Origin of the sequence: Xylanibacter ruminicola, assembly GCF_900142525.1 — a bacterium.
GTDB lineage: Bacteria > Bacteroidota > Bacteroidia > Bacteroidales > Bacteroidaceae > Prevotella > Prevotella ruminicola_A.
Map to the genome: position 1 here is coordinate 173,015 of NZ_FRBD01000003.1, position 57,671 is coordinate 230,685.

A 57,671-nucleotide genomic window follows, 5' to 3' on the forward strand; every position below is an offset into this window, starting at 1 on the left:
GTCCCTGGGGCAATTTGTGATTGTACGCCTTCGCTAATTCCAATGTTTACCATTGTCAGTGCTCGATGTTCGTCTTTCTCTTCACGAGTTTGATAATCAACATTAGCAAGCGTATCGAGTTCGTTGATTACTATGTCCATGTTTTCAGAGCCAAAACCATAAGACAAGCATGTAATCCTCTTTCCCTTATAAGTGCCAGTGATAGTGCGGAACTCACGACTTTCTACTTCACAATCTTTTGAATCAAAGTGTCCTGCGACCAATTCAACGGAAGCGGGATCACTAACAAGTACTATACGATCTGCTAATTGTTCAGGACGAACGTGAAGATGGAAACATGAACCATCTCCGTTGATAATTAATTCTGATTCTGGAAAAACGCGCTTCATAATCTTCAAATATTAAGTATTACATATAGAATAGTTGTCATTTTTTTCCAAATAGTCCTTTTAAAATGATATTTCCTATCTTGCGTTCAAGACCTGCCTTAGATGTTGGCACTCCAGTTTCGCGTGCGAGTTTTTGTTTTGCTTGTGATATACCCAAAGCTCTCTTCCATGAGAAACTTAGTCCTGGGATAGGGGTCGAATTCTTTGCCATAATTATATCTATTTGTTTTGATGCAAAAATACGAAAAAAAATCCAAAAATGATGCGAAATAACCGCATTATAATCAAAAAAACAAATAAAAAGGTAAAAAAATGATTTTATTACGCTTATTAATGTCTTTTTTAATACTGTTCACCTATCATTATAGTTTCACAGAAATGACTATTTGCTTGTATCTTTTTTAAGTAAGAGACAACTTCATCTAAAGTCATGGCCTCAATTGTCTTTCGCCTATTTGTATATAAATCGATATTTCTATGTTCTTTTTGCCATATGGCATCGAGCCAAAAACCATTTTTCATTCTTATCAGTTCGTCACATGATTTTAACATACTTTCTTTGGCACTAATAAACATCTCCTGAGTGATATTGTCTGGAAGATCTGCAAATCCCTGCTTCATCATTAACAAAACTGAATCACATTTTTCTGATTCCATTGAACAATCTGCAGAAAAACCTATCTGGCAATCATCTTTTTCACCACGAATTAGATAATAGTCAGCACTACAATCATAAGTAGAACTATTCTCTTCCCTTATAGTTTTCTCATATAACCTATTTAGGAGTTCGCTAATTATACATGATTTCATCCTGTTTTCAAGTGTAAATGGTAGTTCTTCAGTAAACCATTCCATAGACACCATAGACTTGGGTGTATCCATTTTACGCTTGAAGTGGCAATAAGTATCCTTTTGTAACCAGGTCTTTATGTAATTTCCTCTTTCAACTGTTTTCCTCAATGGTAGAGACGCAAGATATTGCTCTACAAGTGGCCGGATACTCTTTTCGTCATAATTCCCTACAAATATGAAGGTATAATTAGATGGGCAAGAAGTTTGCTCTTCAATTATTTTGTGAATACGATCGAGATTAGCAGCCCGTAAAGCATCTTCAGTTAATAATTTGTATCTTGGATGATGTCCCTTTGTAGTTACATATACAGAATCAGAAAAAGCACTTTCAGGATCAGACTTGCTATTAACAATTGACAAGCGTAATTCCTCTATTGTTTTTTGGTACTCTTTTGGATCATCACTTATATTTGTGAAATCTGCGTGTATCATTTCCATCAATGTGGCCAGATCATTGGGATTTGCACTACCTGTAAAAGTAAACATCCTTTGGGTAATATCATGACTAAGATTTACACGTTTCCCTGCTAACAGTTTGTTACATTGAGAAACAGAAAGCCCATTATTCCCAAATGTAACACGACCAACCATCATAATATTGGTGTCATCTTCAGGACCATACATTGTCCATCCCCCATCACCATATGCTTTAAACAAAACTTGGCTGTTTTCAATATTTGTATGTTTTATCAGAACCTTTGCTCCGTTGCTTAACGTCAATTTAGTATAATCAAGAGCATTGCAGTATTCTTCCTTTATAATATTCCCTTTCGGTGGCACAGATGACAATAGCTTTGCATCTGCCATATCATTAGTATATGGTGTAATAACGGCATTACGTCCTGTCATCAAGGACAGATATAGTTCTTCTTGTGTTGGATAACAAGTACTATCCTTATCTATCGTCCAACAACCAATTACCATATTATCATTTTTATCCGGCAACAATTCTTTCATCCTCTGATTTATTTCCAGGAGTGAGGTTGTCAGAACAATTTCCTTCATAATGCTAACATAATCTTCGATAGAAGACATTTCATAGCCATGAAGATAATTTTCATATAATTCTGAGGTAAGAGATACATTCGTTCTCTTATCAGCTTTCATTAGAAGATTGTCATAGCTTGATATTTCTTCTTTCTGAAATCTATCATACTCATCTTGGTTGAAACCAAAAAACGCTGCTCTGCGACATTCGACAAGCATATCGGTCAGGGCTTTCATCTGCATCCCATCTTTTGTTGATGCAGATAATCCAAAAGCAGCTTTTGTTGATGCCATAAAATAGTCATCGTCACTAGCCGATGCCGAAAGATAACTGCAAGTGTCTTCTAATGCGAGGTCTTCATATCGTTCGTTTAGCATACTAATTGCAGCATTGGTTTTGAAATTATCGCGCAAGTAGCCTACATATTTTCTATCATCAGGAGTATATGCTCGATGCTTAAACATTATAAAAACGGAATTGTCTTGGAGCTCTTTATCTTTATCAATAGAATAAATTATGCCATGATGATCTTCTACCTTTTCCTTATTAATGACTCCTGTAGATGTCTTCGAAACAATAGTCCCAAATAAATCCTTTATTTTTTCTTCGATATAATTAACATCAACATCACCGACGACTACAACACACTGAGACGATGGAGTATACCATTTTTCATAGTAGTCTCTTAATTCTTGGTGGTTGAAATTATCTACGACATCCATCAAACCAATCGGTAAACGGCTACCGTACCGTGAATCAGGGAATAATATTGGGAGCTGCCGTTCATAAATTCTTGATATTGCATCACGTCCATTACGCCATTCTTCATGGACTACGCCACGCTCTTTTTCTATCTCGATAGAATCCAAAGTAAGGGCATTAGCCCAATCATATAGTACTATTAAGCAACTATCAAGTTTTTCTTTACCTACACTAGTTGGCACATCATCAATATTATAGACAGTCTCTTCAAAGCCAGTATAGGCATTCATTTCGCCTTTACTTAATCCTAAACTTCTACTAAATCTGTCAACGTCGTTCCCTTTAAAGTGTTGAGTGCCATTAAAACACATGTGTTCCAAAAAATGAGCCAATCCACGTTGGTTTTCCTCTTCTTGGAGACTACCAACTTTTTGCACTAGATAAAAACATGCTCTATTCTCTGGCCAGTTGTTGTGTCTTATATAATAGGTAAGTCCGTTTCCCAGTTTCCCAATTATTGTTCGATTATCTATGGGTATTAGTCTTGTAGTATCAATATCTATACGAGGTGCACCATATGCACCCCATACAAATATAATCTGAAATAACAGAAATACTAACCACTTGTTCATTATTGTTCAATAGTTACCCATTAATTCTAATAAGCATATTGTCATTATCGATTTCAATACGACCTAAGCGCTCCAATACCGATTGACCAAGTAGAAGGGGGGCACTCTGGTTGGTAACAATACCCGCCTTAACATTTGTCAGAGTTAATCCTGCAAACATAACATTACGCAAACATACCTTCACGCCTTCAGCAATACTTCCATCAGCAGTCCGATAATAATGCTTCCCTGATAAATCGGACTCATTCAGATACCCATTCTTCAACATAAAGGTTGCTTCTACAGATGACATAGTCACATCAGATGCTCCTGTGTCAAAAATAAAGTGTAGTGGCAAGCCATTTATTTCACATTTAACTTTGCACATCTTGCCATCACGAACAAATGGAATCTCTGCCTTAATAATATTACGTTGATTGTTTGATAGTTTATCAATACTATTCACAATATCCTCCTTTTCCTTGTCCTTCCGTTCTTTCAATTCGTTCATAAACTCCATGAACTCTTCGGAATCAGACAATGGAGACAATAATTTTCCATTTGCCATATACCATAAACGGCAGCTACAGGCTTCAATGCTCTTTTTAAGGCACTCCATAGCTTTCTCCATGATTTGTGTACGGCAATAAAGTGCCGCAGCATACAAGTAGAAATCACCATTGATTTGACGATTAGCTTCTTGATCTGCTTGATATACTAACGAATGACATTTAGCTACAGCTTCATCATTGTAATCAAGAAAATACAATGCTAAAGGTAGAGCATATTGGGTGTCTTCCAAAATGTCTTCCTTTTCAACAATAGTCTGCCAGATCTTAGTAGCTTCCTCTTCGTTGTGACTCTCAGACAAAGCCCAACCCTTATATAAAAGAGACAAAGCCTTATTGTCTTGTAGCGAGAGTGCAGAATCAAAATCCTTTATAGCATTCTCATAATCTCCAAGCTCAAAATAATAACGGCCTCTATTAAAATAAAGGCGCTGGTTATCTGGTTGTTGCTCTATTATTTCCGTTGTTTCTATGATAGCATCATTTAGTTGGCCTATTTCTGCCTTAAAGGACGAAAGTTTTTCCTTAAATTCAAGATTCTGTGGAGCTTTACTCAAAGCCATAGTTTCTTCTTCTATAGCTTTATCATATGCGCCAATTCTGCTCCAACAGAAAGCTATATAATCATATAGTTCAGGAGATGCACTGATCTTATAAGCATTCCGATAAGCAAGAATGGCCTGTTTAAAATCACCATTCCCAGAGCACAACCATCCCAATAATCTGTACCAGCTATCATTGTCTTGATTTTGAATTGCTTTTGCCTTAATTTTCAGACTAAGCCCTTGAAAATCAGTATTTGCAATATTCACCATTATATTACCTATCTTCGGGTCTTGCTCGTATATACTAAAGGCTGCAATAATGGAATCGATTGCTTCTGACTTCTTGCCAAGAGCTAATAAGCTTTCTGCTTTAAAAGAATAGGCTGCACTATAATCAGAATCAAGTTGTGCAGCCCTTTCAAAATGTGCAATAGCTGCTTTGTGCTCATTTCTCCCTTGGTCATTGCGTCCACGTCCCATATATCCAAATGGATTATGGGGCTGAAGATCTATTATCTTGTTATATTGAATATCAGACGCATCATAATCCTCAGAATAGAAATAATAGTCCCCTAATTCTCCAAGCGCATCAACAAAATCGGACTTATAATATAAAGAATTCTTAATATCATTATACCAATTATCCTTTTCTTCAAGAGCACGATACACCCGGCCACGTATATAATAAATTTGTGAAAGATACTCTGGATTACCTGTTGGCTTCAAATGTTCAAGTGCGTTATTGGATGCCTTAAGAGCAGTTCCAATAACATTATGCTGAAGATGTATATCTGCTATTTGAAGATGAGCCATGCCATTTTCAGGGTGCTCATCTAATTCCAACTTCAGTTCTTCAAAAGCATCACTATCACGCCCCTGATTATGCAATTCTACCCCGCGCTGATAATGGTAGCTTTGCATGTATTCCTGTAATTTCAGATTTTTCTTTTCTTCTGCAGACTGGAATAGCGAGAGGATATTTCCTATTTTCATTTATTTTTGTATTTTAGATATAACTGGAGGAACTACAAATTGTATAATAAGCAAAACAATCCAACAAGCCCAAGTTATTGTCCACACAATAGAAGGAATAAAGTTGGTATCAAACACATATTGTTCTAACAACATTGCTCCCCATATACATGCTAGGACGATGTAAGCTGGATTAGCAATTTTGGAAATACTTGCTGATAATAAATTCTTCATTCCGATTCTATAATCATCCTTTTGGGGCTTCATAGAGTGCAACTTTTTCATTATCTTATATGCCTCCCAATACCTTTCTAGCTTATATAGAACAGAACACTTACTCTCCATGATTGTTTCAATGGAATTCTTATACTCATTTTCATATAGCTTACCTTTGTTTTTATCAACGATATCAAGAGCTTTGTCGATATACTCTAACGACTGTTGAGCATAGCCATCATTGTATAGGAACATTCCATATCTATAAAAACTTGCACTCAAAACCATCACCTCTTCATCTGTATCAACATGGGTGATGGACTGGATATAATTGCCATTTCTCTGCCACCAATCCTCTATTCTTTCAGTTCCATCGGCAATAGGCTGCCAAATGGTTATTAATTGATTATCCATAACTAATAATTATTTACTGTGCGTAATTTTTAAAACGTTCTTGCTATTGTCAATCTCAATTTTACCAAGTCTGCCAAGGACACTTTGGCCTAAAAGAAGTGGCGCTTTTTGATTACGCACAACTGAAGCTCTAACGTTATTCAATTCCAGACCGCCAAAATTGACAGTTTTTATATTGACAATGGTGCCAACACTTACATCTCCATTAGCATCCATATATCTCTGACTGCCTACAACATCATTGCCGTTCAAATATCCATTCTTCATCATAAAAGTTGCCTCTACCATTGAGATAGTCACATCACTAGCACCTGTATCAAAAACAAAGTGCAATGGGAGTCCATTTACATTACATTTCACCTTACAGATGCCACTCTCCTTTGTGAATGGGACTTCCGTAGTAACCATTTCTTTATTTGATGCAGAACCTGAGTCTGAGTTAATGCTTTGCTCGTGAGCTGTCTTGTATTTATGAATAAGCGCCTTATATTCCTCTGTGCTTCTGATGAAGTCCATGTCAAAATCTCGTTCGATATGGGCAAATCGCATATATCCCAATTCTAGTGATTTTTCCAAGCACTTTAATGCGTTGTCTTTGTCCTTCATTCGTGAATATAGGCATGCAGCATCATAATAGCTGCCAGAACGATCTTCGTCTCTCGCTATGATACTGTCTATAGCTTCAACTGCCTTATCATACATCCCTAGTCCCTGATATGCATAATGTACACAACTATATTTCTCAGGTGAATCTTCTAACTCAATCACCTTCTTGAAATCAGCTTCAGCAAGTTGGGTTTTACCTTGTTTTTGGTAAACGTCACCTCTGCTTACATAAGCATATGATTCCTCTGGGTCAAGAACTATAGCCATAGACAGATCTTCGATAGCACCATCCATATCGCCATCCAATTCTTTAAACCACCCTCGCCTGTAATAACCGAAACCATATTCTGGTTGAAGAGTCAGAACCTTATCCCATTCTGCAATAGCGGACTTCGCATCACCCATTTCATAATAAATATTTGCCTTCTTTGCCATATTAGACAAGTCCGTACTATCTATGTTAAGAGACTGATTAATATTCCTTAAGGCATCATCGTATGCCCCTAACTCGTAGTAACAGTCAGAAATTCTCCGATAAATGGAAGGTGAAGCGTCTTTTTTGTTTGCGTCCTTGTATAATTCTATTGCTTTATTATATTTCTTATCTTGTTCGTACATCAATCCCGCAAGATAAGACCAAGTATTTTCATTTGGTGCTTTTGCGGCTTGTATCTTTAACTTTGACACCATCATAGTAAACGCAGGCTCTTTTAATCCCGTCATGTGATAAACAGCCTTTTTATCCCATTCACATTGCATTGCTGCTATTAAGTCATTGGTAGCCTCATTCCACATTTCTTTCTCTAATTCTGCTTCTGCCCTAAAAGAGTATCCAGATGAATATCTATCTTCCAATTTGACGACATGATTAAATTGGGAAATGGCATCATCTAGATGATGCTGTCGAAGCGCATTACGTCCCAATCCCATGTACCCCATCACATCACCAGGATTTAATTCTGTCATTTTTCGGTAATCAGCATCAGACAATTCGTATTTCTCTTGCTCAAAATATATTTGGGCACGTTTATCGTAAAGACTGCTTTGGTCGGGCTTAATACGGATTGCCGTAGTATAGTCGCTCATTGCCTTTATTGTATCCTCTAAACAAAGATACACATTAGCTCTGGTCGAATAAGCAAAGATCACATACTCAGTATCCTTTTTAGGCAAATATTTGATTGCCAGATCTGCAGCCGTTAGAGCCTTTCCATATTCTTCATTTTGAAGTCTTATCATAGCTATCCATGAGAAAGAATAGCCATTCTTGGGATTTTCTGAAATATCTTTATTAAGATACTCTAATGCTTCTTGTGGGTTATCATTTTGTATAGCTTCCACACCGCGTTGGTAGTTATACGAATCTGGGCGTTTTACGTTTTGAGACATTGCTGCATCTATACAACACAAGAAGCATATAATGAATAATAACTTTGATTTCATAATCATATTTGTTTATTCTTTCTAACTAATAACTTGAATGGTATATATATTATAGGCTCATCACTGTGGATCACCATACTCGTTTTCTCCTTCATCACCTTTGGCAATCATAAGCCATATAAAATAAAAAGGAATAAGTTGCCACCAACCAGAATTACCAATATCATGGCACCTCTTAGCTCCTTGCATTAACATGAAAACCCAAAGGACTATCAATATAACTGCATAGGCACCATTTTTACTAGGTGACCCCAATGTAACATTACAGATCAAATCACCTCCCAAAAAGATCAAGATGGATAGTATATATTCAATTCTTCCTATTCTTCCGTTTGAGTAAAAAGGAGCCTTAAACATAATAGTATATATTAATAGATTTAGTTTGTAATTTCGAACTATTTATCAAGGATTAGAGGGCACTCAAAAAGTGCCTCTAATCCTTCGATATATCAGAGAAGTTCTTCCAGAATCTTCGGGAAGTTCTTAGATTTGCTCTTAATGTTCAGCAGGAGAGCCTTTTCCGTACCATCAACTTGACCGTCACCTTTAATCTTGTCATAAAGATACTGAGCTTCATCGTCATCAATTTCTCCAGGACTTGTTTCGTCATCAAGTACAAATGATGTTATAGCTTTGATAAAGAAATCTTCCCATGAAGGATCATTTGCTTTACCTGTTACAGCATCATTGAGATCGAAGAGAAAGTCTGCTTCATCTTTGTCAATAACACCATCCTCATACAGGACATCTTCAAGTTCTTTTACTTCATTAGCATCGATAATACCATCTGCCAATAAGTCTTTTTTCAATTCTTCTAATGTCTTCATAACTCTACATTTTAGATTTTCTTTAATAAAGCGAACAATTCACGGATAATCATAACAAGAGCAGAGCCAACAATTATAATTCCCCAATCTACCAACTTAAGAGGAACCACGTTGAAGAAACTGTTAAGGAACGGAGCTTGAACAATAAGAATCTGACCCACAAGAATTATAATGGTGATTGTTATAAAGCCATCACATCCTTTAAGATTAAGGCCACTTCCTCCACTCTTATATGCTCTTGCATTGAACATATACCAGAAATGAGTCATCACAAAAATGGTAAAGAGCAGTGTTAACTCATATGGTGTCACTGCATTCTTCTCTGCAGAAAGTGACAGTGATGCAAGATCTGTGAGCTGCTGAATATCACTGTGCTGGAAAATATAGAGGAATCCAAGTAATAATACAAAGAAGAAGCCACCAACGCCAATGATATTTGCAAGCATTGACTTATCCAGAATAAAGGCTTTTCTGTCTCTTGGCTTGTCATTCATTACTCTATCGGTTGGAGGCAGAGCAGACAATGCAAATGCAGCGAAAGTGTCCATGATAAGATTCACCCACAACATCTGTGTAACTGTTAATGGTGATTCTGTTCCCATAAAAGCGCCACAAAGAACCAAGAAGCAAGCCGCCACATTGACAGTAAGCTGGAACAGCAAGAAACGCTGTATGTTCTGGAAGAGCGAGCGTCCCCATTTTACAGCACGGGCAATACTAGCAAATGAGTTATCAATAATAGTAATGTCACTGGCCTCCTTTGCTACACTAGTACCAGCACCCATTGACAGACCAACATGGGCAGCATTAAGTGCCGGAGCATCATTAGTTCCGTCACCTGTTACAGCAACAACTTGGTCTTTTGCTTGCAATGCTTCAACAAGCCTCTTCTTGTCCATAGGACGAGCACGAGCAATAATCTTAAGGTCATTAACTCGTTCTAACAGTTCCTTCTCTGATAATGAAGCAAAAGTACGTCCGTCAATTATGTTGCGATCTGTATATGAATCCTTCCAAATTCCGATTTGACGACCAATCTCACGAGCCGTTGCAATTGTATCACCAGTTACAATCTTAACGTCAATACCCGCATGCAGACATTTCTCGACAGCATCCTTTACGTCCTCACGAATTGGATCTTCAATGCCAACGATACCCATAAAGGTTAAATCATCAGCAACAAGTTTTCCGTTTTCAATGCCTGTCTTACCATCTTCAATGATCTGATATGCAAAGCCAAGGGTTCTCATAGCTTTTTTCTGATAGTCAAGAAGCGTTTTCTCATATTCTTCCTTGCTATGGTTCGCTGGCATGTGCTTGCACAATCCAATGACTATTTCAGGAGCACCTTTAACATAAAGTACTTTCTTTCCTTCTTTTACGCCAGACTGTACCATTGTTGCCATATACTTCCTTTCTGTTGAGAATGGGACTTCAGCTATACGGCTAGTAGCTTCGCGTAATTCTTGGTAACTCTGTTTCTTGTTATAGAGCCAAAGAAGAAGAGCTCCCTCCGTTGGATTACCGATGGCATGGGGCTTTCCCTCAGAGAAATCAAGAGAAGCAGTAGAATTGACAGCCATTGCTTCAAAAACAAAAGCATCCTCATCAATAACACTTTCTTTTACCTGCATCAGGTTCTGAGTAAGAGTACCTGTCTTATCCGTGCAAATAACAGTAGTTGCACCCATGGTCTCACAAGCATGCATCTTACGAACAAGATTATTCGTCTTAAGCATCTTTCTCATAGAATTTGCAAGAGAAAGAGACACAGCCATAGGTAATCCTTCAGGAACAGCGACAACAACCAATGTTACGGCAATCATAATTGTTTCCAAAGAATATGCCATCAGATGAGACATTTCTGCTTCTGGTAAAAGCAAGTTATGTAGTCCGATGACTGCTCCTATAAATATGGCGAAGAACACAACGATTGTCGTCATACATTGCCATTTGCTGAAATCTTCAAACTTCTTAATAACAAGCCAGAAGAAAATAGCAGTAGGAATGATCAAAGCCCATACAGGTAATGCCCAGTCAAAATAGACAAGCAGTTTACCAACAATAATCAAGCCAGCAAATACGTAACTGATATTCGTGATGAGATCACTGAGCCCGTCCAGCTGCTCATTAAGCGGAGTCTTAACTTTCTTAGACACCTTATTCTTTCTTTGTAGCTTGACAGCCCTTTTCTGCTTCTCATCCAGCTCTTCCAATGCGTCATCATCCTCTTCTTCGTCATCAAAGTCTGCACCAACAAGAGATTGCATGATTTTTCCGTTTTCAGTGTTGTCTCCGACAGCTATTACTTCGGCATAACCATGACCTTCCATAATCTGGGTACCACGATATATCTGATTGCAAGGATACGTAGCTTCAGCATCAAACTCTGCCTCATTGGTAGTCTTGGCATGAACAGGTTCACCTGTAAGGGATGACTCATCAACATTCAAACTAACGGCTTCCAATAGTTTTGCATCAGCAGGAATCTCTTGACCAGTCTGAAGTACCAAGATGTCACCAACAACAATATCGCATTTGGGAACTTCTACGACATTTCCATTTCGAATGGCTAGGACAATCTCTTCATCGTTCACTTGATTCAGAAGGGTAAACTCTTTTTGTGCCTTCAACTCGAAATAGAATCCGAGACCAGTTGCCAATAGAATCGCAACAAAGATTCCAATCGGCTCAAAGAAAACAGCAAATTTTTCTCCTAATCCCCAATATTCGTAACAAGATACTCCAATAGCGAAGAAACCGATAACCATCAATATTACGATCAATGGATCTTCAAATTTCTCAAAATACAATTTCCAAAGAGATTCTTTCTCTGGCGGTGTCAATCGGTTTTCACCATACTTTTTGCGGCTTTCGAGCACCTGTGCATCGGTCAAGCCTGTGTAATGATTCTGTTTCATATTTAAAAAATTAATGTTACTTCAAAAGAATTTGGAATACGATTATGCATTTAGACATATATATAAACGTGTCTATCAATAATTGTATGTGTCCCTATTTTGTTATATTCTGAAACAATTGAGGAACCTGGCCATAAGTGGGAAGCTTTCCATCCCATTTTTCAATATACATTTGCTGTATAATTAAAGGTGTTAAAGCGGATGCCTTAAGATCATTTGCTTTTTTCTCAGCTTCGGCTGCTATTATCTTTGCTTTAGCTTCTGCCTCTGCTTTACGTAACTTGTTCTCTGATTGTATCGCCTCCTGTGTAGTTTTATTCTTGGCATCAATAGCATCTTTAAGTGATTGGGGGGCATTTAAATTAGAAGTGAGTTGCTGAAACTCAAACCCTTCTTTTTTTAATTGCTCTACTATCATCGTTTGAACGGCAGCTTCAAATTGTGGGCGGTGACTAATCAGCGAATCAGATAGATATAAGTTCGCCACATTTCTATAACAATCCATAATAACATTACGCAAATAAGTGTTTTCAAGTTCAGGTAGACCTCTCCTGAAATTCCGAAATATGTCTGGTACTTTTATTGCATTTACCTTATATGAAAAGGTTGGATCAACGGTAAACTCAGAACCATCTTTTGCATTAATTGCAAATGGATCATAATCTTTGACCTGAGTGTAAACAGGGAACTCGTGTATTTCAGTAAATAAGGGCATATATACAACCCATCCGGAACACTCTGTAATGTCGGCAACACCTCTTTCGTTACCAACCAGATTAACCTTGATTCCAACACATCCGGCATCAATTCGTTCTACAGCCATAAACCAATGGAAGAACGCTATCGAAAGAACTATAACAATAAAAACTATAAGTGTAATCCTAATTTTCTTCATATTATTTATATTTTAGAGTAAAACCAATATAAAAAGCAATATCGAGCAAAGAACCAAATACTTAGTATCAACAAATAACTTATCACCCAGTCTAACATTGGGTATCTTATTAAAGAATTGCAATATTGGGGTAAGAAAGATACTTACTGAATCCATGATTTTGGCATACTTAGGATATAATTGGTTCTTGTAAGGGAATATTTTCCAATATAGAATAATTCCTATCGTAATTAGAGAAATAGCAATCTTTAATATTGCAATCGCATTTATGTATAATAATAGCCCAACTAGCAAGATAAAAGCTGTGGCAAACAAAAATTTATCTGTTGTCTTCATTATATCTTAATTGATTCTATTAACTTCTTTCTTAATCCATCCTTTAAGGCTGAATAATAAGTATACTACAACTAATAGGGTTATAACAATTGCTATGATTTCTCCAGTTCCATCATATGTAAGACCAATATAAAAAAGGCCCCAAAACAGAATTACAAATATTATTGGAAGGCTCTTGTTCATGCCAATAATTATTTATTACTTTCAAATTCGGCCTTAGAGATACCTTGGCCTGTTCCACCGCCACCAGAACTAACAAAAAACTCTAGCGTAGCCTGAGAATAACCTTCTTCATCACATTGTATCGAAAACATACCAGACTTTTTGTATAAAGTTTCCAATCCCTTGGATGCCTTGGTCTTTGTAAAGAATGTATCAGAACTGTAGAATGATACTGTACTTGAAGATTTGGGAGAAATTGAAACTGTCTGATACAACCCACGTCCACCTGTCTTCATGATTTTGACAGTTAGAGTGTAACTAGAGCGATTCATAATAGTAAGAGAAGCAGTAGCCGAGGTTTGGTAGGTGCTTCTGGAACTATTGCCAGAGTTAGAATACCAACTTTGTCCATTCATGTTCAGAACGAAACCAATCACAAGTGCGAAAATAAATAAAACCTTTTTCATCTTTTGAATTTTAAATTATTACTTTTGATGGTGCAAAGATACGCATTCTTTATCGTCTTTGTATATTTTCTCTAATATTGCAATACTTTCATATCCCATATCTATTTTTTTGTTGCAAGGTTACATGGTAATCTGTTCTTAACCCTAAATGGTTGATAATGACCAGGTAATACCAATGTATCCTTGTCTAGGTTTAATATGTATTCTATGCTATATTTTAAGGTAGAAGAATCTCCTCCGTCAAAATCAGTTCTACCTTGTCCGTTTTTAAAGAGTACATCACCACAAAAGATGACTTTCTTTGACTCACAGTGAAATGAAATACTTCCAGGCGAGTGTCCAGGGGTTGGAATGACAGAGAATACATTATCTCCAATCATCAATTTCTCATATGGTTCCTCTATCCATTGAATGTGTTCTGTTGATAGCAGTTCTTTTTCCTCGTTGCTTAATCCCATTAATACACAACAAAGCTTATTCCATTCTAAAAGATCATAGTCAAGAATACAAGCCTTAGTCATGATATGATATTTGTCGTATATGTAATTGATACCGAACATATGGTCAAAATGCAAGTGAGTACAAAAACTGTATTTTAAACTCAATTTATTCTCATTTACATAACTTACGATTTTATTAAATTCTTCCTGAGAAGTGCAACCACAGTCTATTATCATAGTTTCCTTTGTTATTTCATCGGAAACTATGTATGTATTTACTTGATTTCTATTAAATACAAACGACTGTATTATCATTATTTTCTCAATTTTGATTGATAGTTAATTCCTTGCTTTAAATATATAGTTAAAAGCATCAGCCCAAAGAACACAAGAATCAGTGGAATAATTGGGTAGTTTGCTATAGAATCATATAGTCCATGTATCAACGCCGGAATGAAAAGAGCTAGAACACGTAATCCCCATCTATATTTTGGGTATAGTTCAGAGAAGGAAAGAAAGTATCCTGCTATACCACACCAACATGCGTGTAAGAATGGTAAACTTGTAAGTCTCGCAATATTTAGGAAGAAAGAAATGTCGTATTGTTGTTCTGCATTGACAGTTACTTGATATTGGACACCTTCATAAACACCAAATGCAATGCCAGACATCAGACCGTAAAAAACCATTGTCTGCGGTATCAGAGGTTCATCAGCTTTTTTCAGTATAATTAGTAACGGTACCATCTTGGCAAGTTCTTCGGTTATACCAACTCCCAAAGTGAATCCCCCCAAACTAATAGGGAAGGAGGCATTGCATAAAGCATAAAAGGGATTGAGTGCAGGCAACCCGAATATATCCCATACGATAAAGACGCATATCTGAGTTATGAAAAACACAGCTAAGGTCGTTTTCAATTTAACTTGTGGAGTCTTAAAACTTGCATAAAAGAATAGTCCCCAGATGATGGAGAAATATAATGAAACCTCATAGAATAGAAATAATCCGCCTAAAGGAATATTCATAATGACCATTGGAAGCAATCCAACTAAGGCTAATATGAGAAATCTTTGGTCAGACATGAATTGCTTTGAAAACAATGCAGTCTTAGGAAATATTAATTCCGAGCCAATGGCAGATAACTGAGTAAAAATATTCCCCTTATTTTTAACATGTGGCTTTAGACCTAATTTCTTCAAATAGAAACCTACAGTATATTCTTGATTGCTATTGGTGTCTATTGCACGGTCTTGTTTTAATATTTGCCCATCATTGACATATGAAAGCAAGGTTTGCTCATCATATGGCCCATACCGTTGATTATTCCTTATTATATATATATTCATAATTTATTTTAGCAAGTTCTTCCCTTGGGATCTGTTCCATATTCATTGTCACCTATATCCCCGTCAGCGAATATTAACATGATTAGAACATATAGATTATAAAAGGGAATCAATAGGAAGAAGAACTCCCAGCCAGATTTACCCCTGTCATGGAATCTTTTACAGAATTGTGCCCAATAAAACCAAAATGCAGGGATGTAACTTAGTAGTACAATAATTGCACTGCCTCCGTCCACATTAGGACTATTAGCCCAAATATTTACGAAAAGAGCCCATGTCCAGAAAATAAGCAAACTAATTCCAAATTCAGTTCTGCGTATTCGACCTTTGAATGAAAACGGCCTTGAAAACATGGACGTATAATGTATGAACGAATCACTACTGGTAGGATTAGAAATGCTATTATCTGGTGCTTGTATATTTGTCGGCTGAACAGAGCTGTCATTGGCAGGAGCAGATGGATGCTTTTCCAAATCTATGCCACGTCGATAAAGGGGACAACTATTGCTGTCATAAACCCTTATTTCTGAGCAATGACTACTATTGGCACATTTGTTGCATTGATCTTTTATCATATTTAATTGTTCACAAGTTGTACATTTACAAGTCTGCCACCATCTTCTGTCGAAAGGAGTATGTTCTTTCCGTTTGTTAAGGCAACAAAACCACCAACGGGAATCTGTTGCTTATTACCATCAGGAAGTATCTCATACATGCTGTTCAGACGGCGGTTGATAAGAATCCACTGGTTGTTGTGAAAATGAAAGTCACCTGCAGGTTTCCTGTTTTCTGGCGTTATCTTTTCATTTGCAGAGACGAATCGATTCACATGCCACATGTATAGTGTTTGATTGTCATACACCATTAAACGATATTTTTCATCCATAAACTTTCCAGGTCTAGGTGAAAAATAAAAATTCAAAATTGGCAACTGCCCTTTGTATTCTGTCCCACAAAAAGGACATTTAGGCTTGGTTGTATTGTCAAACACATACCAATGGGCATGACATGACGGATTCTGACAGGGTTGTACCAAATCTGTTGTCTTTACTAATGCATCTTCCCACATTTGCGCTGTTGGTCGAGCTGATGGGTTATGGAGTCCATCAATAAATGCCTTGTCAAATAATTCCTTTAAATAAGGGCCACAAATAGTATAAGGCATCTTGCTTGGATCTCCAAATGGCAATTCACTAGGACGCAAATCAGAGGCTCTTACCCTGTTTATGTTATTTGTGGGATGCTCTATGAAGACTGCTTTTTCTCCCATTGATAGTTCTTCATCTTTTTCAGGATCTAAATCCCAAACTTTACGTCCGGTAAGAGGATGTCTATATAGAAGATACATGTAGATTAAAACAGCCAAAGCATGACGGTCGGTTTCTATACAGGGAAACTTTTTATTTGGATCACCGACTGGCAATCTTTTTGTTGCCATTACTTCAGGAGCAATAAATCCTGGTGTTCCTATCACACTTGGTGGGAAAAGCCCTCTGACTACAATTTCGTCTAAGTCAATTAAACATGAATTTCCCGTTATAGGGTCAACTAATACATTATTAAACGATAAGTCAGAATGTGCCAAACCCGCAGCATGCAGACGGCGTGTTGCCCTAGCAATTTTAATACACATATTAAGATGCTTCAGCCAATCGCCTTTTTGGTCATCTGGCAGTGCCATTTTCCTTAACTTTGCTGATGCAAACCATTTCCCGTTCTTTTCTTTCCCGTCAAGATTAAATCCATTTTTATGAAAAAAGAAGTCACTACTATAGAATGGTATTAGTACGCCTATTCGGCCATTCCATTCCACAATTCCATAAGGTAGGTAAAGTTTCTCTTTCCAATAATCGCCAACACTTGTCCCGTCAAAAATATGGGCATAATACTGGCTAACTATTCTATTGAGACGTTCCTTATCGTTAGCATCTAACTTCTTACGATAAAATGCAACTACATATTTTTTATCGCAACTAAAATATACATCTTTTACACCTCCTTGAGCTTTAATTTCGTCATAAAACTCAACTGTATTACCAGGAAAAGGCGCATTAGGTGATATTGCTTTCACCGTGAGGGTTACTTTATTTGCCATAGTACCTTTATCTTTAATATAGTATTGCTATTGTCCTGTCATCATGATTACCTGGTGACCAGAAATCAAGCCAGTCTAAAAGCTCGTTTTTAGATTCTTCATTATCATCTGACAGATGGACTGGATGTTCTGGGTTGTTTTGCAAATCATCCCAAAGTTCATCCCATTTGTCCGGGTTGTTGAGATTGGCATCAGTCTCAAATTTAGGATCGCTAACTCCATCAGACATCAAGAATAGCGCAGTAAAATCAGGAACGATTTTACATTTCAGCCTTTTGTAGAATTCGTTTGTGTCGTTGAATATTTCAGGCATAGTCAAGAATCTGGTTTGCCCTGCATATTCCCCTTCGTCAGGAACTCCTAATAACGTAGATGTATGATTCTCTTTATCATATAAACACATAGCTCCATCACCTACCCAGAATGATGCAACAAACCATCCGAACTCGAATTTTTTGCAAATGGCAAGTAGAAGTGTAGTCGCATAGGTTTTTGTTGGGTTTCCTGTAGCCTTCGCTTCTTCTACAATTGCCTTATGAGCTTTATAGGCCGCATTACCTACAATACGATAGATGTCTGCGCTAATCATTTTTCCAGCTTCTTCAGAACGCTGGTCAAGATGCCACAGATTGATATCTTCTTCAAATCTCTCACTATTAGATAGTTCGTTCTTACAATGTTCTATAACTGTATCACAGGCAATTTTCGAACCTTGTCGAGAGAACTTTGCAGAGCCAGCTCCATCAGCAACTGCCATGACATACCAGTTTGTATTGTCATCGTGGTACATCTTGAAATGATCATCACGAGGCTTTGCCTCTTGCGCATGAGAGCGGCCACGTTTGCTTGCAGCTACAATATCTTTCTGCGGAGTTCCGTCTTCAAGAGATTTGACTTTAATATATTCAGCCTGAGTATCTTCGTTAATATATTTGGGGTCGGGCATGTTTTCCCAATCAACATCCAGATTCTTCCACAGTTTTCGTGGATCCTGGTTTATCACAAACGGAACTTTAAGTTCAAGTTTTGGTCTATCAGCATCAGGAAGGTCAATGCCAATAAATTTGTATATAATAGTAAGCTCGAATGTTGATTCCGCAGTAGCCCCATCTTTTCTGAAAGAATCAAGTGTTGGTGTTCCTGATATTCGGAAACTCTTACCATCTTCTGCAATTTCAACATCAAGTCCATGTATTTCTTTGCTAAGACCGTTAACTTGCAAAATCTGCACTTCAACTCCTTCAAGATGTGAATCTTGTAATGGTTGGACTTTTCCTGTTGTCTCATAATACGAATTTTCTTTCGCATTAGGCAAGTCAAAATGCCAACGACTAACTTCTTCTTTTCCTATGGTCTCTTTGTTCATGAGATATTCCTTATAATACCCCCATAACTTCTCAGACAGGAACTTTATAAAGCCTTCAGCCTTGTTCTCGTCCTTTTCGTTAATGAGGAGATTGATTATTTTTTCTATGTCCATAACTTATCCTCGACCTCTAGTGATGTTCATGCCACCTTCTGCTATCTCACCAAGTGAGCCTTCCATACCACACCAAGGGCAAGACGATGTGTTGCCGTCAGAGCACATGATGTTTCCACATTCACAAACAACGACTCCAAGTTGGTTTCCACAACATGGGCATGTTGGAACGCCGCGTAAGGACATCGTGTTTATATTGCGATTTGATTTTCCTTCACTTAAACTGTTGTATGTTTCTTCATCAACAGGGTATGCACCTACAAGTTTGTAATCAATGCCTTTAATCCCTAATTCTTCCAACCCTTCAATGCCCGCAATCCTTTTTGCATACTTAACAAGGTATGTTTTCTTCGTATTGGAACATTTTCCAAGTAAGACAGCGAAGTTTTCATCAACTAAACAAGGCTTACTTGTATCAACTTTTTCTAGGTTTATACCTGTTGTCGGTGCGAGTTGTACACTGTCATCTCCCATGTCTGTAACAGATACGCTTGTTGCTTTGATGGATGCAGTTACCCATTTGAAGAAAGCTTTAAAAGAAGCTTCATCGGTAGTGTTCAACCTGAGAACATTATCAGAGACCTGCCCTAACAGTTGAGTATTAACATTATCACCTATGGATATAGCAACGATGTTGGCAGAACGTTTATAATTCTGATTCCATCTAGCAAACGCTGAAGTTGGGTCATCTGTAGGTGTTCCATCCGTAAATAGGAAGATAATGGGTTTCCAGTCTCCTTTTTTGTCAAGAGTCGTTTTTACCAACGTTTTATCCATGTCATCCATTAGATAATTCAGGGCAGCGCCAAGCGATGTTCCTCCACCTATTGGAAATGTTGGTGGATAGAACTTGTATAGTTCCGTTAGAGGGGAGAGGGACTTTGCTTTACCGGCAAAGACGATGACCGAAATGAATGCAGTTTCAAGTGCATAAGGGTCGGTACGCAGTTCTTGTACTATGGATCTCATACCATCCTGTACTTGTTGGATGGGTTCTCCGGCCATTGATTCTGATACATCAATGAGGAAATAAATGGGAAGTCTACGCATAATATTTTAACTTTTAATTATAATTGTTATATTTATAAAACGATATTAACTTCTGGTGGTGGAGGGGGAATTTCTGTAGAATCATTATTAACCCCTTCTGGTGAAAATTCTATAGAATCATCATGAATGTATTCGCATTCTATATCTAATGACCACAATAATATTTTTTTTACGAAAGAAGCATCAAATTCTTTTAAAGAATAAATATTTTCAGTGAGAGAATGATAAGGTTCTGTCTTCTTTTCATCTCCATGCAACAAATAAATAATAAGTTTAGACCCACTTTTTTTTATTTTTTTGACTGCATGATTAAACACTGCAATGTCTGAGGGAGTCCCATAAGTTGCCAGAAAGACTATAGGAGTCCAATCTCCCTTTTGGTATGGGCTTTCTTCCACATAATCGTTTTTGTAGCTTTCCAAAAGTTTTTCCAATGCTTGTCCACAGTTTTTCGGTCCTGATGTAATATGTGGAAGTTCAGGCATTTCAAAAGATGAAATTTCACGAAAAGGAGTCATTTCAACATCGCAAGCATAATTTATGATGCTGACATATGCTGTTTCCAATGCGAATGGATCATGCTTTAAAACATCTATAATACCACCATATAGATTCCAAACTTCTTTAATAGGCTCACCTCTCATCGAACCTGAAGTATCTGCTATTAAATAAACCAATTGCTTTCTCATATGAGGGTTTTTAAACAGTTGCTATATAATTGGGATCTCTATTGTCATTAATATAAAAGGTGGGAACAACAAACATGTTGTTGAGATTATCCTTTGAAAGAGGAGTGTAAAAAATTCTAGGGTTGTTCGTGAGCATTTCAACCCAGTTACAACCACTTTTTTGTTCTAAGCACACGACAACAAAAGGAATATAAGAATCTTTAAACTTACTTATTGTTGAAGGTTGGATTTGGGTACTATTACCACAGGTTATAATTATCAAAAACTCTTTTCTCTGTTCATTCGTAGATTGATTTAGTATTGAACAAAAACCACCATCTAAGGTAACACTTGAAGAAGTCCTTAGATAAATATGGCCTTCTTCAAATTTTTCGATTGAGGTATTATATAAGGTCTTGCCATCAAAAGATATGAATGAAATCTCGTTATCAAGCATATATGGATTAGTGCGACAATAATTCACAATTTCAACAATTGAATCTCTAAGGCACGATGAATACCTTGCCATTTCAATAGTGTTGTCTAATAATATGATTATTGGTCTAATCATTTGCTTAATACATTTTGTTATTCAATTTGGATCTCTATTACTTTGGGCGGTTCTTGAAGAAGATCACGACCATCTGATGATGTCTTTTCCTTCCCTCCGAATAAAACCTTGATGATTTCTGGAAAATTTACACTATCCCAAGGTGAAACAATTTTGGCTGTTTCATTAAATGTGTCACCATATTTGTCAATATTGCCGTGTAAAACGATGATGTCATCATTATTGTTTTTACATAGCTTGATCTGCTCATTGTAGAGTTGAACATCAGAAGGCTTACCCTTTGTAATAATAAATATAAGTTTGCTTTCGGGGGAGGAATCATTAACGTATTTAATTGCCTTCCCCAAATTCTTGGGGCCGCTACATTCTTCATTGATAGAAGCGGCTTTTACGGAAGTAACGGGACTCATGGCAACGCCTTCCTTAACTTCCATATTATATGTTATAATTGATGCTTTTGCTTTACGTGAGTTAGAATTGTTACATAGTGATTTTACCAATTCGTTTACAAGTAACGTTGCTTGTTGAATTGGTTCTCCACTCATTGAACCGGAGCAGTCAACTAATATGAATACTTTATTTTTTGTCATTGTGTACGAATAATAATTGGTAATGGACTCAAATAGACCTTTCCAGGACCAGTGATGTTCATAAGACTTAATCCTTCTCCTCTGAGGACATTGCCAACAGACCATCCTGCTTGAATTTGAGAAGTATGGAATCCTTGAAGGGCAATGATGTGGTTTTCATCTACCTCAATAGTCTCACCATTATTCAACGTTCTTTCGAGGGGTGACCCTAACGAGTCAAGAAAAACTGTAGCTTTCCCATCGATTTTTTGGAAGAATCCGACTCCTCCGAGTATTCCTTGTAGGTTAATGTTTAAATTTAGATTTACCTTATTTGTAGAAGCTACATAATGACCTCTTCTACAGATAAGATTCTCTCCTTCAAGCTTAATTGGCAATAGTGCGCAACAGCTTCCTGATAAAACCATTTTTTTTGTAAGAGTTGTAGGATTGGTGAAACGTATGACAAGTATGGATTCACCTGACAATGCGGATTTCAATACACCTCCAATAATGTTGCCGAGCCCACCACCCGAGTTGCTTCCATTGAATTCCACTTCTCGTTGTAATCCCTCTTCTACATACACAATACTGCCTCGTTCTGCATAAAAGGATTCACCTGGAGATAGTTGAACCTCCAAAATCTTATACTCATATCCTACAATCTTGCAATTCATTGATTCATTAATTTTTCAGTATCATAACCAACAGGATTACCAGACCTCATATGGAGCATTACTTCGTCTTTTATGTCTTCCGTAACATTTTTACCAGTAAATGAATACCATAGGGCTTGAATAGTATAAACCGGTCCCCAGGGGAATCCCCACCATCCGAGAAAGAGGCTAATGAGAAAATATGGCCACCCATTAGCAATAGTGTACTCATTAGACTTGATATAGAAGATGTCACTAGGTCTTCTAAAGGTTGCCAATATAATTGATATCGCGTATGTAAATATCACGAATTTTCCGCCTTTGGCAATGTCTGCCTCTAACTCTTCAATAGTCCAGTCTTCTAAATACTCTATCTTCATAATATCTAATTAAATGCTATTAAATAACCAGATTCACTTCAGGCGGTGGGGCAGGTAAATCTACAGGATCGACGATGCCCATTGTCTTTCCGCCTCCTATCACATTAATAGAAACCCATTGGAAGAACTTCTTGAAGGTATTACTGTCCATCGTGTCTAACGTAAATACATTATCGGTAAGTTTTTTTAATGGATCTATCTTTGCTTTTGGCCCAGCAGCACATGCGACAATGTTTGTAAACTGATGTTTTTTAATTTTTACAATAGCTTCATTGTAAGCTTGTAAGTCTGCAGGCTTTCCGTCAGTTAGAACAAACAGCAAAGGCATCCAATCACCCTTTTGTTCTTTAGAGCCAATGTTTACTTCAGCATCATAACGTTCACAAAGCAAGTTTAGTGCTGCTCCCATAAAAGTCGCACCAGACTCAGGTACAACAATGTCAGGTAATTGCAGGTCTTCAAGAGGAGTAAGCGGCACTATTTGTTCAACCTTACTATTATAAGTTATGATACTTATACACGCAGTTTCCAATGCGTATGGATCAAGCCTGAGCGTAGCAATCATATCAGCCAAACCGACCTTTACTGACTCTATAGGTTCACCTTTCATAGAACCTGATGTATCTATTAATATATAAACTGGTAATCTTCTCGCCATAATTTATTCATCATCATTATTGTATCCCATAAACCCTCCTAAAATTACGCTTCCAATTAAGAGGAACCAGAACCATGTGTCGCCATCCTTCTCATAGTAATAACCATTAAATGCCATCATGGTTTGATATATAAAATATGTAGCGGGCGTTAAAATCGCTCCAATAATGGCTCCACCAATTGATTTGCGAGGTACGAAATGTTTAATAACAGAAGCGACAATGACAGCGCCTATACACAGAACTATCATGTATTCGGATTCTGTCCACATTCCTATTAATGCTATAACAATTCCAACAATTACGCTTGCACCGAATCCTGCGAGAAATGCCATTAAATAATTTGGCTTTTTTTCAACTTCATTCGGGACATTCGTTATGGTGTCTTCTTGAATGGGACTGTTAAGTTTGTCAATATCATATTCTGACATATTAAAATATTTTATCTCCGAATGGCATTAAATGCCATTCGGAGAGGTGATTATATATATTAAATTAAACTACAATGTTGACTTCTGGAGGTGGTGGCGGTAACTCGCTCATTGTAGTCGTTTCGCATGCAGTATCTTCAATTGATTTACTGCTGGTACTGATAGAAGCAGAAACCCACTTGAAGAAGGCTTTAATAGTTGCACTATCAGCCGTATCAAGTTGCACAACATTCTCGGTTATTTGTTTCAGCGTATTGGTATTAGCACCTTGTCCAGCTGCACATGCAACAACCATACCGCATTTACGTTTCTTAAATTCTGCAAGACCTTGTGTGAGGCTGTCTGTAGGCTCACCATCTGTCATGATGAATACCAAAGGACGCCAGTCGCCCTTTACGTCGTTTGTGGTTTTGGTTATTTCTGTATCAATTTTCTGAGCCAGAAGACTAAGGGCACCGCCAAGAGCTGTGCATCCACTTGCGTCAATGTTTGGCTGCTGAAAGGAAGCCAATTCTGTAAGAGGAGTTACTTGCTGGGCTGAAGAGTTAAACGTAATGATACTGATAAATGCAGTCTCCAATGCATAAGGATCGCTGCGCAATGTGGAGATGAGAGTCTGAACACCATTTTTTACAGCTTCGATGGGCTCGCCAAACATTGAACCCGAAGTGTCAAGCAAAAGATAAACTGGTAATCTTCGCATATTAAAAAAATATTTAATGTTATTAAAATGTTATTTAACTAAGTTGAGATAGACTGGTAATCTTCTCATTTTGCGTATGAGGTAAGAATACGTCTAATTGTCAAACAGAGATTCTGATCTTCAAAGGCATCTCCAATGGCTGCAAATTTCCAATCATTTCCTCTGCGATACAACTTGCCCATGATAAGAGCGAGTTTTCCTTTGTATTGTGACTCCGCAGCAACATCATACGATGCGAAAACCTGTTTTGGGGGTCGGTCAGGAGTACCTTCAAACATTCTAATAGCTGCATAAGGAATCTGTGAAAAATCTTCTTTTCCACAATTGTTGAGGAAAAAGAAAATTTGATGGACTTTGCTATTAACACGGCCTAGATCAACCGTGATAATTTCGTTGTCTAATCCGTCATCGCCATCTGCATCACCCTGGCGGTCATCTCCTGTATGATGCAATGCACGATCTGAAGAGTCAAGTTTTCCAATAGGCATACCATAATGGGATAAGAAATCTTTACGATACAATGGTGAATAAATATGGTCACATATGTTTCCATTTTCATCTACCATAATACAACTGAGATCAAGATCGACTTCGATTTTTTCCTTTTCTCTATGCGTCTTTCTGCCAAAGCCAAGGAATCCTTCGCTGTCAACGACTTCAACGGTGCGTCCGGTTTCAATCATTCCCCAGTTGCATCCCACACAAAACTTTGTCATTTTTGAACCATCATCCTTTTCAAGGTTGATCTTCTGACCTTTTTCGAGTTTTTTTTCTAGAACAATAGCCATAATTGTTAATCATTATAAGTTAATCTTTACTTCCAACATTATACTTGAATCCCCAATTGTACATTGCATCGCAGTTACTATGGTTGTCATGGAACGTTACAAGTTTCTTCACCGTAATGGAATTATCACCGCCAAATACAAGTTCTGCTATTGCACAAAACCTTTTGTTTTCTGATTGAGTTCCCATTTCAACGACGACTTCTTCCTGTCCAGGAACTTTGACTTTGACAACGGCATTTGTCTCTGACCATTTTGTCGCACCGTCAAAAATGAATGTGTAGATTGTCATTCGTTTAATGACGTTAATACCTTTGGGATTGACCAGGATTGTTTCTCCTGATCCTCCTGTGCGGTCATCTCCAGTATGCCATATGTATGGATGGTGATCATATGAGCCTTGGTTTGTTTTTTGGTCTCTGCTACCACCGCGACCATGCGAGAATTGTAAGCCGTCGATAAGTCGTTTTGTTCCACTTCGTAGCTCATAGAAACACCCTAGATCTAAATCCATCGGATGGTCTCCTTTCTGATTCCAATCGAGATTTATTATAATTTCTCCATTGGTTAAACTGCCTTTTTCTAAATTAATACGATGCTTGTCGCCTGATTTTTCAAGTACAATAGCCATAATTACATGAATTTAGATGCGTATTTCCTACAAATCGGCTCTAAACCATCTTTGTGAGCTTCTCCAACAGCCTGAAATTTCCATTCTGCACCTCGTCTATAGAGACGACCAAATTCCACCCCTTTATCAGTAGAAAAGTCTTCATCAAGGTCATAACGGCAGATAACTTCACCATTAACAGCATTAATTATTTGAATGTAGGCATCACGAACCTGGCCGAAATTATAATTCATACGAGGCTTGTTTGGATATTTTTTGCCATATGTCTCTTCCTCGTAGAAAGTATATTCATCAGAGGGAGTCCAATAAATACTGACGGTAAAGAGAATTTCCTTAACTGATGGTGATGTTTTGGTTAAGTCCACTTCTATTTCTTCATTACCTTCTCCAGTGTCATCATCATCATCACCTAAATCATCAACAGAGCCAAGAACACTTTTATCAACGGAACAAGGCCTTTCCTCCCCATTGACAGTCGTTTTATTGGGTGAGCCATAAAACACAAAATCGAATTCGTTTGATATTTGCCCATTCTCACCTAACAAGAACGTTGAAGCGTCAAGATCATATGGAGGCATAGCGTTGGGATTCACCTTCCATCCCATTTCCACCTTCAGCCGAGTTAAACCTGCATCCAGGCCTACTCTCTGACCTTTTACTAGATTGATAGCCATGATTTAGATAAATTGTTTTGCATATTTGTTACATAGTGTTTCGAGTCCACCTTTACTTCCATTTCCAATAGCTTCAAATTTCCATTCTTCACCACGACGATAGAGACGGCCAAATTCAACAGCTGTTTCAATAGAGAAGTCCTCATCTAGGTCATAACGAGCAATTTCTTCATTTTTCTTTGCATCATAAATGCGGATGTAAGAATTACGAACCTGTCCAAAGTTCTGTCTTCTCTCTTCTGCTTTGTGAATTGTAGCCGTAAACACAATTTCTTGAATTTGAGAGCTTACCTTTGTGAGGTCAACGTTGAGGGTTTCGTCATCGCCTCCGTCTGAGTTTCCGCCTGTTAAATCATCGCCTGTAGTTTCTACAGAACCATCTGGAGATTTCATGTTGTTGTAGAATACAAAGTATTCCTGAGAAGGGATCTGACCATTTGAGCCAAGCATAAAAGCTGCTGCGTCGAGGTCAAAATCAAAACCCGTTCCTTCGTTTGGATCCCAACCGAGGCCAACTCCAACTAAAGAAAGCCCCTTGTCCATGCTTATTCGCTGTCCTTTTTCAAGATTAATCATAATAACTACAAATTAAAAATTATACAATAGTTTCAAATTTCAAATGCAAAGGTAATATATAATAATGTAATGTTGGCTAAAACGCTAACGTTACAATTAATATAAAGTAGACTCTATGTCAAAAAGTTGCAAGGTTACAAGGCAGATATTTTTTGCCATTCAATTGAATCAGACAAGGCTGTGACATCCTTATTGTCTAAACCACAACAACAGCAAAGAGAAGGATGTATGTTTACACAATAATTGCCGAACATATTGCGTTGAATCATGTAATCATCCACATGGAACAAAACCTCTTCATGTGCTTTTAGTTGTTTCTTTATTAATGCAATCATTGGCAGTCTTATCTCTGGAATGCTGATATCAGGAGCATTTTCTGCTTCTCCTCCAAATTTTTGATAAATAAGCCTATATTTTGTTTGGATAGCGCTCATTCTCTTCTTATATTTGGCGAATTGTCGAGGTGTTTCTGGCTTAACAAAGTTGATACCACCACTAGCTGATTCCAAAAGGAACAGAGCGTATAATGCTTTCTCTCTTCGATGCAATTTCTCCATTTGCACATCAGCTTCAGGGAATCTTATGACATTTCTATATATATCTATTACAACGGAACTTTTAACGCCTTTTTGGAGCATATAAAGGTCAAAAATTTGTTTATAGAATCCTGTATATATGAAGCGGCCTTTTTCTTGTTTTAAGCGACTTATGTTTGATGTTTGATAATAATGAGAAAAATAGTCTACGCTATTCCTTACGGTATTTAATACATTCTTATCTATCTCTAATATAAGAAAGTTTGCAATTCTTTTGTCGTTAACAAAAGAATCGCCGATTTTAATCATCAAAGAAGGTGCTACATTTGAAAATTCCTTAACTCCCAATTTCCCTGACAATTGGTCTTTGCAAAACTCTGAAGTAGATAAGTTCTGTAACTGTTTTGTTACGGTTTGTAATCTCTCTAGGCTTGCTTTGGGATAAAGGAATTCTATTATCCGAAGTAGTTCTGAAGCTGTTATCGAACGATAATGATTAGCAATCTTGGGTATATATACAAAGTCGAAGCCGGCCAATCGCATTTCTGTTTTTAATTCTCGATAGGCTTCATTAATTTCCCAGTTTATGTCATTATCAAATTCACTTTCCACGTATAAAATTTGAGTAGGCTCTATGAATATGTTTGACGTATTCATAGAAATGATTTTAGCTGATAGTTCTGTTGAGGATAGACAAATTTTTATCGCAATCAATAGTATAGCTTCTTCTCTAGAGCAATAGTTATCTGACAAAGAAACATTGATCAAACCCTCAACTAGTTCTTGCTTTAAACTATCGGTGGAATCGATTAATATAGAAAGAGCATCGGATAGAGTATATGACGCACCAAGTATTTCATCTTCTTTTTTGATGGAATATTTGTTCTTGATACTATTAATAAACTCAATTTCTCTTACGTCAATAATTGCATCGGCTATAACCATATCCGATACAATTCTCATTATACTGGCTCGTTCTATCTGTTTCATACCGGTTAGACAATTTTAAACTTCAAGAATCGATGCAAAGATACGAATTTTTGTGGGATTTTAACTACTTTTTTACAAAAATCTATATTTCACAAGGCTTGTGAAAAGGTTTTTGTTGATTTTTCTATCATATTATAGTCACATATTGCGTCTTGCAAAATGTCATAGTGGTCAAATGTCAGATGTGGCAAGTTCGACAGTGTGTCATCATTTGGCTTTAGCATCTACATCCTGGCCTGTGACATCCATAGGCTCATCAATTACCGCAAGATATACAGTGACAATGCTATCTCTTGGGGCACATGGTTCTGACTGTGCTTTAAATGGCTGATTTTTTTCTGGCGCGTAATTCAAAATATCCCAGAACATCTTTACTCTCGCGAAGTATTCTCGAATACTGGTAAGATAGGCTCTTCTTGATGTTGGCATCTTAGCGTTGTATGCTTGTATGTTCTTCACATCAAGGCCAAGGTGTTCTGCTTGATATATTGCTCGCTCGTTATGAAACTTTTGGGATATAATTGTAAAACTCTTCAATCCATACACCTTGTTTGCATTGATCACAGAGCATATAGTCCTAAAGCCTTTGCCATCCATAATAATTGCACTAGCTGGTACACCACGTGCTACTAGCGAATCCATCATACATTCAGGCTCATTGATGCCATCCAAACTATCCTCATCGCCACTAATTAGAATCTTCTCAATTTTCCTTGCTTTATACAACTGTTCTGCTGCATCAAGTCGATAAATGAAAAAATAGTTTGTAACCTTAGTCAACCGAGCCTGTGGAGTTGTTCCTAACAATAATCCTACTTTTGCAGGTCTTATGCTGTCTATCTCAGAAAAAGCTTTGCCGTCTGCATTACCAACAACAATTCTATTGCAAATCAACATAATACCGATACATAAAACGATCAAGGCACAGGTTATTATAAATAGAAACTTAACTACTTTTCTCATAATTATGTTTAATCCACAATTTGTTTTATCCATTTTGGCAATTTTCCAAAACTATCCGGGAAATGATTCTTCGTTTGATACAATAATATACCAGTAATAACCAATAAAACAAACAGACCTATCGCAATAAAAGGTATAGCTCGCCAAATTATACATGATACATTCACAATTACATTATTACTGGAATCTGGCAAAATCAAGAACACCAAAACCCATATTAATAGACAGATTTTAGCTATCCGATAAAATTTCGTGTCACCATATTGAATCCCTTTTGGCGATTTCTTTTTATACCCCATAACTCTAGTAAATATATGTTTCTGTTTATGTTGTGATGTAGATTGATTTTTAACATGACAAATCTCGATATCATTTTTTTATCATTAAATATGAAATATCTTTTACCTCCAAATTCTTCACATGTATAATAAAAAACAAAGTGTCTTCTTTGTAAATACTAACTCTTTCTGTATTAGTATTAATATCATAATCTTTAAGAGGCAATTTGATAACATCATCAACTTGCAGGTGAGTGTTAAGATATGGTGTATACACTATTGTCCCCATCTTGTCTCTTTTGTTTCCTGACCAGAAGCACATTACTTTACCTTCTTTAAAATAATACAATGGATTATGATTATCTTCATCTGAACTTTTCATATATATGTATTCATTGGGCTCTCCAACTATTGCACATAAATCATTATAGTACATATCAGGTTTGATTCCTCTGAACATAGTAGTATCACAGAAAAGACCAATCTCGATGTCCTTAACTACAATTTTCGCACTATTATCACAAGATGTAATGAATAGTAGTACAAAAATTAATAATAGGCTTCTTATGCTAATCCTCATTTTTCCAAGTCAATCTTCTTTCTATTGAGATTTCCTTTTAATAAGTAAGCTCCGGCGATTGCCATAAGGCCTAAATATAAGGGTATTGCCGGAGTAGCAGCATATCCATATGCCCAGCCATAAGCATATCCATATGCACAATTACCTCCCCACGCGCCACTATCTGTATCACTGCCATAATCAGAGCCAGAAATACAATTCCAACTTTCAGGGAAAGATTCAAAGCCAATCTCTGCGCCAAATAAGTTAAATATAAATATAAAGACTCCAATAACGGGTGGAATTAGAAAAATAATACCAAGTTTTGCTTCCCAGTTCAACCTCCAATAATCTTTTGGCAAATTGAACAACCATTTCCATAATGATTTAAATAAAGAATTCATACGAACACTCATACCTATCTATTTTTTTACTGAAAGAAAAACACTATCATTGTTCAAATTGGATACTATTAATTATTTCGTCAATAGGAACTTCTTCTTTTACATTATACCATGCACTGAGAACACAGTATTTATGCATCTTATAGTTATAAACGACAGAAAAATCCCAAAAAAACTGAGGTTCAGATTGGAATTTTTCTATTTTTCTATAACATTTCCCTGCATTTATATCAATGACTTCATCAGTTTTTAATTCATGAGGATAATTTGTCATTGCGCTATCTTTACTTTGAAACCACATTTCTTCAAAATCAGTGTTCCTAAAAGTAGCTGCTAATCCACTAATTATACGAATTTCATAAGATGATTTTTCCTTTTTATCAGTTATAACAAGCACTTTTCCACCATCTTCAACATCAATAAACTCGTGTTTAGTGCCTTGGGGTAATTTTAGAATATACAATCCGTCTGTTATTTCGTTCTCATTCAATTTGTTTTCGTCAATTACATACGATGTAGAATCGACATCTGAGAGATCTATATCGTCAACGACAGAATCCCGTGAATAAGATGGAGGGACAATAGTACTCAAAATAAACATACTTATAGGTACAAATAATAAAGTCCCAATAATTAATTGGTCATTTTTACATAAGGCCCTTTTCTCTACAGGGAAAAATTCATTGATATATTTTGAATACTTGAAATATAACAGCCATAATACTCCGACTATCAAGCCCCATAGAACTCTAATCGAGGGCATCTCATTATAATTAAAATCTTGCAATATTTTGATAAGATTAATCACTATAGAAATCCACAAATACACATTTGCTAAACCAATGGCATTGGGTTTCTTTTTAACTATTGCCCAAAATGTATAACCGCAAAGGCTACACATGCTTATAGCATAGGAAATTACATATGCCAATAATGGAAAGTTGTAGCTATCCCAATTCTGAGATACTGCTATCCATGTTTGGAAAAATGTATATATACCACTTATGGCGACACCACACAGAAAGAGCAACAACCAAATAGACACACCTTTGCCTTTCTCCTGATGTTTTTTCTTCTCTTCTTCTTGGGCTATGATGGTATTTACCATCTCTTCATCATAATCAATATGAGATTTCAGTTTCTGCTGTACTAATTCTACAAAACCAGGTGCATAATCCACCTTATTAGCAAGGATTTTTGCCAACTCTTCAATACTCTTGTTTGCTATTTCCTTTTCCCAATCTTGTTCAAAAGGATTCTTCTTTTCTGTTTCCATATTGAATAGTATTAATATAATTAAACATATTCTCTACACTTATCCTCCACCCAGTTGATTCACTCATTCGTTCATCAGTTGGCCCGACGATATCATAGGCTGGTTTAACGGATAGTTTTACGAAACACCAACCAAGGTATAATGCTGGTCCATTTCTTATGAGGGTAAAGGGCCGGGACGCCAATATCAAAACGAATACCATCACGATTTCTATAATAAGAGTAGCAATCGGCTCCACCTGTGATATAAATAGCGTCAATAAAACCATATTCACGGAGAGCATCTGCGAAGTCCCATAGGGTTTCCTTGTGGCGCGTTGCAATGAAGTAAAGCTGATCGCCGATGCGACCAATAGCTCGACGCTCTACCTTACCATGTAGAAAAAAACGACTGGGAATCGTACCGTTACTGACAAGGATGAACTGGCGAAAGAAAGAGCCACCTTGTTCTAGAACGAAGTCCTTAACTTTCTCGCTACGCGATATGCCAATGACGCTATTGTTGCCCAACATAGCCATATAGCCAAGGCGATGTGTGTCACTTTGGTATTCTTTACCATCAGCGACAAGAGAACCAATGTAAGTGCTATCAGCTTTATGGTCTGCCGAACGGCAGTAGAGATAGACGGAGGTGTCAGCAGTGTCTGGCTCCTCGAACTCGATGGAGGCTTTCAATCCATGAATAGCATAAAAGTCCATCGCAACTCCAAGTATGCTATCGCTAGTCATCACAACCTCAGGTTTTCCCTGCGTGGCTGGCCGCTGAAGCTTCTCGATATTTTGCTCTGGTGTGACAGAAACTGTTATACCGATGTTATAATAGTAATTCCAGAAATAATAGCCAGCGAGGACAGCAATCATCAAACAACCAACAGCTATCAATGCAAGGAATCGCTTCAGCCACTTCTGTTTTTGGGAAGGGACAATAACCTTCGTCACAGACTCTTTTGCCTGCGGCTGCTCATCTCGTTCGATAATGATGATGGGCACTTCTGGTTTCTGCATATTTATATCATCCATTGTCTACCCCTTTCTCGTTTTCTAGTAATTCCTTCAGCTGCTTTAGTGCCTCGCGAGACACGCCAATGGGTTTGATGTCGCTCTTTATCTGCTGGCCAGAGAATATAAGTATCTGTTCTGTGAGATTAATGACATGAATATAGCGCTTGTTGACGATGAGACTTCTCCCAACACGGGCAAACATATTGTTTTGCAACTGTTGGAACACCTCGTCAAAAAAATGAAGTTGGAATGTCATCTTACGACTTTTGCCATTGGTCAGTACAAGGTCAGAATAGTTGCCATCGGCACGGACATATACAATCTCATCCGTGGCGACTCGCACCAATTCGGTGCTGGTAGATATTCTGAGCCATTCCATACACTAACTGGTTTAATTTTGCAAATATACACATAATTATTGAAAGTAATGAGAAATATACATCATTTTTAACTTAGTTTACCGACACCACCCATCACTTACGTAAATGGTATCTCCTTTAAGAGGAATAAAGACTTGTATATAATCACCATCCCAGTCATTAACCATTTCCCCATCTAATTCTACTTGACGGATATGTGTGCCTTTGGTCCTGTCAATAGGTCTATCGGGATAAATAAAGTAGTGATAGCCAAATGAATCTTTGCTCCAACAGCAGGAGTCTTTTTTGCATACTGTCCTAAGTTCAAGAAAGAAATCCTTTTCCAAAGGCTTGTTCGGTACAAACTTAATGGCTGTCTCACAAGAGCTGAAATCATCATGCCAGGATGAGTCTACGGGTGTAACTTCAGGGAATTCGACTCCTGTTATTCTCTTAAGATCTACATTTGTACGATAAGGAATCGATTGGGGAATTCCTTTTTCTGTCTGAAACATTGAGTACATTATCAATATGCATAAGGCAATACAATAGATTAACATCATGCATGGAGAGATTATAAACAAAAGCCAGCTCTTAATAGGACCAAATCTCTTGGGGTGAAGAATCAACGGGAAAGGGAATAAGCTCCAATACAAGAAAAACTTTGCCTTTTCGTTCCACTTCCCTTGCACAACTCGACGAATCGTTAATACTATGATGCCGATCCAAATTATCAAAAAACATCCAAAAAGTCCCATGTTGTTTCAATACCCTATGATTTACTGACAAAATTCCAAAGCAGCAAGGGCTTCTTCTCTTTGTTGACAAGTGACCACAGATAATTCATTCCCCTTGAAGAAACAGTAACGCATCCTTTACAGCTGGCACGATGAAGAGGAATATACTTTTTCCAACACCACTTGTCTACCCAATAAGAACTATGAATCATCAACCCTCTTGCGTAAGAAGACTGATTATCCAAATCCATTCCCTTTAGTCGAAAGCTGCGTTTAAGGCTATTGCCATGTTCTTTAGTGATCCAAAATCGTCCCAAGGAAGAGCATTCGCTTCCGGGCTTATTACTAAAAACAGGTCGTTCGTCAGTACTTCCACCTCCAGGGCCGTGCATCACATAAGTACTGGCAACAATCTTTTTCTGATGGAAATCCCAGACGAACAGGCGTGGTGTGCCAGATGGGATGCCATAGTCCACAAATAGGGCATAGTGCTCATTCATATTATGACGCTTTGCAAAAGCTAAAGCCTTCTCCGCACGTTCCTCAATCGTTTTGTATTCTCTGCGATCAGGCCATTCAGGCAGTCCATAATATTTCCATGCCCAGTGTAAGCCAAAGATACTGATGGCCAAAAAGAGCATCAAAACAATCGTGGCGCAGCCCCATTTCTTTTTTCTTCTCATTCCTCATTTTCTTTTGATACTGCTGTGAGTACCGCAATGGATACACACAGCAGTATGATTTCCACATAGACCATCATAGATATTGGTTGACTAACCTTTTGATAAGCCTTGTCACTTCGCCAATAGACGCTTTCTTGTAGAGTTTCCCTTCAACTTTGTCCACCACTTCAAAGTTTGTAGACTTGATTTTCGAGGCATCGCTCATGTTGTAGTCACTAGCATTGCAAGGAGAATAAACCTCGCACTGTATCCCACTCTTCTTGTAGTAGATGGTCAGTGTACGTCCATCATTAAACTGCGTTGTCTGTTTTACCACAATGTTTGCTGGGACTTGTGCCGTTACGCTCTTTTTGTTAGATTTCGCACTAACCGGCGTTGATGCCATCATGCTCATGAGCACAATCATCAAGGAAAATAATAACTGCTTCATAGATACTTCTTATCTCGTTTGACAATGCAAAATTAATATGTTTGTTCAATCTGGAGAAGAAAAAAACGCAGGTCTGTATGAACCTATGGGATTATTGTATGAGTCATTATATTTTGAGCACACTGCTACAGTATGAGCATAACGCATTCTTACCTTTGTATCGAGGATGCCCTTTGGCCGCTTGCATTAAGCATGAAGGATTGTCCTTGGGGCAATGGTTATATGTGAAGTAAGTGTGAATGAACTCATGGCATACTACCTTCCAAAAATCTTTTCTGTCTTTTACCCTGAATGTTGAAGCCACACAGGCGTTGCCTGGAATAAGGCTCAGTCCTTGTACGCCCCAATCCTTCTTGCCATGTATGCTGCAAGAAATGTCCTTATGAGTCAATCCTATATATATGTTATGCTTGTTGGCATCTGCCGCCATTGAATGTATCATTTTCTCTGCTCTATACCTTGTCTTAGCATCGTTCATTAGTGTATCAGACAGTGGCAACGAAGGGTGTACTTCATAGTCCAATTCCACACCAAATATCTCTTCGATTTTTTTTGTTAGTTCTTTCCCCAACTTGTCAGCCTCTCGTTGGCTGAAGTTACCATATGGTTGGAGGTGTATCGTTGGAGGACATAAGCACTTGGCTTCGATCTCACCATAAAGCCCGTTGCCTTCACCACGATTCTTGGAACAACTTGCCGTACATATTACGGCACATAACAAAAGTATATCTATTTTCAATCTCATAGTCATATTTCAATTCGTGATTATCCTATTAGAAGTGTTTCAAATCTGTGGCTTTATAATGGAATACGGAGAGTATCAGATTGTCAGCGTCCTCATCCAACATAAACCATGGAGAACGGAAGGGATTCTCAAAATTCCGCATTACATGGATTTCACGCGCTGGGGTGTTCCCTTCTGCCAGAAGATATGCTTTCTTGCCCTTTTTGTTGGTTGCTACATCAACTACCATTACTGCATGACCGTATTGCTGACCGTAACGGGCAGGATAGACAAACACATCGCCAGGCTGCATATCGGCCAAGCGTCTCGTAGTCATCTCCCGACTCAAAGAGAAGGTGCTGGCAACTCCATAGAGATTCCTCAGATAACGCTCAAAAGACCTGCGAGAGCTACCACCTCCATAGCTCATCGTCTTCCCATTTACATTCTGAAATCTGATACGGCCATATTGTCTTGTGTTAAAGAGGTATTCGGCTCTCAACCGCATACATACGTCTGCACACTGCTCTGCATTCGACAGCAGCGGCAAATCTATCACGGCATAATTCAACGATTGGAACCGTGCTTCACCACCAGTATAGAGCTGAACTCTTGAACCTCTTCCTTTCAGCGGAAGGCTCCGCAGGAAGTTCGTATAAGTCACATCGTCGCCACTAATACGCTCATATCCCCATGGCTCTGGAATGTCACCAATGGTCTGATAGTTGTTGGGATTGCTTGTTTTACTGCCATAGAGAATCCATATGGCAAATCCACCAACAACCATTATTGCCAGGAGTGTTCCCACAAATGTCCATTTAAGAATCTTCTTCATCTTCATTTTTATTATTTTGATGCAAAAATAGCCATATTATGACAAACAAGAAAGAAAATCCCACCACGTTGTATGAACTGGCGGGATTAATGTATAAGTTATACGGCTGAATCTTTACTATTCCAAATATTTACTCAGTAATCTCTTATTTTCGTCAGAAGCAGAATCTTGCATAACTACAGCTGTGTTGTTATTATGATTGGCAACTATGATGCTATAGCCTTTGTCCGTAAGCAAAGGAGCATGGAGGCGTACCTCCATTTCTATACTCGATTCTGAATTTATCATGATTACTCCAGGATTGTCACTGCCGGCATCCATCATAGCCGCTTGTCTGTAACCATGAGATTTCATCTCTTGTATAACCCATCCTAAGTTTATTTCAAAATCATAAGGGTACTTTTCTCTAAAACAGCTTTCCAGCCCTTTCCCCAACAACCAAAATACTCCTTTGATGGTCTTAACGACTAGCCATATAAGAGTGATTGCACCAATACCCATCAAAATGATTTGGTAGATTTCCATTATTTGCAGTTTTTAGAATAGAAAATAGCAGATTATGACATTTACTCCTATGAGGATGAGATAGAAGAGTATAAATATGAGTAGGTTTACCATTTGATAAGTTGTATGCCACTTCTTGGCTAATAGCTGCAAATCCATTACACAAAGGTCAAACGCATCGTTGAATGGCAAGTGATAGTGTTGTAGCATCTTGATGAATGCATACACATAAGCTATTCCATATATTGCCAAAATGATGGCAAGGAAGAGCCAACCTACCGAGAATGACTCTAACAACTTGTAGATAGCTATTCCAAAGGGAGCCAGTCCTGACAATGCTAAAACAGCACCCTGTACCCAGAGGTTGAACACTACAGAGATCTGCTTGTAGGTAAGTCCGAAGAGCTTACCTAACAAGAGCAGGAATAATACGCACAATCCGAATGGCAACAATGCCAAGTCAATCCATCTGAATTTTCTTATCATCAAACTCATTATTTAATGATTAACTGTGATTTGCTTTATATATATGTACTGGGGATAATGCCCCAAAACAGTGAGAGTGACCGGACAAATCCATATTTCCCGGGTGAATCCTTCAAGTCCATTAACCTTGTACGTAGCTCCTGCAAACAGACCAGAAAACTGCTTTACACATTCGAAATAGCCCATCATACTTGTTAGCTTCTTCTTTGACGGACGAACAAGTACGCTTACGCGATTTTCTTTCTTTGTATCAAGAAAGGACAGGAGATGGTTGGATCCCGCTACCATTGCTAAATTGTAGCGATCACCTGGCCAAGGCATGTCGATGTACCAAAGTTTATCCTCTGGCACATAGACAAATGTGAGGTCATACACTTTACGACGAAAGCCGCAGATTCCTTTTGCATAAACCCATGCGAGTTTAGCATACATGATTGTACGATTAAACATATGAACAAGATTTTGTGAATCGCTTCTGGGAGTCTCCCAAATGCGGCTGCAAAGTTACAACTATTTTTCGAAATCTCCAAATCATATCAATCGTCTGACTATCAATCAATTGACTGTTTGGCACAGTTTTTGCTGTTTTCGGACTTTGGCGTAAAAATCAGTTTACTTGGGCATTTTCTTCTTGTTCTCTGAGCTTGGCCATTTCGCTGCTAACCATGTGATGGGCGGTAAAAAAGTCGCCTAACTCATTCCTCAGATAACCTTCCAAATTTGGCATCTGAGGTATGAACGGGAAAATTGACTTGCAATGAACATCGACAGTATTTCCTTCTTCATTGATAGTATAGACTGTCATAGTCGCACAATTGAGATTGGCATGATTAACCGCCTTTCTTAATCTGGAGAACTCGTCAACGTTATACAATTCTACATGTCCCCAATAAGTATCCCAAATGCGCACATAAAAACCCTCATTTGTAGCACTGGCCACAAAGTTCTCACCTTGATATCCGAAGGAAATATATCCTTCGTCTGGATCAATCTCATACTGGCATCCCATCTTGGTAAGTGTTTCTAAAAACAGATCTTTGGTGCCTTTACTTTCTTCTTCAGGTTTATCCTCAATTAATTTCAAACTTGATTCGACCTCTTTTATTTTACTCTCAATATATTCTGATCTGGCACACTTCTCATAGAATTGATGAGCATTAAGATAGTATTCATAGGCCTTGATATTATCATCTGTCAGGTAGTACATATATCCCATATTATTGTACGCCTCTGCAGTGTCAGGATGTTCTAAGCCAAATATTTTCTCTGTGACATTCAAACTCCGTTCACAATAATCGATGGCTCCTTGATGATCATCCATTTTAAACTTCAACCATGCCAATGCCATATATGATGCAGCGGTATTAACATGCTCAGGCCCTAACATTTTCTCACTTATCTCCAATGACTTTGTAAAATAGTCTGATGCTTGCGAAAGGCCTCCAATATTATAGTGCACGAATCCTATGCCTGTATATATGATTGCGGTTTCCGGATGATTCAGACCCAATACATTTTCATAGATTCTTACTGCTTTAGAGCAATATTCTAATGCATTAGAATTGTTGCCCATATAATAATAAGACAATCCAACGCCATGATATGCAATCGCTGTTTTACGATTTTCAATACCCAAGGTGCTTTCATAGATCTTTAACGCCTCTAAATAGTTTTCCAAGGCATTAGAATAGTCTTCTTGTTTCGTCAAGAGCATTCCGATGTTCGAATATGACTCTGCCATACTGGGATGGTTTGTACCAACAACCTCTTCGCAGATAGCCTTTGCCTTTTGAAACAGCTCTGATGCTTTGTCATAATGGCCTCGGAAAATGTAAACAAGCCCAGTGTCATTGTAAGATTCTGCAGTATCAACATGTTTTTCGCCATGGATTTTCTTACGAATTTCCAATGCCTTCATGTTATATTCTAAAGCTTTCGGATAGTCACATAGGTTTCTGAGCGTTTCTCCGATTTCATGATAGGCCGAAGCTGTAGCAGAATGCTCCTGTCCGTATAAAGATTCACGTAGAGTTATCAAGTCTGAATATTTGGACAACGCATCTTTATATAGGCCGTAATCTAAGAAGAACTTTGCAGAATCGGCCAATAATGACTCGTAACCCTTGTCCTCCAAGCCACCTTCTGCAGCTATGTTGTTTGCTTGTTTATAAATATCAGCAGCTCTATGAATTCGTTCATCAACAGGAACTGCAGAATCACTCATTACGGTTTTAGCCAGAGACTGTAAAGCCTCTACTTGTTCATTGATACCTTCTTTTTCTCTCATAAAGTATTTTTTACTGTTGAAAATTCCCATATTCTTAGCATTAGTCTACCTATATCAGAAGAATGCATCAAGCACTTTTTCGAAGATGTCATTGGGTGAGACCCGGTTAAAGAGATTCATGCATGTCTGGAGTTTCAGCACATCGATGCTGCTACCCATAATGGCATCTATATCCCGTTGACCTTCATGGGCGAGCAAAGCCTCGGAGATTTCCCGAAGTCGTTTGCCAAGGACGGGATGGGCAAGATATGCACGAGCTTCGTCAATGCCATCAAGACCATAATACTCTGAATTATAGCTGTGGCCAAGCCCTTTTTGCTGAGGAAAGATATACCAGATCCAATGTCCGCGCTTGCGTCCATTCCGGATATCGTCAAGGGCATCAGCGTAGTCAGCAGCCTGTGCTGTCAGGAATCGATCCAAGTCATATTCCTTTGCTGATGGCTCTCCGATAATATCCCAGAAAGTGGCGGGAAGAGTAACATTCTCCACATCGCGGCAGCATTCAAAGAGTGGTGCTACCTCACCTATAGAATAACCTGCTATGCCGCAACCGATCTCCGTAACCAAAAAGCGCTTTTCTGGGTTAGCATTTGCAAAATCGCAGAATTCCTTGACATATTCGCCCATGACTCCAAGTCCACTCATCGATGGGATGGCATAGCTTTTCCCCTGTAGGCCATTGCCTTGTCCCATAATGGCACCAAAGTTCTCATGTGCAGCTTTGGCGGCTCCACCATAGTGTAGGCCCTGTTCGTTTGAGCCAAACACGAACACTTCGTTTGGTGCTAAGCGAGTAATCACATCTGGTGTGATGCGAGTATCTGGATTATTAGGAGAAGCTTCGAGTTTCTTCAATTCCTCGGCTTGCACTATCTCAACCTGCTTTTTCCATTCCACCAGAAAATCCTTCATGTTGAACTTCACGTCATCCAGCTCTTCTTTTTTGAAGATACCACTCTTAGCCACATATTCCCTGATTTTCTTTTTGAGGGTAGCCTCAGTCTTGAAAACCGCCAGTTTCTTAGGGTCAGCCTTAAAAGAGAAAGACTTTCCGGTCTTTTTCCCGTTAACTGTTTCAAACTTGATTGCTGTAATCTGAATTTCCATATGCTTAAGATCTATTATTGTAAAACAAAGAAAGGACTGCGCCATAATGGAGAACACCTTCGGGCGTCAGGTATAACATCGTACCGTTCTTTTCAATGTAATGGTTGTTTAGCAAGAAGCCCAACTCCTTTTCAAATACTATATCAGGATCTAAATGAAGAATATTCTCCATCACAGACAAGTCGAACATTCCGCAGTAGCCACTGATGGCTACATATTTTGAAAGAAGCTCTCTTGGCGGAAGTTTATAAGAGTCACCATCTTTCTCAAATGTCTTCTTAGAAAGGCATGATTTCAGCGACTCACCATTTTTCCCGATGTTATACGAAAGTCCGGTATCGTTTTTACTCTGTGCTGCAATACCGAATCCCTTATAGGAGCCATTCTTCATCATGCGATGCTGGAGGTATGATGACAAGCCATTGTCACCAATCAACGAGAATGTATTCATACCAAAGCGACCTTTATATCCCAGTCCTATTATCAAATCATAGAGGTACGAATACTGCTCAAAACGTTGCTCAGCAGTCGCAATAGGATACCTGTTTAACATATTTGTTCGCAGTTCATAAACAGTAAGGTGTTCGGGCATTAATCTTTCCACGACCTTCATTGTTGCTTTCATTTCTTCTTTCGTCTGATGGACAAACCCATACATAAGATCCAGGTTGATGGTGCTGATGCCCTGCTCTCTACAGATGTGGAAGATATCAGCCATCCTTTGTGTTTGTCCATTATCCCTGTTGTTATCTCGCAGAAAGGTGCAATTCGTGCTCTGCAATCCGAAGGAGATTCGGCTGAAGATATCAGAATGTTCGCTAAGGATTGCTATCTTGTTCTCGTCAATTGTATTAAACGTCGCTTCTATACTGCCCTTAAAGTCTTCTGCCATTTTGATACGTCTCACATATCTGGCAGCCATATTAATAAGCATCGCAAAGTTTTCAGTGCTTAAGGCTGTCGGAGTGCCACCTCCGATATCAAATCCTCTCAAAATGGTTTCCCCTGTGACAGATTGCCCCATGAACTCACGCACATCGCTGTCAACGATATCCAGATATTCACGTTCTACCGAATCTGATGTCTTTTTATACTTGACGTATTCGCAATATCTGCACAAACTTTGGCAGAAAGGTATGTGTATGTAAAACGACAAGTCATCGACATCATCAAACGACAACGTATCTGATACCTTCCATGTACTCCAGTCTGAAGGATGCAATGGATAGGAAGTGTTATAATCGCTTATTTCTTTTCTGGTCTCAAATAGTTTCTCCGTCTCTGTCATTCTTAGTATATTATATTGTTATCGTGAAACCCTTGCCTAAGATACTGGCCGTCGAAGACAACCGACGATTTACAATAGTTCGGGTTCATATAATTACGCATATAGATTTCCACCATTTTGCCATCTCTGTTATAGAGATAGTTGCTGCATTTGCAATTCTTTCCTCTGTTCTTGGATTTGGTAAAATAGACGTGAGGAATGCTGTCAATCCGTATCTCTTCAAGATCAACGAAATGTTCCTTGCAGTATTGGTTGACAGGCATAAGGCCGACAAATCCGATTCTGGGAATACCAATATCAATTGTCTTGTCGAGCATCTTCCTGGCTTCCTCGGGTGAATCTATATACCCCTTGATGAGGTTACAACTCAGATTCAGTTTGTCGATGTCTATACCTTCAAATTCTATTGCCTTTGAAGGTATGTGGCAGTTGTATATGTCAGAGAGAACACTCATGTCATAATGGTGCATGGAAATAGAGATGGAATCGAAACGTGCTATGCGCATCATTTCCTGTGACTTTGGCAGCAAGCCATTCGTGTTCAAATGTAAGTGGATGGGCTTATATTTGGGTGATGCATTGAGTTTCTCTATGATTCGGTTCACTGTTTCCGGCACGACGGAAGGTTCACCTCCAGTGATGTTCAATCTGTTTAAGATAATGCGCTGATTGAATATTTCATCAATACATTCAAATAGTTTATCCACATCAAACAGATGTCGCTCCTGTGTGTGAACGGCATTTGAGCAGAAAGAACAGTTCGCATTACATGCATTCGTCACCTTGACGAAAAGATTAAGGCTTGGAGGAATGGGAACTCCCATGGAGTCCCCGTTCCTGCATCCCATGCGTTTAATCAGGATGTTACGACCAAACAGTTTATACTCAATCATTGATGAAGTTTAATCCTCTGTCCTTTTATCAATAATTCTCTGAAGTAATGCCTGCTCGTACCTATACGGATAACGATTGGGGCCTTTACCTTCGCCACAAGATTCTATGTACTTCCTCTCGTTCTCTACCGCTACCAGAACTGGCCCGTAAAAATCTTCTGTATTTGGGAAAAAGACCTCAGGATGGCAAGGCCCGTCGTCAGAATAGTGAGCATCCACTAACGCTTCAAATCCCATTTCCTTTCTGCACGTCTGATACTCGTCAATCATCTTTTTCTGAAGTTTCTCGTTATCGAGAACGCCATTTCCATCCGATACATATTCCCACAGGGATTCAAGAGCCCAGAAAAAGGCAAAATAGGGATACGCATGTCCACCCATAGGAAAACCGTAGAACATTCTATCATTGAGATAGCTTTTACTATGGTCTCCATCAGGTGTCTCTTCATTAAATATGTGTTGGCAAAAGTCTTCACGGATTTGTTCTACAGAGGTATATTTGCGAAAACAGTTGAAATACATCAGCAATCCAACAAATTTGAAAACGTCGCGTTGAGCCATTACTCTTTCAAACTTGTCATCCTTATCGGTTGTGATGCTTTCAAGAAGCTTTTCTCTTAGTGCATCACAATCAAGTTGACCATCACGGAAAAGGCTCTCATCATTCAACAATCCAGCCTTAATACGCTGCCGCGTCAACTCCCCGATCGTTCCCCGTTTCATATATCTGTCCATGATAGGGGCCATTCCTTCAAACACTTCTTTAGCAGATTTGAAATGTTTTTCCTCGTTGAGCACCTTAATAATATCGCAGAGAGTTTGCACTTGACCATATTCCTCTTGGGTGGAAGAACGTAGCGATGTAAATTGTTTTTGTTCCATATTCATTTATTTTAAGTTTCTATTGTTCGTATCGTCTATACTATAATACCAAATCTCGCAAAAAAGTAACCAATTACAAATCATTGCCACCTGTATTTGTTCTTGATCTGTCTAAAAACAGGAATGTCTGAAACTGAGTCAAATAATAGGATGCTTGATCTGAACTTGATAATGTCATCACCGAATATCTCGTAAGCAGAATACTTGTTGTTAAGTACCTCCTCAGAGATTTCAACAAGATGGTGTCTTAATACGGGGTGGTTAATGTACTGGTAGGCTTCTAATCGTCCATTGATGCCATAAAATAACGCTGGGCGACTATGAGTTCCTTTAATACCTGCCATTTGTGGGAAGATATACCAGATCCAATGAGTTCTCTTACATCCAGACTTGACTTCTTGGAGTGCTTGGGCATAGGAGCTGACTTCGTCACCCTCGTTAACACCTCGGCCTGCACCATCGTGAGCATTCAGAAACCTCCTTAGATTAGGGCATCTTTCATTAACAATTGACTCTATGAAAAGATTATCTTGACCTATCTGACTATCAAGCCAATTCATCAATTGATGCGCTTCAAGACAGCCTAATAGGGCGAACTCTATCAGACTTGCCCTAAGAATTCTGATTTTATTGCTATCATGTATCTTTGAAGCGATGTCTTGTTGGAGCAATGACAAGCACCAAGGCTTATAGCAATTGTTCATGAAATCGTCGTCAATACTCAAAGCCATAAACCCGAATCGAGTTAAGACGAAAACATCATTTGCATTTTGTGTCCCTTCATACACAGGGAATAGAGACAACAGCTCCGCCAAATCATTTTTTGTTTCTGTTTTACGCTTCAAGGATATAAAGGCTTTATAGTCTTCATATAGCTTGATGTCATGTTCCGTTTTTGGAAATCTGTTATATACAAAGTCCTTGTCTATCTTATTCATATATTCCTAATAAGATCATTTCCAGCCATACTTCCTTAATACCTGTTTGAAAACAGGTTCATCAGAGATAGAGGCAAACAAGAGCATGCATGTGCGCAGTTTCATCACGCCCAAATTGCTGAAGATTTCAAATATCGGCTTGTCTATTTTCAAAAGAACCTGTGCTGCCTCAATTAGTCTTTCTCTCAATATCGGATGTTCGAAGTATGCTTTCGCCTCTTCACGTCCATCAAGTCCATAGAAATCAGTCAACTGACTAGTCCCTTTTCTTTTTAGCTGAGGATATACATATCTTATCCAGCATTCGAATCCAAGGTTGCCTTCCTGGATTTCTTTCAAAGCCAGTTCATACAAAGTGTTTTCACCTCTTTTACCGTCTTGTGCGGTTAAGAATCTTTGTAGATCTCCCATACGTTCTCAGTCTTTCAATCCAAGTTCCTTCATTTTGTCATCAGCCAGGTTCATGGGCTTTATCCACATGTAGTCGGGATATTGACCCAGCACGAAGAGAGTAACGGGACACAACCAGATGAAGCCTCCGAAGGAATTGGCAGCTACAAGGTCAACCTGATAGTGGGCGCCTCCGGTAATGCTGGAATCTTGCTTCTCTATTCGGAACCATCCTTTGGGCATCCTGTCAGAAACGATGTTTACGCAAACCTTGATTTTGGTGTGAGTTCCATCGTAAGAAAGTATCTCGCAGAGATCATCGGCTCCTTCCACCATCATCAGATTGTGGTGATCGAAAGGCCAGTCAGGGTAGTCCACATACCAACATCCATCGTCTTCTTTGGTAAAAGAGATGGTGTACTCGTCTTGACGACCAAAATACTTCTTCGACATCATCGAAGCTGCTTTCATCAAATCAGTAATTGAATAGTCCATTAATTGTTTATTAAGTTAAACCTCGCATTATATATTACCAAAAACTCAGAAAAGGTAAACAACTGAAATGTTAGAATTCCAGGCGGAAGCCTTTTTCTTTCATTTCGTTGTAACTCTCTGGGTTGAACTTATAGAGGAAAGCAATCTTCTTGTTGGGCATTGGCAGTGTCTCATCGAGCTGGGTCAGAATGCCAAGCTTCAGCATTTTATTGCAAAAGTTACGTCTGTCGAACTTGACACTGAGGATGGCCTCATACAGATGTTGCAGTTGGGTCATGGTGAATTTCTCCGGCAACAACTCAAAGCCAATCGGCTCGAAGTGAATCTGACGACGAAGCTCATTAGTAGCCTCTCGTAATATCAAGTCGTGGTCGAATGCCAGTGAAGGCACTTTGTCGAGTGGGAACCACTGTGCCTTTGCGGCATCATCGCCTGCCTTTACCTCGCTGATACGCACCAAGGCAAAGTAGGCAATGGTGATGACTCGCTCACGAGGGTCACGGTCCACACCAGAGAAGGCATGAAACTGATGGATGTAGGCATCCTCCAGTCCTGTTTCTTCTTTAAGTTCGCGTTTGGCACCTTGAAGGGCCGTCTCGTCCATTTTCAGGAATCCGCCAGGGAAAGCCCAACGTCCTTTGAAAGGCTCAATGCCTCGTTCTATCAGTAAGACATTGAGCTTTGTCCCGTCAAATCCGAAAATCACGCAATCCGTTGTGACACACGGATGCGGATATTTGTAATGATACTTCAGTTCTTCCATATATTGTCGTATTTAGTCGTTTATGCAGCCAGAGGCAGATTCTTAAAATCCGCCTCATTTTCTTTCATCATTTCTATCATCCTCCTTAACACTTTATTCTTTTTACTCTTTACACTATTTCCATTCCTATAACCAATTTTCTTCGCAATTTCCTCCATTTTACAACCATCCACATAATAACTCTCCAATATCATCCTATCCACTTCCTTCAACTTACTCCAGATTCTATCCAACTTCTCATATCTTTCATCCTCATTTCCTCTTTCATCCATCACATCAAAGATCTCCTCAATTCCCCTTTCATCATCCTCTCTCACTTCATAACCTCTTTTCATTATCCTATCCAAACTCTCTATATCCTCATTAACCTTTCTCAAATAATGCATCCCAATATTCCTACAAACCCTAACCAGATAACCAACCATACTCTTTTCCTTCAACTTAAACTCCTTATCCATCATCTTTCCCCACAACACCAAACATCCATCATTATAAACCTCCTCCAAATCTTCATACCTTAAACTCTTAAACCTTCCCATCAACCTCATCAACACATTCTCTCTTTCACCATCCACCACCTTATTAAATAAATAAGTACTCACACTAAGAAGTCCACTCTTTTCTTCCTTCAGAGTCAACTTCTCAACATTCTCATTCTCAAAACCACTTACCTTAATTCTTACTACCATACCCTTCATTTTTAATTATTGCGTAATATTTACGCTGCAAAAGTACAAAGAATATTTTATTCTTGCAAGAAAAATGCGTATTTTTTACGCAATTGATTACTTTTTTCTTCTTTTTGGCAATATATTATGCCCGCTTTTGGGTAAAATGTGATTTAAAATGGTGTTTTATGATGAAAATTAATGTGTATTCGGAAAAAAATGGTAATTTTGCTTCTAATTCGAAAATGAAGCCCATGATTATCATTGAGTCAAAGAAAAAGACATTGGAATCGCTAAAGGCTCAGTACCCTGATGCGATGATCATCGACGTGACGAGTCATGCCCAGGATGAATTCGTCAAGTTCAGTCCCTTCTATCCCAATGGTGGTATTCCAGTTCCGTTTACGGATGACATTGCTGTTTCTGTTGAAGGTATTTGGCAAGGACTGAAGGTTTTCGAGGATGCCGACGTAGACCCAACCTTTTTCTCGAAGCGCGACATGAAGAACCTAAAACGTACCGTAAGGAAGTTTGGTCCCTGTCTCGGACATCGAAAGGGCGTTCATGGTGAGGAACTCCTGGGATATATCGAGGCACGTAAGTTGATTTACCTCCCATGCTACAAGTGGGTGCTGGAGAATAAACTCCAAAAGTTGGTGGCTGCAGTACGTATCATCTCGAAGAACAAACCCGTTGTATTGCTTGACTACAACACTAACCCTGATGTCAACAATCCTAAGAAGCCTCTCTCGCATGCTTCGCTAATCAAAGCCTACATCGAGGGAAACTACCCAGAGTAATACCAAGTGCTCTCTATCTTTATCACTTTAATACGGGATGCCTTATTGAGCATCCCTTTTTTTATTCATTCACCCCAAATATCAAGCATTTATGAATAATTTAGAAGCATTAAACCTTAAAACAGACCAATGAAAGTATGTTAAGGAGCTAGATCCTAATGACATCTTTGAATTTTTGTTTTAGATCCCCATTTCTAAAAGACAAATATACTTCACAGTCATCCTTCTAACAACCGACGGGTAATGTTCAAGAACATCACTCGTCGGTTTTATTGTTTAATCAAATTGCTTAAAATTCGATACTTTGTAACAAATACCGATAATCGTTACTTGTTTGCTTTCCCCTCTGCTATGAAAGTATTGTCAGAGCCTGTTTAATACCATCCATCAAAGCCTGATCGTATGACTTGCGGGGATGGGTGTCACGGCTTAAGCCATCGGAAAGACGGATGAGTCGGCAATAATAATCACCTGTATTCTGGAAAAAAGTATCTCGGCAGATTAGTAATTCGAGATGCTTTTTTCGGCGTAGCCAATCTTGTACGGCAGATAATGTGGGAGCGGAATAGTATCTGGCTCCGCGTCCTCGTGTCTGTTTGGGCGCATTATAGTCCTTCAGTAGGAGTTCCTCACCATCGGCTGACTGTAGCTCTCCATCGAGATTATAGTATGATAAGGTGGGTTCCCTGAAACCCAACTTCCACAGCTGTCTCGCCATTACCTTATCTACTACTACCTGCTTAAGCATAACCTCGCATTTGGTCTGCAAAATTACGATTTTATTTTTGAATTGACGATGAAATGGAGGCTTTTTCGCGCATTTTCATGGATTTGAATCATGGTTATCGTTGTTTTGCATCTTTATCGCCTGACATCTCGCAGTTTTCCTTGTCAGGGTTATTCGGTTCTTAACACCTTTACGGGTGCAAAGTTAGCCGAATGCGCAATCCACCAATAACCAGTCGCTGGCTCCTTATTCAGAGGAATTTTCCGTAGCAGGCTTCCCAAATGCGCGTATTTGGGTATTCTACGGAAAATTGCACCGAATTTCTTGGTTTGGATTGCACGGTCATTCAGCACTTTCAGCACCGGTAAAGGTTAAACCGCGATAACGCAGACAATGCTAAAAAAAACTACGTGCCAGGCAAGATGAACCTGAACAAAATAAAAGGTTTCCCGCTCCTACGTAGGCAATAAAATCAAGACAAGCGATATGACGATTTGCTTAAATACATACACCCCCAACCGCTACCTCGGACACGCAAGCTTCGAGGCTCTGATGACCCACGACTACATAATCAATTTCAAGAGTGGCAGGTCGGCAGCACAGAAAAGGGCAGTAAGGGAGGTGTGTCTGGCTCTGAGTATGACCGATATGAAGAACGTGGTCTTCGCATGTGTTCCCGCCAGCTGTAACCGCACCAACACTCTTCGTTATCGCAACTTCGCCCAAATGGTGTGTGAACGCACAGGAGCAACCAACGCCTACGGACATATCATCATCAATGGCAAACGCTCGAAACTACATCGTAGCAAGACGCATATGGTATGTGATGCAGCCAACGAGGAGATTCACCTCGACCCCGACATGTTCAATGCTTCGGCCAAGGTCCTACTCTTCGACGATATTGTCAGCAGCGGCAAGAGCATGAGGGAGTTTGCCAAGCTGGTGGAAGAGACGGGAGCTAAGGTTATCGGTGGTATCGCACTCGGACACACGAAACATTATAAACACTAAAATATTCAAGATTATGCAGACAGCAGCAGTAAAAAGTCTCCCGATCAGTTCGTGGAGCATGGAGGACAGACCTTCAGACAAGATGATTGAGTTAGGGACAAGCGCACTCACGGACGCAGAACTTCTGAGCATTATTATTGGCTCGGGAACGCACAAGGCTTCAGCGGTGGACATCGCCAAGCACCTATTGGCAGACCATCAGAACAATCTCCATGAACTGGCTAAGGCTGAGTTCAACGAGATTCGCGAGACGGAGGGTATCGGCACCAGTACCGCCTGCCGCATCATGGCAGCCATCGAGTTAGGTAAGCGCAGACAAGCAGCACAATTAGGGGAACACCCCGACCTGTCAACGGCCTGTAGGGTACATCAGTTCATGCAGCCCTTTTGCCAAGACCTCAAAAGCGAGGAAGCCCACCTGCTCCTCATGAATCAGAACTATCGTCTTATCAAGCATATCAAGCTATCGCAGGGAGGTATCACGGAGACGCTGATGGACATACGCCTTATCATGAAGTACGCTGTTACCAACAATGCCACCATCCTCACCGTCGTTCATAACCACCCCTCGGACAATCCGCGTCCCAGCCGTGTGGATGACGAGATAACCAAGTCCATCAATAACGCCTGCAAAGTGATGCGCATCCACTTCTGCGACCATGTGATTGTATGTTCCCAAGAATATTACTCGTATCGTGAGAACGGCAAGCTATAGGAGGCCCGACAGTTGGCTGCTCACGAGGTGGCCAACTGTTAAACTCCCTCATTTTTGTGTTAAAACCGAGTAATGCAACTGATATTATGTCTAACTTTGCGATTTTGCTAATTAAAAACGAATGAACTATGAGAAAGATTTTTGTGATTCTGATAATGGCTATCACGCTGTCAGCAAGTGCCAAGAAGTATGTGTCGGGTAGCCCATGGCCGGCAAAGGGCTATAAACTCTCCACATGGGTGACACCTATGGAGTACACTGCCATTGAGGTGCAGCGGTTCGACAAGTGTGATGTCTTCTACCTCAAACTCGTACCGCTTGGGGCAAAGAACGGCGAGTTCTGCTTCCTCCCTATCAGCTATGAGGTGGCCGACAGCATCCTAATGTTCACCTGCACCGACGAGTACCTGCCTAAAAAGGCCGAACGCAAGCAATGGATAAGGGAGTTCCTGAAGGCTACGGGCATCCAGCATCCCATGAACCAAACGGAATGGACCTGGTACAAACCCCGTCGGCAGTACATCAACCGAGTGACCTACAACTCCTCTGCTTACTGGAAGAAGTTCGATGCCAGCGAGGCATGGCTCAGCTATTGCAACCAGCGAGGACTCGACCCGAAAACGGGTGACAAGCGCAAGCAGGTGTCAGCCGAAGGTATGATGGCCTTCATGCAAGCTGTCCGTTCCGTTCTTCCCATCATGGCGGCTGGTGCGAACAACCGGACGCTCTACGACAAGATTGTGACAACAGGAGGCTATTGACCTCCTGTTTTTGTTGTATGGCCATCCTGTCATAACGGAAGAGCTGGTATTTACGGATGAGTTGCTCACATAGCTGGACGTAGTCCTTGGCGGTGGCATAGCCAGCAGCCTTCAAGGCCACAAGCCAGTGGTGATAGTCGGTCGATGAATAACTTCTGCAGCGTTTATAACGGTCTGTCATCAACAGTCGCGAGTGATGGTCGATGCTCTCCTCGACGGTGGCATAGTTACAGAACTTCTCTTTCGGCTTGTCATCGTCATGAAGGCTATACGGTCTGCCCTCGGCCAGCCACTGCGGACTACACTTGATACCGAAATAGTTATTGCCCTTACGTGCTAAAGCCGACCGTCCCCAGTCACTCTCGAAAGCCATCTGCGCCAGTGTCACCGAGGCAGGGATGCCGTAACGCTGCTGTTGCTCCATGGCAGCAGGGGCATATTGGGCAAGGAACTCCGATCGGCTACTCCGGCTTAAGCTGTCCACGTCACCCAACAAGGCTGCAAAGGCCTCTCCCCTCACCTGCCTTATATATAATAATAATGTATAGGGGTCTGTCATCTGACCTTTATAACGGCAGGTGATATGCAGATGGGCACCCGTTGATCTTCCGCTATTACCCGTCACCCCCACCACTTCGCCAGCCAACAACTGGTCTCCCTCACTCACGGCCACCTTCGAGAGATGGCAGTAGCTGACGGTATAGTCACCATGACGTATCGTGACAAAAACTCCTGAGCGGTTGTCGGAACCCGTCTTCACCACCTCGCCATCGAACATGGCATATACCTCCTCGTAATATGCCTGCAGGTCCAGCCCGCTATGGGTGGACTTCTGGCCGGTAAAGGGGTCCTTCCTCGCACCGTAAGGCGAGTTCACCTTGATGTTCTTCAACGGGTAGGACACGCTGAGATAGCGCTCCACCCAATACTCCCTGTCCTCTGTCTGGGCCTGTAACCACAAAGGCAGACAGAGCAGTGCTAATCCTATTATCAGTGATTTCATTTTCATAACCGATGCAAAAGTAACGGTTCCCCATCGAGCCAGGCTCAAAATGAAAAAGTATTGCGGTTATTAACCTTTACACAACCAGAAAAGTTACGAAAACGTTAAAAACCGGGATAGAATTTTCAGCCGCCATTCATGTCGTACAGAATATCTACCTTTGCGGCCAGATTCAAAAACTCAAGTAGAAAATGGCAAAAATCGAACATTTCACAGCAGAGGAGATTCCTTATGAGATCCTTGCAAAGTTTGGTCTCACTCACGAGATGATTGACGACCTCCCCCAGAACGTGATGCTGCGCCTGCTTTCGTCGCGCGCCACACCAGTATTACCTATTATCACCGAGAATGCCGAAGGACAGCTGATACAGAGCTTTGCCCGTATCTCCCTGGTCCGTCTCGCCGATGATACCATCGATGTGTGCTTCGCTCCAAAGTGGGTCGATGAAGACCTGGAAGAGTTCAGCATCGCCCAGCAGGAACTGTTGAAGGCCGGTAATGTCACCGTAGCGGATATGAACGGCAAGGGCCGCTGCTTCGTACAGTTCGACGAAGCCATCAACCAGGTGATGGCCGTACCTGAGAGCATCATCTGCCAGAACATCTCCATTCTGAAGCGTAACTTCAACCTCTCTGATGCTGACAAGGCCATCCTGGAGGATGGAGGTATCATCGAGATGGAAATCAACCACCAGATTATCAGTGCAGGTATCGACCTGAATGATGAGACAGGCATACGCATGGCCAATGGTGATGTCATCGCATGGCGACAGGATGCCAAGGCCGACAGCCTTCCACGATATAACTTCGGACTCTTCGGCTGTTGGATTGCCGACGAGGATAACACTCTCAGCTATGTGGCTGAAGAAGACTATGACGAAAAACTGCTGTCTGAGCAGAAGCGTGCACAGTCGATGCATGCTGCTGAAGCACAGCTACGCCAGCTGAAGATTTGATTATACATATTTTCTTTGTTATCGTTTTGCTCATGATTTGTATATAGTGCATTTTTTCTCAAGCATTCATTTTTCTTGATTCTTGGAAAGAGAAAACCGTCTGGCTCGTGAGAGTCGGACGGCTTTTCTTTTAGAGGTTATCTGTGCATGCCACGCCGCTCCCCTGGCTCAGGTTCTGCAGCAATACCAAGGACAGGACTTTCTGACTCGCCCTGCTTCTTGTCAGCACCAAGGGATTCGCCCGGTGCAAGGTGGGCATCACCCGTCTCATCGTATTCGAGGGTCGCTTCATCCTCCTCACGCACATCAAGCTTGTCGCCATCACGCATCTGGCGGTCATCCTCACCGAGATAGAGACGGCGCACCTCGTCAATCTTCGACTCGATGATATTGGTGGCAGCCTTGATCTCCTTCATGATGGTACGGATAAAGTCCGGCTGCTCATGCAAGGCCTTCAGCCAGCCCTGGACATAAGGTATGGTGTCTTCCGACAGATACTTCTTGATGCCGTTATGCTGGCAGACGATAGCGGAGCTCATCTCCGCCACAATCTCCTCCTTGGCATAGGAGTCCCGGCTTTTCTCTCCTTCAAAGCGGTTGAGATAATCCTTATGGCCTGTGGCATGGGCCAGCTCGTGGGTCAGGTCACCAGCCCATGATTCGGGATGGCCTGTGGCCTGATACTGGGCCTTGGTACCTATCACCACCTCATTGGCATTGATGGAATAATGGGGTGACTCGCCAGCCTTCAGCTCCTTCACCTTGACAGGACAGATCCAGAGGTTCTTCTCTATCATCACATCGAGCGGCTCGAACTTGAACTCCTCGCCCTCGACATCTGTCAGCTTCTGAGGGACATTCTCCTGCTCCAACTTGGCATACAGCTCCGGACGGGCCTCCTGCAAATTGGTCTGGTCAACATTAAAGACGAAATGCACAAAGCGATTGTGGTACAGGTTATATTCCTGCTGCTCTTCAGGAGTGAGTCGCTGATAGTCGGGCCACTTGATCTTTTCCTTCGTCTCCTTATGGACGATGTTCAGCTGCGTCAGAAAGACCGGGAAGGAATGCTCTCCCTTCATGACATGCACAAAGGGGAGCTTATTCCCGTCTTTATCGACGGCATCGGTCTTCTGGCCATTCTCGTCAACCTGCTTGTTCAGGTTGAAGATACGGTCATGGGTAGCAAATATCGGGATGCGCCAGCCCTTCTGCTCACAGAGCATCGTGAGCATCATCGCATTCATGCCATGATAGGGCTTGCCATACAGGGACTTCGGCCATGCCAGCTGCCCCTCGGCGAACCACGGCTGCTTCCATTCGGACTTGGCGGTCTTCTCAATCTTGTCAATCAGCATTTCCGCATAGAGATTGAAGGCCTTGTCTTCCATCTCCTTGGCTGACACCCTCGCTTCCTCCGGGGGGACTACGCTCTTTCTCCATCTTCCCATAGGTCACTGCTTGTTAAGGATCCACGGTTTCACCTCGCTCACCACGCAATCCAGCGTAATGGCATCATTAAAGACTCCCAACTGCAGGGTGCCCTTGGCATCGATATAATTGCCTGGCTTCAGGAAATCCTCACCATCTTTGGGGTCGAAATAGAGGAAGCTGACCCAGGTAAACTCAGGTTTGTCCTTGGTCTTGTCGGTGGAGAACGCGCCAAACACCATGTAGATGTTGCCGTTCTTGTCCTCCTTCAGCTCGACATCCTTCTTGCCAAGCTTGCCACGGAACTCGAGGGTTCCCTCGATGCTATCCGATGCGCCATCAGCCAACTCGAGACTCTCAGGACGGAGATAGCAGCACAGCTTACCGCCATGCTTGTGGATGGTCATCTCTCCTTCGAGCTTCACACGACGACCAACGGTCAGATCAGACGCATTGCCCTTGCTTGGAGCCATCATGACATTGATAACGAGATTCTGGGTCTCGCCATGCTTGCCGCTGATAGGCAGTTGAACACCATAAGAAAGGTAACTGGCACCCTTCTTGTCCTTCTTCACACTTGCTGCGCGATTGATGGTTGCGCAGACTTTCAAATTACTCTTAATCATAATGCAAAAAACTTATAAACTTGAAAAATTAAAAACTTCTATTTATGCCAGGCGCTGGCCTGTATTCTGCTGTTGCTCCGGATATTCCGCATCGAAGTTCATCATGGCCACCTCGCGGGCTTGAACGGGATCAACGGAGTCACGCTTGCGCTGAATCAGGGTAGCCGCCTTCTGTTGTTCTGTTTCCTGCACAGGCTCATTCTGCACCTGCGAGGTAGTCCTTTCCTCGCCCTGGTCTGCCTGGTCGAGCATGATGGCCATGCCGATGGCAGAGGTGAACAGACCGGAGATCAGACTGGAGAAGATGTCGCCATGCTGACTATACTGAGCCTGTTCATCACCATTCTGTCCCATCAGATAGGCCAGCAGCGTATTAGGGTCGTTGCTGCCTGTCCGCTGGGTGAGCTGAGCACCCGCCTGGGCATTCTGCTGCTGTTGGGTTGTCAGCTGTGATTGTGCCATCAGCCTTTCTGCCTGAGTAGGGGTTGTATCTACCCCACCCTTCCGGCTGGACAGCAGGTCTGCATTCGTTCCCTTCTTCACGACTGTTGCTGTCAGGTTGCCACGAACGGCAATCTCCGCGAGGTAGTTCAGCGGGTCAACGGTCTTAAACTCCGCAGAGCCAGCGGCCTGATGCCTTACGGTCAGATGCAGGTGAGGACCGGTGCTGTTGCCCGTATTCCCCGAAACACCAAGCTTCTGACCGGCATTCACTGTATCGCCCTGGCGAACGGCCACACTATCCAGATGGCAGTATGACACCCGCCACTTGGCACCGTCGGCACGGTCATATTCGACGACGGCAAAATTGCCACTGGTCTTGTCACTGCCCACCTTGACTACACGTCCCTGGTTCTCGGTAGCCATCACATCCTGATACCTCGCCTTCAGGTCAATACCGTTATGTGCATGGTTCCTGTAGCTGGTAGGAGATATCCCATATCCGTCAGACATCACAAGGATGTCACCTGAAACAGGGAAGGAATAGCCCTGACTGGCGGGCGTCTGCGTCTTGGCCTGCTGGTCTGCCACCTTCGGCATACTCATGGCCTGCTGGTCATACTTGCTCAGCCCATAGGCCTCGATATCGGCTATCAGCATCGTGGCATAGTTACGGTTGGTGGCATAGCCTGCTGCCTGCAGGCCATTAGCCCAACCGCGATAGTCATCAGCGGCACAGCGACGACAACCCGCATAGCGGCTGCCCATCAGGAACTGCGAATGATGCTCGATGCTCTCCTGAACACTGGCATAGTTACAGAACTTCTCATTCGGCTTGTCATCATGGTGCAGGCTGTAGGGTTTGCCCTCAGCGAGCCACTGGCTGCTGCACTTGATGCCGAAGTAGTTGTTACCCGTCTGTGCAAGGTTTGACTTGCCACCGGCGGACTCCAGATACATCTGGGCCAAGGTCACTGAGGCAGGAATGCCATATTTCTGTTGCTGCTCCATCGCCAACGGTGCATACTGCTCAAAGAATGCTGCTTTTTGTGGATTTGCCATAATCTTTCCTTTTTACGTTTGATCTTTCATCGG

At 40.2% G+C, this 57,671-nt stretch carries 65 protein-coding genes (2 of these 65 running past the window's edge); 5 read left to right on the forward strand and 60 right to left on the reverse strand.

What is annotated here, in order from left to right; all coding sequences use genetic code 11:
- From BUB86_RS03045 to BUB86_RS03315, 54 genes are all read right to left on the reverse strand, one after another.
- Window positions 1-389: the start of a nucleoside phosphorylase gene (locus BUB86_RS03045; RefSeq protein WP_073205173.1), read on the reverse strand. Its footprint begins 478 nt before the window's first position; only the first 389 of its 867 coding nucleotides appear in the window; its start codon is at window positions 387-389; the stop codon falls past the left edge of the window.
- A 37-nt stretch (window positions 390-426) separates the two neighbouring features.
- Entirely contained in the window at window positions 427-600 is a 174-nt protein-coding gene (locus BUB86_RS17495; RefSeq protein ID WP_175549392.1) for a hypothetical protein, read from the reverse strand.
- 131 nt (window positions 601-731) lie between these two features.
- Window positions 732-3,563 (reverse strand): M16 family metallopeptidase, encoded by a 2,832-nt coding sequence (locus tag BUB86_RS03050; RefSeq protein WP_073205176.1) that lies wholly within the window; start codon window positions 3,561-3,563, stop codon window positions 732-734.
- Between the two features lie 13 nt (window positions 3,564-3,576).
- On the reverse strand, window positions 3,577-5,649 hold the full coding sequence (locus BUB86_RS03055; RefSeq protein WP_073205179.1) for a tetratricopeptide repeat protein: 2,073 nt from the start codon (window positions 5,647-5,649) through the stop codon (window positions 3,577-3,579).
- A complete protein-coding gene (locus BUB86_RS03060) occupies window positions 5,650-6,258 on the reverse strand; it encodes a hypothetical protein (RefSeq protein ID WP_073205182.1) in 609 nt (202 codons plus the stop codon). It lies immediately after the preceding gene.
- 9 nt (window positions 6,259-6,267) lie between these two features.
- Window positions 6,268-8,313, reverse strand: coding sequence for a TPR end-of-group domain-containing protein (locus BUB86_RS03065; protein ID WP_254795080.1), 2,046 nt, complete (start codon window positions 8,311-8,313; stop codon window positions 6,268-6,270).
- Window positions 8,314-8,367: 54 nt separating this feature from the next.
- Window positions 8,368-8,664 carry a DUF805 domain-containing protein gene (locus BUB86_RS03070; RefSeq protein WP_073205189.1) on the reverse strand — a complete coding sequence of 99 codons (297 nt, stop codon included), beginning with the start codon at window positions 8,662-8,664 and terminating at the stop codon, window positions 8,368-8,370.
- Window positions 8,665-8,756: 92 nt separating this feature from the next.
- Entirely contained in the window at window positions 8,757-9,134 is a 378-nt protein-coding gene (locus BUB86_RS03075; protein WP_073205193.1) for a hypothetical protein, read from the reverse strand.
- A gap of 11 nt (window positions 9,135-9,145) precedes the next feature.
- Window positions 9,146-12,055 (reverse strand): cation-translocating P-type ATPase, encoded by a 2,910-nt coding sequence (locus BUB86_RS03080; RefSeq protein WP_073205196.1) that lies wholly within the window; start codon window positions 12,053-12,055, stop codon window positions 9,146-9,148.
- 94 nt (window positions 12,056-12,149) lie between these two features.
- Window positions 12,150-12,950 (reverse strand): SPFH domain-containing protein, encoded by an 801-nt coding sequence (locus tag BUB86_RS03085; protein ID WP_073205201.1) that lies wholly within the window; start codon window positions 12,948-12,950, stop codon window positions 12,150-12,152.
- A 527-nt stretch (window positions 12,951-13,477) separates the two neighbouring features.
- Window positions 13,478-13,915 carry a hypothetical protein gene (locus tag BUB86_RS03095; protein ID WP_073205209.1) on the reverse strand — a complete coding sequence of 146 codons (438 nt, stop codon included), beginning with the start codon at window positions 13,913-13,915 and terminating at the stop codon, window positions 13,478-13,480.
- Between the two features lie 101 nt (window positions 13,916-14,016).
- Window positions 14,017-14,670, reverse strand: coding sequence for an MBL fold metallo-hydrolase (locus BUB86_RS03100; protein ID WP_073205213.1), 654 nt, complete (start codon window positions 14,668-14,670; stop codon window positions 14,017-14,019).
- Window positions 14,670-15,701 (reverse strand): PrsW family glutamic-type intramembrane protease, encoded by a 1,032-nt coding sequence (locus BUB86_RS03105; RefSeq protein WP_073205216.1) that lies wholly within the window; start codon window positions 15,699-15,701, stop codon window positions 14,670-14,672. Before BUB86_RS03105 ends, BUB86_RS03100 begins: the two co-directional genes overlap by 1 nt.
- An 8-nt stretch (window positions 15,702-15,709) precedes the next feature.
- Window positions 15,710-16,276 carry a DUF805 domain-containing protein gene (locus BUB86_RS18210; protein WP_081373060.1) on the reverse strand — a complete coding sequence of 189 codons (567 nt, stop codon included), beginning with the start codon at window positions 16,274-16,276 and terminating at the stop codon, window positions 15,710-15,712.
- Window positions 16,277-16,278: 2 nt separating this feature from the next.
- Window positions 16,279-17,796: a helix-hairpin-helix domain-containing protein gene (locus tag BUB86_RS03115; RefSeq protein WP_073205219.1), complete on the reverse strand. Its 1,518-nt coding sequence runs from the start codon at window positions 17,794-17,796 to the stop codon at window positions 16,279-16,281.
- Window positions 17,797-17,809: 13 nt separating this feature from the next.
- The gene (locus BUB86_RS03120) at window positions 17,810-19,276 is read right to left on the reverse strand and encodes a PP2C family serine/threonine-protein phosphatase (protein ID WP_073205223.1); all 1,467 of its coding nucleotides are present in this window, start codon (window positions 19,274-19,276) and stop codon (window positions 17,810-17,812) included.
- A 3-nt stretch (window positions 19,277-19,279) separates the two neighbouring features.
- Entirely contained in the window at window positions 19,280-20,326 is a 1,047-nt protein-coding gene (locus BUB86_RS03125; RefSeq protein WP_073205226.1) for a TerY-C metal binding domain-containing protein, read from the reverse strand.
- Window positions 20,327-20,358: 32 nt separating this feature from the next.
- Window positions 20,359-21,015 (reverse strand): vWA domain-containing protein, encoded by a 657-nt coding sequence (locus BUB86_RS03130; RefSeq protein WP_073205229.1) that lies wholly within the window; start codon window positions 21,013-21,015, stop codon window positions 20,359-20,361.
- A 10-nt stretch (window positions 21,016-21,025) separates the two neighbouring features.
- Window positions 21,026-21,565: a hypothetical protein gene (locus BUB86_RS03135; RefSeq protein ID WP_139261351.1), complete on the reverse strand. Its 540-nt coding sequence runs from the start codon at window positions 21,563-21,565 to the stop codon at window positions 21,026-21,028.
- A 17-nt stretch (window positions 21,566-21,582) separates the two neighbouring features.
- On the reverse strand, window positions 21,583-22,155 hold the full coding sequence (locus BUB86_RS03140) for a vWA domain-containing protein (protein WP_073205235.1): 573 nt from the start codon (window positions 22,153-22,155) through the stop codon (window positions 21,583-21,585).
- Window positions 22,152-22,811, reverse strand: coding sequence for an AIM24 family protein (locus tag BUB86_RS03145; protein ID WP_073205238.1), 660 nt, complete (start codon window positions 22,809-22,811; stop codon window positions 22,152-22,154). Before BUB86_RS03145 ends, BUB86_RS03140 begins: the two co-directional genes overlap by 4 nt.
- On the reverse strand, window positions 22,808-23,170 hold the full coding sequence (locus BUB86_RS03150) for a hypothetical protein (protein ID WP_081373062.1): 363 nt from the start codon (window positions 23,168-23,170) through the stop codon (window positions 22,808-22,810). Before BUB86_RS03150 ends, BUB86_RS03145 begins: the two co-directional genes overlap by 4 nt.
- A gap of 19 nt (window positions 23,171-23,189) precedes the next feature.
- Window positions 23,190-23,828 (reverse strand): vWA domain-containing protein, encoded by a 639-nt coding sequence (locus tag BUB86_RS03155; RefSeq protein ID WP_073205246.1) that lies wholly within the window; start codon window positions 23,826-23,828, stop codon window positions 23,190-23,192.
- 3 nt (window positions 23,829-23,831) lie between these two features.
- The gene (locus BUB86_RS03160) at window positions 23,832-24,257 is read right to left on the reverse strand and encodes a hypothetical protein (protein ID WP_073205250.1); all 426 of its coding nucleotides are present in this window, start codon (window positions 24,255-24,257) and stop codon (window positions 23,832-23,834) included.
- A gap of 64 nt (window positions 24,258-24,321) precedes the next feature.
- Window positions 24,322-24,960 carry a vWA domain-containing protein gene (locus tag BUB86_RS03165; protein WP_073205253.1) on the reverse strand — a complete coding sequence of 213 codons (639 nt, stop codon included), beginning with the start codon at window positions 24,958-24,960 and terminating at the stop codon, window positions 24,322-24,324.
- A 65-nt stretch (window positions 24,961-25,025) separates the two neighbouring features.
- Window positions 25,026-25,748, reverse strand: a complete 723-nt coding sequence (locus BUB86_RS03170; RefSeq protein WP_073205257.1) for a TerD family protein — start codon at window positions 25,746-25,748, stop codon at window positions 25,026-25,028.
- A 19-nt stretch (window positions 25,749-25,767) separates the two neighbouring features.
- Window positions 25,768-26,376 (reverse strand): stress protein, encoded by a 609-nt coding sequence (locus BUB86_RS03175; RefSeq protein ID WP_073205260.1) that lies wholly within the window; start codon window positions 26,374-26,376, stop codon window positions 25,768-25,770.
- Window positions 26,377-26,378: 2 nt separating this feature from the next.
- Complete coding sequence (locus BUB86_RS03180) at window positions 26,379-27,050, reverse strand: TerD family protein (protein ID WP_073205263.1); 672 nt, start codon at window positions 27,048-27,050, stop codon at window positions 26,379-26,381.
- Between the two features lie 3 nt (window positions 27,051-27,053).
- Entirely contained in the window at window positions 27,054-27,626 is a 573-nt protein-coding gene (locus tag BUB86_RS03185) for a TerD family protein (RefSeq protein ID WP_317041753.1), read from the reverse strand.
- A 134-nt stretch (window positions 27,627-27,760) separates the two neighbouring features.
- Window positions 27,761-29,152: a hypothetical protein gene (locus tag BUB86_RS03190; RefSeq protein ID WP_073205269.1), complete on the reverse strand. Its 1,392-nt coding sequence runs from the start codon at window positions 29,150-29,152 to the stop codon at window positions 27,761-27,763.
- Window positions 29,153-29,359: 207 nt separating this feature from the next.
- Window positions 29,360-30,148 carry a vancomycin high temperature exclusion protein gene (locus BUB86_RS03195; protein WP_073205272.1) on the reverse strand — a complete coding sequence of 263 codons (789 nt, stop codon included), beginning with the start codon at window positions 30,146-30,148 and terminating at the stop codon, window positions 29,360-29,362.
- A gap of 336 nt (window positions 30,149-30,484) precedes the next feature.
- Window positions 30,485-30,853: a hypothetical protein gene (locus BUB86_RS03205; protein ID WP_175549393.1), complete on the reverse strand. Its 369-nt coding sequence runs from the start codon at window positions 30,851-30,853 to the stop codon at window positions 30,485-30,487.
- 116 nt (window positions 30,854-30,969) lie between these two features.
- Window positions 30,970-31,368, reverse strand: coding sequence for a hypothetical protein (locus BUB86_RS03210; protein ID WP_073205283.1), 399 nt, complete (start codon window positions 31,366-31,368; stop codon window positions 30,970-30,972).
- Window positions 31,369-31,402: 34 nt separating this feature from the next.
- Window positions 31,403-32,632 (reverse strand): hypothetical protein, encoded by a 1,230-nt coding sequence (locus BUB86_RS03215; protein WP_073205288.1) that lies wholly within the window; start codon window positions 32,630-32,632, stop codon window positions 31,403-31,405.
- Window positions 32,633-32,736: 104 nt separating this feature from the next.
- A complete protein-coding gene (locus BUB86_RS03220; protein ID WP_139261353.1) occupies window positions 32,737-33,636 on the reverse strand; it encodes a phosphodiester glycosidase family protein in 900 nt (299 codons plus the stop codon).
- A 7-nt stretch (window positions 33,637-33,643) separates the two neighbouring features.
- Window positions 33,644-34,012 (reverse strand): LytTR family transcriptional regulator DNA-binding domain-containing protein, encoded by a 369-nt coding sequence (locus BUB86_RS03225; protein ID WP_073205303.1) that lies wholly within the window; start codon window positions 34,010-34,012, stop codon window positions 33,644-33,646.
- A gap of 78 nt (window positions 34,013-34,090) precedes the next feature.
- Window positions 34,091-34,507 (reverse strand): hypothetical protein, encoded by a 417-nt coding sequence (locus tag BUB86_RS17130; protein WP_139261355.1) that lies wholly within the window; start codon window positions 34,505-34,507, stop codon window positions 34,091-34,093.
- A 257-nt stretch (window positions 34,508-34,764) separates the two neighbouring features.
- Window positions 34,765-35,412: a murein L,D-transpeptidase catalytic domain-containing protein gene (locus BUB86_RS03235; protein WP_073205310.1), complete on the reverse strand. Its 648-nt coding sequence runs from the start codon at window positions 35,410-35,412 to the stop codon at window positions 34,765-34,767.
- 73 nt (window positions 35,413-35,485) lie between these two features.
- Complete coding sequence (locus BUB86_RS03240; RefSeq protein WP_139261357.1) at window positions 35,486-35,728, reverse strand: hypothetical protein; 243 nt, start codon at window positions 35,726-35,728, stop codon at window positions 35,486-35,488.
- Window positions 35,729-35,948: 220 nt separating this feature from the next.
- Window positions 35,949-36,587 carry a hypothetical protein gene (locus BUB86_RS03245; protein ID WP_139261359.1) on the reverse strand — a complete coding sequence of 213 codons (639 nt, stop codon included), beginning with the start codon at window positions 36,585-36,587 and terminating at the stop codon, window positions 35,949-35,951.
- A 28-nt stretch (window positions 36,588-36,615) separates the two neighbouring features.
- Complete coding sequence (locus tag BUB86_RS03250; RefSeq protein WP_254795082.1) at window positions 36,616-37,401, reverse strand: DUF4846 domain-containing protein; 786 nt, start codon at window positions 37,399-37,401, stop codon at window positions 36,616-36,618.
- Between the two features lie 117 nt (window positions 37,402-37,518).
- On the reverse strand, window positions 37,519-37,926 hold the full coding sequence (locus tag BUB86_RS03255; RefSeq protein WP_073205324.1) for a hypothetical protein: 408 nt from the start codon (window positions 37,924-37,926) through the stop codon (window positions 37,519-37,521).
- A 12-nt stretch (window positions 37,927-37,938) separates the two neighbouring features.
- On the reverse strand, window positions 37,939-38,391 hold the full coding sequence (locus tag BUB86_RS03260; protein ID WP_139261361.1) for a hypothetical protein: 453 nt from the start codon (window positions 38,389-38,391) through the stop codon (window positions 37,939-37,941).
- Window positions 38,392-38,403: 12 nt separating this feature from the next.
- Complete coding sequence (locus BUB86_RS03265; RefSeq protein WP_139261363.1) at window positions 38,404-38,841, reverse strand: DUF6717 family protein; 438 nt, start codon at window positions 38,839-38,841, stop codon at window positions 38,404-38,406.
- Window positions 38,842-38,998: 157 nt separating this feature from the next.
- Entirely contained in the window at window positions 38,999-40,708 is a 1,710-nt protein-coding gene (locus BUB86_RS03270) for a tetratricopeptide repeat protein (protein ID WP_081373063.1), read from the reverse strand.
- A 24-nt stretch (window positions 40,709-40,732) separates the two neighbouring features.
- A complete protein-coding gene (locus tag BUB86_RS18215) occupies window positions 40,733-41,788 on the reverse strand; it encodes a DUF1810 family protein (protein ID WP_081373064.1) in 1,056 nt (351 codons plus the stop codon).
- A 4-nt stretch (window positions 41,789-41,792) separates the two neighbouring features.
- A complete protein-coding gene (locus tag BUB86_RS03280) occupies window positions 41,793-43,076 on the reverse strand; it encodes a radical SAM protein (protein WP_073205336.1) in 1,284 nt (427 codons plus the stop codon).
- Between the two features lie 2 nt (window positions 43,077-43,078).
- The gene (locus tag BUB86_RS03285; RefSeq protein WP_073205340.1) at window positions 43,079-43,969 is read right to left on the reverse strand and encodes a radical SAM protein; all 891 of its coding nucleotides are present in this window, start codon (window positions 43,967-43,969) and stop codon (window positions 43,079-43,081) included.
- A 9-nt stretch (window positions 43,970-43,978) separates the two neighbouring features.
- A complete protein-coding gene (locus BUB86_RS03290) occupies window positions 43,979-44,851 on the reverse strand; it encodes a hypothetical protein (protein ID WP_139261365.1) in 873 nt (290 codons plus the stop codon).
- Window positions 44,852-44,931: 80 nt separating this feature from the next.
- A complete protein-coding gene (locus tag BUB86_RS17920; protein ID WP_254795083.1) occupies window positions 44,932-45,789 on the reverse strand; it encodes a DUF1810 family protein in 858 nt (285 codons plus the stop codon).
- A 15-nt stretch (window positions 45,790-45,804) separates the two neighbouring features.
- Window positions 45,805-46,200 carry a DUF1810 family protein gene (locus BUB86_RS03300; protein ID WP_073205345.1) on the reverse strand — a complete coding sequence of 132 codons (396 nt, stop codon included), beginning with the start codon at window positions 46,198-46,200 and terminating at the stop codon, window positions 45,805-45,807.
- Window positions 46,201-46,206: 6 nt separating this feature from the next.
- The gene (locus BUB86_RS03305; RefSeq protein WP_139261367.1) at window positions 46,207-46,674 is read right to left on the reverse strand and encodes a DUF6717 family protein; all 468 of its coding nucleotides are present in this window, start codon (window positions 46,672-46,674) and stop codon (window positions 46,207-46,209) included.
- A gap of 70 nt (window positions 46,675-46,744) precedes the next feature.
- Window positions 46,745-47,437, reverse strand: coding sequence for an NUDIX hydrolase (locus tag BUB86_RS03310; protein ID WP_139261369.1), 693 nt, complete (start codon window positions 47,435-47,437; stop codon window positions 46,745-46,747).
- Window positions 47,438-47,457: 20 nt separating this feature from the next.
- The gene (locus BUB86_RS03315; protein WP_175549394.1) at window positions 47,458-48,126 is read right to left on the reverse strand and encodes an RNA polymerase sigma factor; all 669 of its coding nucleotides are present in this window, start codon (window positions 48,124-48,126) and stop codon (window positions 47,458-47,460) included.
- Between the two features lie 233 nt (window positions 48,127-48,359).
- Here BUB86_RS03315 and BUB86_RS03320 point away from each other — a divergent pair, with 233 nt between their 5' ends.
- Window positions 48,360-48,905 carry a DUF6939 family protein gene (locus tag BUB86_RS03320; protein ID WP_073205476.1) on the forward strand — a complete coding sequence of 182 codons (546 nt, stop codon included), beginning with the start codon at window positions 48,360-48,362 and terminating at the stop codon, window positions 48,903-48,905.
- 349 nt (window positions 48,906-49,254) lie between these two features.
- On the opposite strand, the gene BUB86_RS03325 is transcribed toward BUB86_RS03320, so the two are convergent.
- The gene (locus tag BUB86_RS03325; RefSeq protein ID WP_073205356.1) at window positions 49,255-49,653 is read right to left on the reverse strand and encodes a hypothetical protein; all 399 of its coding nucleotides are present in this window, start codon (window positions 49,651-49,653) and stop codon (window positions 49,255-49,257) included.
- Window positions 49,654-50,118: 465 nt separating this feature from the next.
- Here BUB86_RS03325 and BUB86_RS03335 point away from each other — a divergent pair, with 465 nt between their 5' ends.
- The 3 genes from BUB86_RS03335 (at window position 50,119) to BUB86_RS03345 (ending at window position 52,119) form a co-directional block, all read left to right on the forward strand.
- The gene (locus BUB86_RS03335) at window positions 50,119-50,643 is read left to right on the forward strand and encodes a phosphoribosyltransferase (protein WP_073205364.1); all 525 of its coding nucleotides are present in this window, start codon (window positions 50,119-50,121) and stop codon (window positions 50,641-50,643) included.
- A gap of 13 nt (window positions 50,644-50,656) precedes the next feature.
- On the forward strand, window positions 50,657-51,358 hold the full coding sequence (gene radC, locus BUB86_RS03340; protein ID WP_073205368.1) for a RadC family protein: 702 nt from the start codon (window positions 50,657-50,659) through the stop codon (window positions 51,356-51,358).
- A gap of 128 nt (window positions 51,359-51,486) precedes the next feature.
- A complete protein-coding gene (locus tag BUB86_RS03345) occupies window positions 51,487-52,119 on the forward strand; it encodes a hypothetical protein (protein WP_073205371.1) in 633 nt (210 codons plus the stop codon).
- Here the strand turns inward: BUB86_RS03345 and BUB86_RS03350 are convergent.
- Complete coding sequence (locus BUB86_RS03350; protein ID WP_073205374.1) at window positions 52,055-53,128, reverse strand: glucosaminidase domain-containing protein; 1,074 nt, start codon at window positions 53,126-53,128, stop codon at window positions 52,055-52,057. The genes BUB86_RS03345 and BUB86_RS03350 overlap by 65 nt on opposite strands.
- Window positions 53,129-53,313: 185 nt before the next feature.
- Here BUB86_RS03350 and BUB86_RS03355 point away from each other — a divergent pair, with 185 nt between their 5' ends.
- Window positions 53,314-54,078: a DUF4099 domain-containing protein gene (locus tag BUB86_RS03355; protein ID WP_073205377.1), complete on the forward strand. Its 765-nt coding sequence runs from the start codon at window positions 53,314-53,316 to the stop codon at window positions 54,076-54,078.
- Between the two features lie 137 nt (window positions 54,079-54,215).
- On the opposite strand, the gene BUB86_RS03360 is transcribed toward BUB86_RS03355, so the two are convergent.
- The 4 genes in view from BUB86_RS03360 to BUB86_RS18255 are tightly spaced (at most 42 nt apart) and all read right to left on the reverse strand, a layout consistent with a single transcriptional unit that may run on beyond the window.
- A complete protein-coding gene (locus BUB86_RS03360; RefSeq protein ID WP_081373065.1) occupies window positions 54,216-55,529 on the reverse strand; it encodes a zincin-like metallopeptidase domain-containing protein in 1,314 nt (437 codons plus the stop codon).
- 3 nt (window positions 55,530-55,532) lie between these two features.
- Window positions 55,533-56,135 carry a hypothetical protein gene (locus tag BUB86_RS03365; protein WP_073205385.1) on the reverse strand — a complete coding sequence of 201 codons (603 nt, stop codon included), beginning with the start codon at window positions 56,133-56,135 and terminating at the stop codon, window positions 55,533-55,535.
- A gap of 42 nt (window positions 56,136-56,177) precedes the next feature.
- The gene (locus BUB86_RS03370; protein WP_081373066.1) at window positions 56,178-57,638 is read right to left on the reverse strand and encodes a glucosaminidase domain-containing protein; all 1,461 of its coding nucleotides are present in this window, start codon (window positions 57,636-57,638) and stop codon (window positions 56,178-56,180) included.
- 26 nt (window positions 57,639-57,664) lie between these two features.
- Window positions 57,665-57,671: the final stretch of an LPD11 domain-containing protein gene (locus tag BUB86_RS18255; RefSeq protein WP_410543923.1), read on the reverse strand. It continues 5,345 nt past the right edge of the window; the window shows 7 of its 5,352 coding nt (coding positions 5,346-5,352); the start codon falls outside the window, past its right edge — the gene reads right to left on this strand; the stop codon is at window positions 57,665-57,667.

Coding starts and splice junctions, on each gene's coding strand:
- BUB86_RS17495 (WP_175549392.1), bottom strand. CDS start 600: ATGGCAAAGAATTCGACCCCTATCCCAGGACTAAGTTTCTCATGGAAG.
- BUB86_RS03050 (WP_073205176.1), bottom strand. CDS start 3,563: ATGAACAAGTGGTTAGTATTTCTGTTATTTCAGATTATATTTGTATGG.
- BUB86_RS03055 (WP_073205179.1), bottom strand. CDS start 5,649: ATGAAAATAGGAAATATCCTCTCGCTATTCCAGTCTGCAGAAGAAAAG.
- BUB86_RS03060 (WP_073205182.1), bottom strand. CDS start 6,258: ATGGATAATCAATTAATAACCATTTGGCAGCCTATTGCCGATGGAACT.
- BUB86_RS03065 (WP_254795080.1), bottom strand. CDS start 8,313: ATGATTATGAAATCAAAGTTATTATTCATTATATGCTTCTTGTGTTGT.
- BUB86_RS03070 (WP_073205189.1), bottom strand. CDS start 8,664: ATGTTTAAGGCTCCTTTTTACTCAAACGGAAGAATAGGAAGAATTGAA.
- BUB86_RS03075 (WP_073205193.1), bottom strand. CDS start 9,134: ATGAAGACATTAGAAGAATTGAAAAAAGACTTATTGGCAGATGGTATT.
- BUB86_RS03080 (WP_073205196.1), bottom strand. CDS start 12,055: ATGAAACAGAATCATTACACAGGCTTGACCGATGCACAGGTGCTCGAA.
- BUB86_RS03085 (WP_073205201.1), bottom strand. CDS start 12,950: ATGAAGAAAATTAGGATTACACTTATAGTTTTTATTGTTATAGTTCTT.
- BUB86_RS03095 (WP_073205209.1), bottom strand. CDS start 13,915: ATGAAAAAGGTTTTATTTATTTTCGCACTTGTGATTGGTTTCGTTCTG.
- BUB86_RS03100 (WP_073205213.1), bottom strand. CDS start 14,670: ATGATAATACAGTCGTTTGTATTTAATAGAAATCAAGTAAATACATAC.
- BUB86_RS03105 (WP_073205216.1), bottom strand. CDS start 15,701: ATGAATATATATATAATAAGGAATAATCAACGGTATGGGCCATATGAT.
- BUB86_RS18210 (WP_081373060.1), bottom strand. CDS start 16,276: ATGATAAAAGATCAATGCAACAAATGTGCCAATAGTAGTCATTGCTCA.
- BUB86_RS03115 (WP_073205219.1), bottom strand. CDS start 17,796: ATGGCAAATAAAGTAACCCTCACGGTGAAAGCAATATCACCTAATGCG.
- BUB86_RS03120 (WP_073205223.1), bottom strand. CDS start 19,276: ATGGACATAGAAAAAATAATCAATCTCCTCATTAACGAAAAGGACGAG.
- BUB86_RS03125 (WP_073205226.1), bottom strand. CDS start 20,326: ATGCGTAGACTTCCCATTTATTTCCTCATTGATGTATCAGAATCAATG.
- BUB86_RS03130 (WP_073205229.1), bottom strand. CDS start 21,015: ATGAGAAAGCAATTGGTTTATTTAATAGCAGATACTTCAGGTTCGATG.
- BUB86_RS03135 (WP_139261351.1), bottom strand. CDS start 21,565: ATGATTAGACCAATAATCATATTATTAGACAACACTATTGAAATGGCA.
- BUB86_RS03140 (WP_073205235.1), bottom strand. CDS start 22,155: ATGACAAAAAATAAAGTATTCATATTAGTTGACTGCTCCGGTTCAATG.
- BUB86_RS03145 (WP_073205238.1), bottom strand. CDS start 22,811: ATGAATTGCAAGATTGTAGGATATGAGTATAAGATTTTGGAGGTTCAA.
- BUB86_RS03150 (WP_081373062.1), bottom strand. CDS start 23,170: ATGAAGATAGAGTATTTAGAAGACTGGACTATTGAAGAGTTAGAGGCA.
- BUB86_RS03155 (WP_073205246.1), bottom strand. CDS start 23,828: ATGGCGAGAAGATTACCAGTTTATATATTAATAGATACATCAGGTTCT.
- BUB86_RS03160 (WP_073205250.1), bottom strand. CDS start 24,257: ATGTCAGAATATGATATTGACAAACTTAACAGTCCCATTCAAGAAGAC.
- BUB86_RS03165 (WP_073205253.1), bottom strand. CDS start 24,960: ATGCGAAGATTACCAGTTTATCTTTTGCTTGACACTTCGGGTTCAATG.
- BUB86_RS03170 (WP_073205257.1), bottom strand. CDS start 25,748: ATGGCTATTGTTCTAGAAAAAAAACTCGAAAAAGGTCAGAAGATCAAC.
- BUB86_RS03175 (WP_073205260.1), bottom strand. CDS start 26,376: ATGGCTATTGTACTTGAAAAATCAGGCGACAAGCATCGTATTAATTTA.
- BUB86_RS03180 (WP_073205263.1), bottom strand. CDS start 27,050: ATGGCTATCAATCTAGTAAAAGGTCAGAGAGTAGGCCTGGATGCAGGT.
- BUB86_RS03185 (WP_317041753.1), bottom strand. CDS start 27,626: ATGATTAATCTTGAAAAAGGACAGCGAATAAGCATGGACAAGGGGCTT.
- BUB86_RS03190 (WP_073205269.1), bottom strand. CDS start 29,152: ATGAAACAGATAGAACGAGCCAGTATAATGAGAATTGTATCGGATATG.
- BUB86_RS03195 (WP_073205272.1), bottom strand. CDS start 30,148: ATGGATAAAACAAATTGTGGATTAAACATAATTATGAGAAAAGTAGTT.
- BUB86_RS03205 (WP_175549393.1), bottom strand. CDS start 30,853: ATGTTCAGAGGAATCAAACCTGATATGTACTATAATGATTTATGTGCA.
- BUB86_RS03210 (WP_073205283.1), bottom strand. CDS start 31,368: ATGAGTGTTCGTATGAATTCTTTATTTAAATCATTATGGAAATGGTTG.
- BUB86_RS03215 (WP_073205288.1), bottom strand. CDS start 32,632: ATGGAAACAGAAAAGAAGAATCCTTTTGAACAAGATTGGGAAAAGGAA.
- BUB86_RS03220 (WP_139261353.1), bottom strand. CDS start 33,636: ATGCAGAAACCAGAAGTGCCCATCATCATTATCGAACGAGATGAGCAG.
- BUB86_RS03225 (WP_073205303.1), bottom strand. CDS start 34,012: ATGGAATGGCTCAGAATATCTACCAGCACCGAATTGGTGCGAGTCGCC.
- BUB86_RS17130 (WP_139261355.1), bottom strand. CDS start 34,507: ATGTTTCAGACAGAAAAAGGAATTCCCCAATCGATTCCTTATCGTACA.
- BUB86_RS03235 (WP_073205310.1), bottom strand. CDS start 35,412: ATGAGAAGAAAAAAGAAATGGGGCTGCGCCACGATTGTTTTGATGCTC.
- BUB86_RS03245 (WP_139261359.1), bottom strand. CDS start 36,587: ATGAGATTGAAAATAGATATACTTTTGTTATGTGCCGTAATATGTACG.
- BUB86_RS03250 (WP_254795082.1), bottom strand. CDS start 37,401: ATGAAGAAGATTCTTAAATGGACATTTGTGGGAACACTCCTGGCAATA.
- BUB86_RS03255 (WP_073205324.1), bottom strand. CDS start 37,926: ATGGAAATCTACCAAATCATTTTGATGGGTATTGGTGCAATCACTCTT.
- BUB86_RS03260 (WP_139261361.1), bottom strand. CDS start 38,391: ATGATAAGAAAATTCAGATGGATTGACTTGGCATTGTTGCCATTCGGA.
- BUB86_RS03265 (WP_139261363.1), bottom strand. CDS start 38,841: ATGTTTAATCGTACAATCATGTATGCTAAACTCGCATGGGTTTATGCA.
- BUB86_RS03270 (WP_081373063.1), bottom strand. CDS start 40,708: ATGGGAATTTTCAACAGTAAAAAATACTTTATGAGAGAAAAAGAAGGT.
- BUB86_RS18215 (WP_081373064.1), bottom strand. CDS start 41,788: ATGGAAATTCAGATTACAGCAATCAAGTTTGAAACAGTTAACGGGAAA.
- BUB86_RS03280 (WP_073205336.1), bottom strand. CDS start 43,076: ATGACAGAGACGGAGAAACTATTTGAGACCAGAAAAGAAATAAGCGAT.
- BUB86_RS03285 (WP_073205340.1), bottom strand. CDS start 43,969: ATGATTGAGTATAAACTGTTTGGTCGTAACATCCTGATTAAACGCATG.
- BUB86_RS03290 (WP_139261365.1), bottom strand. CDS start 44,851: ATGGAACAAAAACAATTTACATCGCTACGTTCTTCCACCCAAGAGGAA.
- BUB86_RS17920 (WP_254795083.1), bottom strand. CDS start 45,789: ATGAATAAGATAGACAAGGACTTTGTATATAACAGATTTCCAAAAACG.
- BUB86_RS03300 (WP_073205345.1), bottom strand. CDS start 46,200: ATGGGAGATCTACAAAGATTCTTAACCGCACAAGACGGTAAAAGAGGT.
- BUB86_RS03305 (WP_139261367.1), bottom strand. CDS start 46,674: ATGGACTATTCAATTACTGATTTGATGAAAGCAGCTTCGATGATGTCG.
- BUB86_RS03310 (WP_139261369.1), bottom strand. CDS start 47,437: ATGGAAGAACTGAAGTATCATTACAAATATCCGCATCCGTGTGTCACA.
- BUB86_RS03315 (WP_175549394.1), bottom strand. CDS start 48,126: ATGGTAGTAAGAATTAAGGTAAGTGGTTTTGAGAATGAGAATGTTGAG.
- BUB86_RS03320 (WP_073205476.1), top strand. CDS start 48,360: ATGATTATCATTGAGTCAAAGAAAAAGACATTGGAATCGCTAAAGGCT.
- BUB86_RS03325 (WP_073205356.1), bottom strand. CDS start 49,653: ATGCTTAAGCAGGTAGTAGTAGATAAGGTAATGGCGAGACAGCTGTGG.
- BUB86_RS03335 (WP_073205364.1), top strand. CDS start 50,119: ATGACGATTTGCTTAAATACATACACCCCCAACCGCTACCTCGGACAC.
- radC (WP_073205368.1), top strand. CDS start 50,657: ATGCAGACAGCAGCAGTAAAAAGTCTCCCGATCAGTTCGTGGAGCATG.
- BUB86_RS03345 (WP_073205371.1), top strand. CDS start 51,487: ATGAGAAAGATTTTTGTGATTCTGATAATGGCTATCACGCTGTCAGCA.
- BUB86_RS03350 (WP_073205374.1), bottom strand. CDS start 53,128: ATGAAAATGAAATCACTGATAATAGGATTAGCACTGCTCTGTCTGCCT.
- BUB86_RS03355 (WP_073205377.1), top strand. CDS start 53,314: ATGGCAAAAATCGAACATTTCACAGCAGAGGAGATTCCTTATGAGATC.
- BUB86_RS03360 (WP_081373065.1), bottom strand. CDS start 55,529: ATGGGAAGATGGAGAAAGAGCGTAGTCCCCCCGGAGGAAGCGAGGGTG.
- BUB86_RS03365 (WP_073205385.1), bottom strand. CDS start 56,135: ATGATTAAGAGTAATTTGAAAGTCTGCGCAACCATCAATCGCGCAGCA.
- BUB86_RS03370 (WP_081373066.1), bottom strand. CDS start 57,638: ATGGCAAATCCACAAAAAGCAGCATTCTTTGAGCAGTATGCACCGTTG.